Annotated in this window: 51 protein-coding genes (2 of these 51 cut by a window edge); 29 read left to right on the plus strand and 22 right to left on the minus strand. The window is 66.1% G+C overall.

Annotated features, from left to right (window positions below; translation table 11 throughout):
* The 5 genes from ACVPT3_RS10350 to ACVPT3_RS10370 all read left to right on the plus strand — a co-directional run.
* Positions 1–217, plus strand: the end of a protein-coding gene (locus ACVPT3_RS10350; RefSeq protein ID WP_492040820.1) for a TorF family putative porin. 494 nt of this gene lie to the left of the window's left edge; the window shows 217 of its 711 coding nt (coding positions 495–711); its start codon lies off the left edge, out of view; its stop codon occupies positions 215–217.
* Positions 218–392: 175 nt separating this feature from the next.
* On the plus strand, positions 393–605 hold the full coding sequence (locus ACVPT3_RS10355; protein ID WP_267513731.1) for a cold-shock protein: 213 nt from the start codon (positions 393–395) through the stop codon (positions 603–605).
* 36 nt (positions 606–641) lie between these two features.
* Positions 642–815: a hypothetical protein gene (locus ACVPT3_RS10360; protein WP_492040821.1), complete on the plus strand. Its 174-nt coding sequence runs from the start codon at positions 642–644 to the stop codon at positions 813–815.
* A 23-nt stretch (positions 816–838) separates the two neighbouring features.
* Positions 839–1,096: a hypothetical protein gene (locus ACVPT3_RS10365; protein ID WP_492040822.1), complete on the plus strand. Its 258-nt coding sequence runs from the start codon at positions 839–841 to the stop codon at positions 1,094–1,096.
* Positions 1,097–1,150: 54 nt separating this feature from the next.
* Positions 1,151–1,621, plus strand: coding sequence for a thioesterase domain-containing protein (locus ACVPT3_RS10370; protein ID WP_492040823.1), 471 nt, complete (start codon positions 1,151–1,153; stop codon positions 1,619–1,621).
* Here ACVPT3_RS10370 and ACVPT3_RS10375 read toward each other — a convergent pair.
* Positions 1,606–2,769, minus strand: a complete 1,164-nt coding sequence (locus tag ACVPT3_RS10375) for a cystathionine gamma-synthase (protein ID WP_492040824.1) — start codon at positions 2,767–2,769, stop codon at positions 1,606–1,608. The genes ACVPT3_RS10370 and ACVPT3_RS10375 overlap by 16 nt on opposite strands.
* 4 nt (positions 2,770–2,773) lie before the next feature.
* Entirely contained in the window at positions 2,774–4,174 is a 1,401-nt protein-coding gene (locus tag ACVPT3_RS10380) for a pyridoxal-phosphate dependent enzyme (RefSeq protein ID WP_492040825.1), read from the minus strand.
* Positions 4,175–4,338: 164 nt separating this feature from the next.
* Here ACVPT3_RS10380 and ACVPT3_RS10385 point away from each other — a divergent pair, with 164 nt between their 5' ends.
* The 6 genes from ACVPT3_RS10385 to ACVPT3_RS10410 all read left to right on the plus strand — a co-directional run bounded on the left by ACVPT3_RS10385 (position 4,339) and on the right by ACVPT3_RS10410 (position 9,391).
* Positions 4,339–4,590: a type II toxin-antitoxin system Phd/YefM family antitoxin gene (locus ACVPT3_RS10385; RefSeq protein WP_492040826.1), complete on the plus strand. Its 252-nt coding sequence runs from the start codon at positions 4,339–4,341 to the stop codon at positions 4,588–4,590.
* Positions 4,587–5,027, plus strand: coding sequence for a type II toxin-antitoxin system VapC family toxin (locus tag ACVPT3_RS10390; protein WP_492040827.1), 441 nt, complete (start codon positions 4,587–4,589; stop codon positions 5,025–5,027). Before ACVPT3_RS10385 ends, ACVPT3_RS10390 begins: the two co-directional genes overlap by 4 nt.
* Before the next feature lie 8 nt (positions 5,028–5,035).
* The gene (gene rnr / locus ACVPT3_RS10395; protein WP_492040828.1) at positions 5,036–7,351 is read left to right on the plus strand and encodes a ribonuclease R; all 2,316 of its coding nucleotides are present in this window, start codon (positions 5,036–5,038) and stop codon (positions 7,349–7,351) included.
* Positions 7,352–7,426: 75 nt separating this feature from the next.
* On the plus strand, positions 7,427–8,221 hold the full coding sequence (locus tag ACVPT3_RS10400; protein ID WP_492040829.1) for a helix-turn-helix domain-containing protein: 795 nt from the start codon (positions 7,427–7,429) through the stop codon (positions 8,219–8,221).
* A gap of 37 nt (positions 8,222–8,258) precedes the next feature.
* On the plus strand, positions 8,259–8,981 hold the full coding sequence (locus tag ACVPT3_RS10405) for an NUDIX hydrolase (RefSeq protein WP_492040830.1): 723 nt from the start codon (positions 8,259–8,261) through the stop codon (positions 8,979–8,981).
* Between the two features lie 2 nt (positions 8,982–8,983).
* Positions 8,984–9,391, plus strand: a complete 408-nt coding sequence (locus ACVPT3_RS10410; protein ID WP_492040831.1) for a DUF5990 family protein — start codon at positions 8,984–8,986, stop codon at positions 9,389–9,391.
* A 1-nt stretch (position 9,392) separates the two neighbouring features.
* On the opposite strand, the gene ACVPT3_RS10415 is transcribed toward ACVPT3_RS10410, so the two are convergent.
* Positions 9,393–9,959: a hypothetical protein gene (locus tag ACVPT3_RS10415; protein ID WP_492040832.1), complete on the minus strand. Its 567-nt coding sequence runs from the start codon at positions 9,957–9,959 to the stop codon at positions 9,393–9,395.
* Between the two features lie 126 nt (positions 9,960–10,085).
* Between ACVPT3_RS10415 and rpmG the strand changes: the two genes are divergently transcribed.
* Entirely contained in the window at positions 10,086–10,253 is a 168-nt protein-coding gene (rpmG, locus tag ACVPT3_RS10420; RefSeq protein ID WP_008262536.1) for a 50S ribosomal protein L33, read from the plus strand.
* A gap of 105 nt (positions 10,254–10,358) precedes the next feature.
* On the opposite strand, the gene ACVPT3_RS10425 is transcribed toward rpmG, so the two are convergent.
* Together ACVPT3_RS10425 and ACVPT3_RS10430 are read right to left on the minus strand one after the other, a co-directional pair.
* Positions 10,359–11,720, minus strand: coding sequence for a PleD family two-component system response regulator (locus tag ACVPT3_RS10425; protein WP_492040833.1), 1,362 nt, complete (start codon positions 11,718–11,720; stop codon positions 10,359–10,361).
* Positions 11,717–12,082, minus strand: a complete 366-nt coding sequence (locus ACVPT3_RS10430; RefSeq protein WP_492043810.1) for a response regulator — start codon at positions 12,080–12,082, stop codon at positions 11,717–11,719. Before ACVPT3_RS10430 ends, ACVPT3_RS10425 begins: the two co-directional genes overlap by 4 nt.
* Positions 12,083–12,188: 106 nt before the next feature.
* On the opposite strand from ACVPT3_RS10430, the gene ACVPT3_RS10435 reads away from it, so the two are divergent.
* The 3 genes from ACVPT3_RS10435 to ACVPT3_RS10445 are packed head-to-tail and all read left to right on the plus strand — an operon-like array spanning position 12,189 to position 15,538.
* Entirely contained in the window at positions 12,189–13,457 is a 1,269-nt protein-coding gene (locus ACVPT3_RS10435; RefSeq protein WP_492040834.1) for a DNA polymerase IV, read from the plus strand.
* Between the two features lie 8 nt (positions 13,458–13,465).
* Complete coding sequence (gene pncB, locus ACVPT3_RS10440) at positions 13,466–14,761, plus strand: nicotinate phosphoribosyltransferase (RefSeq protein WP_492040835.1); 1,296 nt, start codon at positions 13,466–13,468, stop codon at positions 14,759–14,761.
* A gap of 36 nt (positions 14,762–14,797) precedes the next feature.
* Positions 14,798–15,538: a polysaccharide deacetylase family protein gene (locus tag ACVPT3_RS10445; protein WP_492040836.1), complete on the plus strand. Its 741-nt coding sequence runs from the start codon at positions 14,798–14,800 to the stop codon at positions 15,536–15,538.
* Between the two features lie 10 nt (positions 15,539–15,548).
* Here ACVPT3_RS10445 and ACVPT3_RS10450 read toward each other — a convergent pair whose 3' ends face one another.
* Complete coding sequence (locus tag ACVPT3_RS10450) at positions 15,549–16,466, minus strand: hypothetical protein (RefSeq protein WP_492040837.1); 918 nt, start codon at positions 16,464–16,466, stop codon at positions 15,549–15,551.
* A gap of 91 nt (positions 16,467–16,557) precedes the next feature.
* Here ACVPT3_RS10450 and ACVPT3_RS10455 point away from each other — a divergent pair, with 91 nt between their 5' ends.
* Together ACVPT3_RS10455 and ACVPT3_RS10460 are read left to right on the plus strand one after the other, a co-directional pair.
* On the plus strand, positions 16,558–17,016 hold the full coding sequence (locus ACVPT3_RS10455; protein ID WP_492040838.1) for a RidA family protein: 459 nt from the start codon (positions 16,558–16,560) through the stop codon (positions 17,014–17,016).
* A gap of 145 nt (positions 17,017–17,161) precedes the next feature.
* Complete coding sequence (locus ACVPT3_RS10460; RefSeq protein WP_492040839.1) at positions 17,162–18,310, plus strand: GNAT family N-acetyltransferase; 1,149 nt, start codon at positions 17,162–17,164, stop codon at positions 18,308–18,310.
* Positions 18,311–18,319: 9 nt separating this feature from the next.
* Here ACVPT3_RS10460 and ACVPT3_RS10465 read toward each other — a convergent pair whose 3' ends face one another.
* The 4 genes from ACVPT3_RS10465 to ACVPT3_RS10480 form a co-directional block, all read right to left on the minus strand.
* Positions 18,320–20,011: a class I SAM-dependent methyltransferase gene (locus tag ACVPT3_RS10465; RefSeq protein WP_492040840.1), complete on the minus strand. Its 1,692-nt coding sequence runs from the start codon at positions 20,009–20,011 to the stop codon at positions 18,320–18,322.
* Positions 20,012–20,103: 92 nt separating this feature from the next.
* On the minus strand, positions 20,104–22,407 hold the full coding sequence (gene clpA / locus ACVPT3_RS10470; RefSeq protein WP_492040841.1) for an ATP-dependent Clp protease ATP-binding subunit ClpA: 2,304 nt from the start codon (positions 22,405–22,407) through the stop codon (positions 20,104–20,106).
* Between the two features lie 13 nt (positions 22,408–22,420).
* Positions 22,421–22,750: an ATP-dependent Clp protease adapter ClpS gene (gene clpS / locus ACVPT3_RS10475; protein WP_267516200.1), complete on the minus strand. Its 330-nt coding sequence runs from the start codon at positions 22,748–22,750 to the stop codon at positions 22,421–22,423.
* 161 nt (positions 22,751–22,911) lie between these two features.
* Complete coding sequence (locus tag ACVPT3_RS10480) at positions 22,912–23,403, minus strand: phasin family protein (protein ID WP_492040842.1); 492 nt, start codon at positions 23,401–23,403, stop codon at positions 22,912–22,914.
* Positions 23,404–23,679: 276 nt separating this feature from the next.
* Here ACVPT3_RS10480 and ACVPT3_RS10485 point away from each other — a divergent pair, with 276 nt between their 5' ends.
* Positions 23,680–25,104 (plus strand): serine hydrolase, encoded by a 1,425-nt coding sequence (locus ACVPT3_RS10485; protein WP_492040843.1) that lies wholly within the window; start codon positions 23,680–23,682, stop codon positions 25,102–25,104.
* A 7-nt stretch (positions 25,105–25,111) separates the two neighbouring features.
* On the opposite strand, the gene ACVPT3_RS10490 is transcribed toward ACVPT3_RS10485, so the two are convergent.
* The 4 genes from ACVPT3_RS10490 to ACVPT3_RS10505 form a co-directional block, all read right to left on the minus strand.
* The gene (locus tag ACVPT3_RS10490; RefSeq protein WP_492040844.1) at positions 25,112–26,800 is read right to left on the minus strand and encodes a cisplatin damage response ATP-dependent DNA ligase; all 1,689 of its coding nucleotides are present in this window, start codon (positions 26,798–26,800) and stop codon (positions 25,112–25,114) included.
* 95 nt (positions 26,801–26,895) lie between these two features.
* Positions 26,896–27,351 carry an RcnB family protein gene (locus ACVPT3_RS10495; RefSeq protein WP_492040845.1) on the minus strand — a complete coding sequence of 152 codons (456 nt, stop codon included), beginning with the start codon at positions 27,349–27,351 and terminating at the stop codon, positions 26,896–26,898.
* A gap of 122 nt (positions 27,352–27,473) precedes the next feature.
* Positions 27,474–29,294 carry an ATP-binding protein gene (locus tag ACVPT3_RS10500; RefSeq protein ID WP_492040846.1) on the minus strand — a complete coding sequence of 607 codons (1,821 nt, stop codon included), beginning with the start codon at positions 29,292–29,294 and terminating at the stop codon, positions 27,474–27,476.
* Between the two features lie 86 nt (positions 29,295–29,380).
* On the minus strand, positions 29,381–29,683 hold the full coding sequence (locus ACVPT3_RS10505) for a BolA family protein (protein WP_492040847.1): 303 nt from the start codon (positions 29,681–29,683) through the stop codon (positions 29,381–29,383).
* A gap of 45 nt (positions 29,684–29,728) precedes the next feature.
* On the opposite strand from ACVPT3_RS10505, the gene ACVPT3_RS10510 reads away from it, so the two are divergent.
* Positions 29,729–30,400, plus strand: coding sequence for a J domain-containing protein (locus ACVPT3_RS10510; protein ID WP_492040848.1), 672 nt, complete (start codon positions 29,729–29,731; stop codon positions 30,398–30,400).
* 20 nt (positions 30,401–30,420) lie between these two features.
* Here ACVPT3_RS10510 and ACVPT3_RS10515 read toward each other — a convergent pair whose 3' ends face one another.
* Together ACVPT3_RS10515 and ACVPT3_RS10520 are read right to left on the minus strand one after the other, a co-directional pair.
* Positions 30,421–31,104, minus strand: coding sequence for an SDR family oxidoreductase (locus ACVPT3_RS10515; RefSeq protein ID WP_492040849.1), 684 nt, complete (start codon positions 31,102–31,104; stop codon positions 30,421–30,423).
* Positions 31,105–31,140: 36 nt separating this feature from the next.
* Entirely contained in the window at positions 31,141–32,310 is a 1,170-nt protein-coding gene (locus tag ACVPT3_RS10520; protein ID WP_492040850.1) for an N-acetylmuramoyl-L-alanine amidase family protein, read from the minus strand.
* A 509-nt stretch (positions 32,311–32,819) separates the two neighbouring features.
* Here ACVPT3_RS10520 and ACVPT3_RS10525 point away from each other — a divergent pair.
* Genes ACVPT3_RS10525 through ACVPT3_RS10535 form a run of 3 tightly spaced genes read left to right on the plus strand, consistent with a single transcriptional unit; the run spans position 32,820 to position 37,851 of the window.
* Complete coding sequence (locus tag ACVPT3_RS10525) at positions 32,820–35,573, plus strand: Rne/Rng family ribonuclease (protein WP_492040851.1); 2,754 nt, start codon at positions 32,820–32,822, stop codon at positions 35,571–35,573.
* 59 nt (positions 35,574–35,632) lie between these two features.
* Positions 35,633–37,033 carry a M48 family metalloprotease gene (locus tag ACVPT3_RS10530; protein ID WP_492040852.1) on the plus strand — a complete coding sequence of 467 codons (1,401 nt, stop codon included), beginning with the start codon at positions 35,633–35,635 and terminating at the stop codon, positions 37,031–37,033.
* Between the two features lie 29 nt (positions 37,034–37,062).
* Positions 37,063–37,851: a DsbA family protein gene (locus tag ACVPT3_RS10535; protein ID WP_492040853.1), complete on the plus strand. Its 789-nt coding sequence runs from the start codon at positions 37,063–37,065 to the stop codon at positions 37,849–37,851.
* Between the two features lie 139 nt (positions 37,852–37,990).
* On the opposite strand, the gene tuf is transcribed toward ACVPT3_RS10535, so the two are convergent.
* From tuf to rpsL, 4 genes are all read right to left on the minus strand, one after another.
* Positions 37,991–39,181, minus strand: coding sequence for an elongation factor Tu (tuf, locus tag ACVPT3_RS10540; protein WP_008260274.1), 1,191 nt, complete (start codon positions 39,179–39,181; stop codon positions 37,991–37,993).
* Positions 39,182–39,287: 106 nt separating this feature from the next.
* Positions 39,288–41,366: an elongation factor G gene (fusA, locus tag ACVPT3_RS10545; RefSeq protein ID WP_271163910.1), complete on the minus strand. Its 2,079-nt coding sequence runs from the start codon at positions 41,364–41,366 to the stop codon at positions 39,288–39,290.
* Positions 41,367–41,531: 165 nt separating this feature from the next.
* Positions 41,532–42,005: a 30S ribosomal protein S7 gene (gene rpsG / locus ACVPT3_RS10550; RefSeq protein ID WP_267513794.1), complete on the minus strand. Its 474-nt coding sequence runs from the start codon at positions 42,003–42,005 to the stop codon at positions 41,532–41,534.
* An 81-nt stretch (positions 42,006–42,086) separates the two neighbouring features.
* Complete coding sequence (gene rpsL, locus ACVPT3_RS10555) at positions 42,087–42,461, minus strand: 30S ribosomal protein S12 (protein ID WP_008260482.1); 375 nt, start codon at positions 42,459–42,461, stop codon at positions 42,087–42,089.
* 437 nt (positions 42,462–42,898) lie between these two features.
* On the opposite strand from rpsL, the gene ACVPT3_RS10560 reads away from it, so the two are divergent.
* From ACVPT3_RS10560 to ACVPT3_RS10570, 3 genes are all read left to right on the plus strand, one after another.
* A complete protein-coding gene (locus tag ACVPT3_RS10560) occupies positions 42,899–43,537 on the plus strand; it encodes a hypothetical protein (RefSeq protein ID WP_492040854.1) in 639 nt (212 codons plus the stop codon).
* A 64-nt stretch (positions 43,538–43,601) separates the two neighbouring features.
* Positions 43,602–44,300, plus strand: a complete 699-nt coding sequence (locus ACVPT3_RS10565) for a hypothetical protein (protein WP_492040855.1) — start codon at positions 43,602–43,604, stop codon at positions 44,298–44,300.
* Complete coding sequence (locus tag ACVPT3_RS10570; protein WP_492040856.1) at positions 44,297–45,130, plus strand: hypothetical protein; 834 nt, start codon at positions 44,297–44,299, stop codon at positions 45,128–45,130. The genes ACVPT3_RS10565 and ACVPT3_RS10570 overlap by 4 nt, the downstream gene beginning before the upstream one ends.
* A gap of 64 nt (positions 45,131–45,194) precedes the next feature.
* Here ACVPT3_RS10570 and rpoC read toward each other — a convergent pair whose 3' ends face one another.
* Entirely contained in the window at positions 45,195–49,391 is a 4,197-nt protein-coding gene (gene rpoC / locus ACVPT3_RS10575) for a DNA-directed RNA polymerase subunit beta' (protein WP_492040857.1), read from the minus strand.
* A gap of 133 nt (positions 49,392–49,524) precedes the next feature.
* Positions 49,525–53,640: a DNA-directed RNA polymerase subunit beta gene (gene rpoB / locus ACVPT3_RS10580; RefSeq protein ID WP_008260904.1), complete on the minus strand. Its 4,116-nt coding sequence runs from the start codon at positions 53,638–53,640 to the stop codon at positions 49,525–49,527.
* A gap of 382 nt (positions 53,641–54,022) precedes the next feature.
* On the opposite strand from rpoB, the gene ACVPT3_RS10585 reads away from it, so the two are divergent.
* The 4 genes from ACVPT3_RS10585 to ACVPT3_RS10600 form a co-directional block, all read left to right on the plus strand.
* Positions 54,023–54,862, plus strand: a complete 840-nt coding sequence (locus ACVPT3_RS10585; RefSeq protein ID WP_492040858.1) for an alpha/beta hydrolase — start codon at positions 54,023–54,025, stop codon at positions 54,860–54,862.
* 37 nt (positions 54,863–54,899) lie between these two features.
* Positions 54,900–55,454 (plus strand): FKBP-type peptidyl-prolyl cis-trans isomerase, encoded by a 555-nt coding sequence (locus ACVPT3_RS10590; protein ID WP_492040859.1) that lies wholly within the window; start codon positions 54,900–54,902, stop codon positions 55,452–55,454.
* Positions 55,455–55,591: 137 nt separating this feature from the next.
* The gene (locus tag ACVPT3_RS10595) at positions 55,592–56,077 is read left to right on the plus strand and encodes a hypothetical protein (protein WP_492040860.1); all 486 of its coding nucleotides are present in this window, start codon (positions 55,592–55,594) and stop codon (positions 56,075–56,077) included.
* A gap of 138 nt (positions 56,078–56,215) precedes the next feature.
* A protein-coding gene (locus tag ACVPT3_RS10600) for a M61 family metallopeptidase (protein WP_492043811.1) crosses the window boundary here: on the plus strand, positions 56,216–56,987 show its start. Its footprint extends 1,196 nt past the window's final position; only the first 772 of its 1,968 coding nucleotides appear in the window; the start codon lies at positions 56,216–56,218; its stop codon lies beyond the right edge, outside the window.

Below are 56,987 nucleotides of genomic sequence, written 5' to 3' on the forward strand. Positions count from 1 at the left end.
GTTGGGCTGGGCCTTCACGCCCCGCCTCGACGGCTCGGCCGCCCTCGGGCGACGCGAACAGAACGGCGGCCCCGACTACACTGGCTGGAACGCGGGCGTGACCTACGCCCTGACCGACGCCCTCGACCTCGACCTGCGCTACTACGACACCGACGCCGCCCCGCTTGACGAGCAGTACGAGGACGCCCTGGTGGCCAAGCTCGCCTACGCCTTCTGACCCCCCGCCCTTGCGCCGGGGTGGCGGGAGGCCCATATGGGGACGGTCGATCTCTCTGCGTAACGCCGCTGCTCCCTTTGCATCACGCACCGAGGTCCAAAAGCCGATCCCATTCAGACCCGACAGGCCGACCAGGGATCCCTCCCTGCGGTCAACGCCAGACGGAGGTCTCCAAATGGCTACCGGCACTGTTAAATGGTACAACCCCACCAAAGGCTACGGCTTCATCGCTCCCGATGATGGCGGCAAGGACGTCTTCGTCCACGCCTCGGCCGTCGAAACCTCGAGCCTCGGCTCGCTGAACGAAGGCCAAAAGATCGGCTACGAAATCGAGCGCGACCAGCGCTCCGGCAAGGAATCCGCCGGTCGCCTTACGGCGGCTGAGTAGGACACGCGTCTCAACACCATCGCCTTCGACGGCGAGGTGACGAAGCTACTGCCGCTGGGCAGCCGCAAGGTTCGCCTGGACAACGGCCACGTCGTGACGGTTCTGCCCACGCTCGGTTCGCCTCAGGGCGTCTCCGGGCTGGGTGATCCGGTCGTGGTCGAGATCGCCTTCAATCAGCTGAAGGGCTGGCGCCTCGCGCGCCGGCCCTGAAGCCTTTCTGCACGGATGACGACATGACCCCGCTCGCCGACATGATCCCGACGATGACCGACGCCGACCTGAACACCCTGCGCGCCAACGCCGCCCGCTTGGTCGAACACGGCGCCTCCACCCAGGTCATGGCCGCCAGCGACATCCTGCCGGTCATCGACGACGAACTCGCCCGCCGCGCCGCCCTGCCCAAGGCCGCCAAGGCCCCGGTCAAGCGCGCCGCCCCCAAGAAGAAGCTGCCCCCCGTCACCGGCCACCAGACGGCTCTGCCCTCCAGCTGAGGCTGACGACGACACCAGGCTGGCTGGGCGTGCCAAGGTTGCTAAAAGGCGTCCATGACGCCTGACGCCCTCCAGTCCTATCTCCAAGATCACATCCCGCTCTCCCGCGCGATGCAGGTCAGTGTCGAGGCCATCACACCGGACACCCTGACGCTTCAGGCGCCTCTCGCGCCCAATATCAATCACCGCGACACAGTGTTTGGTGGAAGCGCCTCAGCCTTGGCCATTCTCTCCGCCTGGTCGCTGGTGCACACCCGGCTGACAGCCGAAGGGCTGAAGGCTCGACTGGTGATCCAGTCCAACACCGTCCACTATGACCGAGCCATCGCGGGGACGTTCCAGTCCACCGCCACATTGGCCGATCCCGCCGGCTGGCCGCGCTTCGTCGCCCAGTTCAATCGGCGCGGGAAGGCGCGTGTCACAGTCGTGGCGATCTTGACCGAGGATGGTCAGGCCGCAGGCCGCTTCGAAGGCAGCTTCGTCGCCCTGAGCATGAGCGACGCCCAGGATCAGCCCAGGGCCTGACCCAGATCAGCGATCAGGTCCTCGACGTTCTCGACCCCGACCGATAGCCGGATCAGGCTGTCGGTGATGCCGCCCGCCTCGCGGACCTCCTTGGGCACGCTGGCGTGGGTCATGATGGCCGGGTGGTTCACCAGGCTTTCGACCCCGCCCAACGACTCCGCCAGGGTGAAGACCTCGACCCGCTCCAGCACCCGTTTGGTGCGCTCCAGGTCGCCGTCCAGAATCACCGTCACCATGCCGCCGTAGCCGCCGTGCATCTGCCGCGCGGCCAGTGCGTGCTGCGGATGGGCGATCAGGCCGGGATAGATGACCTTGGCCACCCCCTTGCGGGTCTCCAGCCAGCGGGCGACGGTCAGAGCGTTCTCGCAGTGCGCCTTCATCCGCAGCGCCAGGGTCTTCAGTCCCCGGTTGGCCAGGAAGGCGTCGAACGGCCCCATGATCCCGCCGACCGAGTTCTGCAGGAACTTGATCCGCGTCGCCAGGTCGGGATCGGCCGTCACCAGCACCCCGCCGATGATGTCCGAATGGCCGTTCAGGTATTTGGTCGCCGAGTGCATCACCACATCCGCCCCCAGGCTCAGCGGCTGCTGGCAGAAGGGCGTGGCGAAGGTGTTGTCGACGATCAGCAGCAGGCCGTGCGCCTTGGCCACCTTCGACAGGGCCGCGATGTCGGCCAGCTTCATCAAGGGATTGGTCGGGGTCTCGACCCACAGCATCTTCGTCTTGGGCGTGATCGCCGCCTCGACCGCGGCGATGTCGCTCAGGTCCACATAGGCGAAGTCCAGCCCCATGGTCCGCCGCCGCACCCGCTCGAACAGCCGCCACGATCCGCCGTACAGGTCGTCGCCCGTGACGATATGATCGCCCGCATCCAGCAGTTCCAGCGCCGTCGAGGTCGCCGCCATGCCCGAGCCGAAGCCGAACCCATGCGTGCCGCCCTCCAGGTCGGCGATACAGGCCTCGAACGCCTCGCGCGTCGGGTTCTTGCCCCGCGCGTATTCGTACCCCTTGTTCACCCCCGGGCTTTCCTGGGCATAGGTCGAGGTGGCGTAGATCGGCGTCATCACTGCGCCCGTGGTCGGGTCGGGGTGCTGTCCCGCATGGATTGCGCGGGTCGAGAAACCCTGGCTGTTCTTGGTGTCGGCCATGGGATTACCGGTTCAGGCTGAGGTGGTTGATCAGGTCGGTGCGGGTAATCAGGCCGACGAATTTTTCGCCGTCCAGCACGATGGCCACCCGGTCGCGATCAAAGACGGGGATCAACGCGTCCAGCGGCTCCTTGACCTGAAGCGTATCCAGATCGCGCGTCATGGCCGAGGCCACCGGCTTGGCGAACCGCTCCTTGCGGGTGATCTCGTCGGTGTTCATCACATGGATCAGATCGCTCTCATCCAGGATGCCGACCAGACGGCCGTCCTCGATGATCGGCAGCTGGGACACGTCGGCGCCCTTCATCCGCTTGAAGGCGGTGTCCAGGGTGTCGCCCGGCCCGGCCACGACCACGTCGCCCTTCTCGTATTTACGGTTGATCAGGTCCGACAGATCGCCGTGCAACTCACGCTCGCCCAGGCCCTGATCCGCCAACCAGGCGTCGTTATAGACCTTGGACAGGTACTTGGCCCCGGTGTCGCAGACGAAAGTGACGCAGGTCTTGGCCTCGGTCTGTTCGCGGCACCAACGCAGGGCCGAGGCGATCAGCGTGCCCGACGACGACCCCGCCAGGATGCCTTCCTTCAGCAACAGTTCGCGCGCCGTGGCGATCGCCTCCGCATCCGGGATCGAATAGGCCTTGTCGATCAGGCTCATGTCCGCCGTATCGGGCACGAAGTTCTGGCCAATGCCCTCGACGGTGTAGCTGCCGTCAGGCCCCGGAACACCGTCGTTGACGATGCCGGCCAGGGTCGATCCGACCGGATCGGCCAGGACGATTTGGGCCTTGGAGCCGACGCTCTTGAGGTAGCGCGCCACGCCGGTGATCGTCCCGCCCGAGCCGATGCCGGCGACAAAGGCGTCGATGTCGCCCCCTGTCTGCTCCCAGATCTCCGGCCCCGTCGTCTTCACATGGGCGTCGGCGTTCGAATGGTTGGCGAACTGGTTGACGTAATAGGCGCCGGGAATGGCCTGCGACAGACGCTCGGCCATGTCGGTGTAATATTCGGGATGCCCGTGCGGCACGTCCGAACGGGTCAGGCGCACATCGGCGCCCATGGCCCGGAGATGCTGGATCTTTTCCTTCGACATCTTGTCCGGGATGACCAGCAGCACCTTATAGCCCCGCGCCCGGCCCACCAGGGTCAGGGCCAGGCCCGTATTGCCCGCCGTCGCCTCGACGATGGTGCCGCCTTCCTTCAGCCAGCCCTCTTTTTCAGCCGCGTCCAGCATTTCGACGGCGATCCGATCCTTGATCGAGCCGCCGGGGTTCTGGGACTCCAATTTCAACAGCAACCGGCACTTGCCGGTGTCGATCTTCGTCACCTCCACCATCGGCGTCTTGCCGATCAGATCCAGCGGCGACGTGACGAGCGCGCTCAGGGCGGGGGCGGAAAGGGTCATGGACGACTCCGTTGGAGGATCTGGCGGAAGCTGAAGCCCCGCCTTCACTCGGTCAACTCATGCAAGATTTGACCGCAGTGAACAGTTCCCGATCCCTCTAAAGGGCATGACTGGCGGGGTCACGGCAAAATGGCTATATTTATGGCCATATTCGGAGAGAGATAATGGCGGCCTATAGCGTAGCCGAAGCCAAGAACAGCCTGCCGCGCCTGCTCGATAGGGCCATCGAGGGCGAGAAGGTGATCATCACCCGTCACGGTAAGCCCGTCGCCGAAATCCGCTCTCTGCCGAGCCTGACGCCGGAACAGCGTAAGGCCAGGCTTCTGGAGATCGCCAACCGTCGCCTATCCCAGCCCCCGCTGGGCATGACCACGGTCGAATTGATCAACGGGATGTATGACGAGCCCGTCGAATGATCGACTATTTCGACGCCAGCGCCCTGGCGGCGATCCTGTTCAGCGAACCGGCCGGCCAATCGGTCGTCGATCACACCACAACCACGGAAGCCGATCTGCTAGTAAGCGACTTCGTCGTGGCAGAGGTCTCTTCAGCCATCTCTCGCCTGGTCCGAATGCGGGCGCGCACAGTTGATCAGGGCGATCATCTCCTGGGCAATCTCGACGACTGGGTCATCGCCTCTGGCGACCTCATCGACATCCATCCGACCGACGTGCGCGAGGCGACTGCTCTCGTGCGCCAGTTCGACCTGAAACTCCGCGCGCCCGACGCGCTCCACATCGCGATCTGCCGGCGCATCGACGCCAGGTTGATCACGCTCGACGATAATCTGGCCGCCGCTGCCCAAGCCGTCGGCCTGCCCTGTATGAATCCTGCCGAGAGTTCGGCAGTCTGAAAGACGAAATGACCAAACCCACCCAACGTCCGCCCGCCGGCCTCCCCGACAAAGACACCCTCCTCGCCTTCCTGCGCGAGGCCGGATCGGCGGAGAAGACAGATATCGCGCGCCACTTCGGGCTGAAGGGCGGCGACCGCCGGGCTCTGCGCGAAATGATCCGCGAACTGGAAGAAGAAGGAAAACTGGGCAAGCGCGGCCGCAAGGGCTTTTCCGAAGCCGGCGCCCTGCCCCCTGTCGGCGTCGCCGATGTGATCGAACGCGACGGGGACGGTGAACTGTATGTCCGCCTGGTCGAGGCCAGCGCCGACGCGCCCCGCGCCATACTGATGCCCGACAAGGGCAAGCCCGGTCCCGCCCCCGGCCTGGGCGACCGCCTGCTGGTCAAGTTCCAGCGCGGCGGCGACGGCTGGGAAGCCCGACTGATCAAGAAGCTGGACGTCGGCACGAACCGCGTCCTGGGCGTCATCCGCAAGTCGGCGCGCGAGACTCGCGTCGAGCCGGTCGACCGCCGCTCCAAGGACGTGCTGCTGGTGCCCCAGGCCCAGTCCGGCGATCTGCGCGACGGCGACCTGGTCCTGGCCGCCATCGAAAAGGGCGAGCAGCGCTATGGACCCAAGCGCGGCAAGATCCTGGAACATATCGGCAAGGAGGACGATCCCCGCGCCGCCTCCTTGATCGCCATATACGCCCACGGCGTCCCGACCGGCTTCTCCGAGGCGGTCGAGCGCGAGGCCGAGGATCAGGCCCTGCCGACGCTGAAGGGGCGCGAGGACCTGCGCGAGGTCCCCTTCATCACCATCGACCCCGCCGATGCGCGCGACCATGACGACGCCGTCTATGCGGCGCGCGACGACGATCCCAAGAACCCGAACGGCTGGATCGTCTGGGTCGCCATCGCCGATGTCGCCGCCTATGTCCGCCCCGGAACCCATCTGGACCGCGAGGCGCGCGACAAGGGCAACTCGACCTATTTCCCCGACCGCGTCGAACCGATGCTGCCCGAGGTTCTGTCGAACGGCCTGTGCAGCCTGAAGGAAGGCGAGAACCGCGCCTGCCTGGCCGTGCGGATGGTGTTCGACAAGGACGGCCGAAAGACCGGCCACAAGTTCGTGCGCGGCCTGATGCGGTCGCACGCCAAGCTCAGCTACGAACAGGCTCAGGCGGCCATCGACGGGCAAACTGACGACGCCACCGGCCCAATCATGGAGGCCATCCTCTATCCGCTGTGGAACGCCTATCACGCCATGCTGAAGGGCCGGCTGAAGCGCAGCCCGCTGCAGATCGAATCCGCCGAGCGCCGCATCCGAATGGCGCCAGACGGCGGCATCGCCTCGATCGAGAAGCGCGCCTCGCTGGAGGCGCACCGGCTGATCGAAGAGATGATGATCCAGGCCAATGTCTGCGCCGCCGAGACCCTGGAGCAGAAGAAGACGCCGCTGATCTACCGCGTCCATGACGCGCCCAGTCAGGAGAAGATCTTCAACCTGGCCGACTTCCTCTCGACCATCGGCAAGCCGTGGAACAAGGGCGAGCCGGGCACGACCAAGCGGTTCAACAAGCTGTTGGACGAGACGCGCGACGGCGAATACGCCGATGTGGTCAATGAGGTGGTCCTGCGCACCCAGATGCAGGCCATCTATTCGCCGGACAATGTGGGCCACTTCGGCTTGAACCTGGATCGCTACGCCCACTTCACCTCGCCGATCCGGCGCTATTCCGACCTGATCGTCCACCGCGGCCTGATCCGGGCGCTGGGCTTCGGCAAGGACGGGCTGACGGATCGCGAGATCGCGGAACTGCCCGCCATTGCCGAGGGCGTGACCATGACCGAGCGCCGGTCGATGGCCGCCGAGCGCGACGCCATGGACCGCTATATCGCCGCCTTCCTGGAGGACCGGGTCGGGGCCACCTTCACCGGGCGGATCACCGGCGTCACCCGCTTCGGCCTGTTCATCCGGCTGGACGAGACGGGCGCCGACGGCCTGGTCCCGGTCTCGACCCTGGGCAGCGAATATTTCGCCCACGACGACCGCGCCCACGCCCTGGTCGGCGAACGCACCGGCAAGCGGTTCACCCTGGGCCGCAAGGTCGAGGTCAAGCTGATGGAGGCCACCCCCGTCACCGGCGGCCTGGTGTTCGAAATGCTCAGCGAGCCGGAGCCCCGCGATCCAAACGCTCCGGCGCCGCGCTACGGCATACGCGGACGCGGCGGCGACGGCCCGCCCATGCGCGGAAAGGGCCGGCCGGGCGGTCCCAAGCCTCGCAACGGCTCCAAGCCGGCGGGCGGACTGAAGGGCGTGCGCAAGGGCAAAAGGAAGTAGAAGCACCGCCACCAATTTATTTGGTGAGGCCCGCAGCTAGGCTGTTGGTCATAGTGGACACTCAAGGAGCTATGGATGACCGCTGGCGACACTTCGGTTCTGGACCGCCTGAACAAAGCAGAGCGCGATGTTCTGAGGCTTTTGGCTCGAGGACATACCGCCAAGTCAATCGCGTCGCTCCGGGGCGGCACGACCGCAGCAGTGAACGAACGTTTGCGCTCGGCGCGGCGCAAGACCGGCGTCGGCAGCAGCCGCGAACTAGCGCGCCTCATCATTGCCCAGGAAAATTGTGACGATTTAATCGACCTAGCGACCCCTTCAGCCTTTCCGTCATCCTTCATTCGTCCAGACGCGGCGCCCTACCGGCGGGCGTCATTCTTAAGACGATGGAGACTGCCCATGACGGCCGCCGCAATGCTTACCGCTGCATTCCTTTTGGCTCAACATACCTCCGTACCTTCCGCGTCCGCAATCACAGAGCATGATGACGGCGTGGTGGCAGATATCATCTCGCAGGAGAATCGTGAGCCCGACTTGGCCACTCTACATGCAGAAGCCGCAAGCGCCGCTGACCCGCAATGGTCTCCCGCAGCGGAGGCGCGGCTTTCGCAGCGATATCAGGAAATCCTGCGCGAGACCGATGACATCAGTTCTTTCGGCGTGATTTGCAGCGCGACACTGTGCGAAGCGGCCGGCACGACGCGGCCTGCCGTCTCAGGCAGTGATATCATCGACCTAATGTCTCGGCTTCAGGACTTGGCCACCATTCCAAAAGGACTTGAAGGCCTCCGCAATGAGATGTGGCGTTATGGGTCGAACCCAGCCAAGCCTGGGACCTTCGTGTTCGTGGCCTATTGGCGACGCGCGTGAACCAACAAAGCCGTCGCGTTCGTGATATGCTGGGTATGTGCCATCTTCTTCCCCCTTCGATGCCGCTCAGGATCTGGCTGACGCCCCGCGTGTCGGTGGCCCCCAACGGCCGAAGGACGCCGCAACCCTGATCCTGACTCGGGGCGTATCGCGGCCGGAGGTGCTGATGGGGCGGCGGGCGCCGGGGCATGTGTTCATGGCGTCGAAATGGGTGTTTCCGGGCGGGCGGATCGACCGCAGCGACTTCACTGCAGCCTCGACGGGCGACCTCCCCTCCGATGTCGCGCGGCGGCTGGAAGGCGAACTGCCGGCCCGCCGTGCGCGCGCCCTGGCGCTGACGGCGGTGCGCGAGACCTTCGAGGAGACCGGGCTGATCCTGGGGCGGCCCGCCCCGTCGGCTAGCGTCGCCGGACCGTGGCGCGAATACCGACAGGCGGGCGCCCTGCCCGACCTGTCGGTCCTGTCCTACATCGCGCGGGCCGTCACTCCGCCCGGCCGCACCCGGCGGTTCGACGCCCGCTTCTTCATGGCGTCGGCCGAGGCCCTGCTGACGCCCGAGCCGACCGCAGGGTCCGGCGAACTGGACGAGATCGCCTGGCTCCCCCTGGAGGACGCTCGCGCCCTGGACCTGCCCGCCATCACCCGCTTCGTGCTGGGCGAACTGGCCGAGCGCCTGGCCCAGGACCGCGCCAATCCCGACCGCCCCCTGCCCTTCGTGCGCATGGTCCGCGGCCGCCACGTCGTCGATCACAGGGACTGACCATGCCCAGCGCCATCACCCTGCGCCTGACCACAGCAGACCCGGTCCCAGGCGTCGCCTACAGCCTGCAGGACAAGGCCAACATGCCGGTCGATCCTCGCATCGCCGACGAGGGTCCGATCAGTTTCGACGTCCCCATCACCCTGTCCGACGACGGGCGGCTGACCGGTCCCTTCGTGCGACGCGAAGGGCCGTCACGACGCTTCGTCTATATCGCCATCGGCACATCGGCGGGGCAGCACAGCGAATGGAGCCGTCGCGCCAAGATCGACGTCCACGACATCCCCGCCGACCTGCTGGCCCTGGCGCGCGAGGGGCGTGTACTGAAAGCCATTCTGCCCGGCCGCGCCCGCGACGGCGGCCCCGCCTGCGCCACCGTGCGGCCGCTCCAGCCCTGGCGCGCCGTCTGACCTATTCGGCGACCGGCTTCGTCAGGTCGAACTCGACGCGGAAATGCCGGTTCGGCCGCCGCAGCTCATAGGCGAACATCCGACCCGGACGGACCTCCATCGCCCAGACATTGGTGGTCGAGACCGCCGCGTCGTTGGCGTTGAACAGGGCGATCGATTCCGCGTCGACCGGGAATTCCTGCCGCTCGGCCGTGCCTGCGCTCGTCGTATCACCGCCGTACCAGTGCAGCACGTCGGTCGTGCCGTCCTCATGCCGGTGATCATGCTTCAGCCGCAGGCCGGCGTCCGTCTTGGTCACAACCCAGGTGCGCGTCCGGTCCTCGCCTACCGCAAAGGGAATCCGCACCTCGTCCGGCGAACAGTCGCGGACGTGCATGATCAGCCGTTCGCTGGCGAACCGGGCGTCGGCGGCGTCGGTCGTGACGACCCGGCCTTCGAATCGCTGACCGCAGAGGGCGTTCAGCCGCGCCAGGAACGCGTCCTGGGCCGGAGCCGGCGCCGCAGCCGCGAGGCCAGCGGACGACAGGGAAACCAGGGCCGCTGCGGCCAGCAAGGATGCGATTTTCATAGGCCCAGACTATATATGAGCCGCGCCGCATCAAGGCGACATCGCGCCCGTTGACTTTGGGGCGATCCTGAGTATGTTCCGCGCCTCTTATTTTAAGCGGCTTTCGCCGTCGCAGAGGTAATTCCGATGGCCAAACCGGCTTCCATCAAGATCCGCCTGAACTCCACGGCCGACACCGGCTTCTTCTACGTCACCAAGAAGAACGCCCGCACCATGACCGAAAAAATGGTCGTCAAGAAGTACGACCCGGTCGTGCGCAAGCACGTCGATTTCAAGGAAGGCAAGATCAAGTAATCCCTTGATCTGCTGAGATAATGCGAAACGCCCGGCTGGTCCCAGCCGGGCGTTTCTGGTTGTTGGCTTTCTCTCATCCCCATGGGGCGGAATGAGGAAGGGACGTCAGGCCGCCTTGGCGACAACCTTGTTGCGGCCGCTGGATTTGGCCTCATATACCCCTTCGTCAGCCCGTTTCAGCAGGCCTTCGGGCGTGTCGCCGTCGCCGGTTGTGGCGGCGACCCCGATCGAGATGGTGATGGTCAGCTGCTCCTTGCCGCCCATGACCCGGAACGGCGCCGAGGCCACGTCGCGGCGAATTCGCTCCGCCACCATCTGGGCGTCCTCCAGACTGGCGCCCGGCATCACCACCACGAATTCCTCGCCGCCCATCCGGCACGGGACGTCCACGGCGCGCACATTGGTGGCCAGGCGCACGGCGAATTCGGCCAGCACCTCGTCGCCTGCGTCGTGACCGAAGCCGTCGTTGACCGACTTAAAATGGTCGATGTCCAGCACCAGCAGGGCCACCGACGACCCGCCGTGCGCGGCGCGACCGACCAGGGCTTGCAGTTGGCTGGTCATGTAGCGGCGGTTATGCAGACCGGTCAGAGCGTCGGTGACAGCCATCTCCAGACTGCTGTCCAGCTTCTGACGCAGAAAGTCGGTATAGCGTTTGCGACGTATCTGGGTTCTGACCCGGGCCGACAATTCCTCAGGATCGATCGGGCGCGGCAAGATATCTGTGGCGCCGAGCTCCAAGGCCTTGACCATGCGGGGTCGTTCAGCCGGCTCGACCACGGCCAGGATCGGGGCGCGACGCGCATCCCCCGACTTGGCCAGGGCCACTACCCGCAGCCCGTCGAAGCTCTGGGCCGCGACATTGACGATGATCAGATCCAGCGGTCCCTTGACCGCCGCCATCGCAGCCTCGAGATCGGCCTCGATTGCAACGCGATGCTCGCGCCCCAGTTCTGCGGCGATCTTCTGGGCCTGAGCGGCGTCGTCATCGACGATCAGGACGCGGCCGCCTTCGCTGCGCAGGCGTGCGGCGGCCTCGCCTTCCACCCCCATGCGCCGACTGCTTTCCTCGCGCTCCCTCAGTTCATCCATCACCTGTTTCAGCCGCGTCAGCGACTTGACGCGGGCAAACAGGACGACGTCGTCGATCGGCTTGGTGAGGAAGTCGTCGGCCCCTGCCTCCAGCCCGCGGATGCGATCCTCGCGCCCATCCAGCGCCGTCACCAGCACCACCGGAATATGGCGGGTCTCCGGCCGCATCTTCAGCAAGCGGCAGGTCTCGAACCCGTCCATGCCGGGCATCATGACATCAAGCAGAATCAGGTCCGGCTGGCGCTCAGCCGCGAGGGCGAGCGCCGTCGCCCCGTTGTTGCAGGTCAGGACGTCGTAATATTCGATGGTCAGTTTGGCTTCGAGCAGACGAACATTCACGTCCACGTCGTCAACCACGAGAATCCGCGCGCTCATCCCATGTGCTGCCGGATGGTGTCGAGGAAGTGCATGACCGAGATCGGCTTGGAGATATAGGCCTCGCACCCGCCTTGACGGATGCGTTCCTCATCTCCCTTCATTGCGAAGGCGGTGACCGCAATGACCGGGATGGACTTCAGGTCATCGTCGTCCTTCAGCCATTTGGTGACTTCAAGTCCCGAGATTTCCGGCAACTGGATATCCATAAGGATCAGGTCGGGATGGTGGGCGCGCGCCAAGGCGAGCGCCTGCAGCCCCTCGCGGGTCTGAAGGGTCTCATACCCCTGAGAATCGAGCAGATCATGAAAAAGCTTCATGTTCAGCTCGTTATCCTCGACGATGAGGACTTTCTTGGACATCATCACCTGACCTGCATCGCCTGCGAATGGCGACGCCTCGTTGTGTGCGATACTGCCCTTCCCAGTCTTAAGTTGGGGTGAAGCCAAGGTTACGGAGACCTTAAACGTGGCCATAAAGGCCGTCTGCCGCGACTGTCTGTGGACCGGGGACAATCCCGAGGGGCCGCCAGAGCGACGCTGTCCGGCGTGCGGATCTCGTCGCATCGTCGCGGATGCGGAACTGGATCAACTTTCGATCGCCCACATGGATTGCGACGCCTTCTACGCCTCGGTGGAGAAGCGCGACAGACCGGAACTGCGCGACCGGCCCGTCATCGTCGGCGGCGGCAAGCGCGGCGTGGTATCGACGGCCTGCTATATCGCCCGCCAGTACGGCGTCGGCAGCGCCATGCCCATGTTCAAGGCGCTGAAGGCCTGTCCCGAAGCGGTGGTGATCAAACCCGACTTCGCCAAATACGTCTTCGAATCGGAACGCATCCTCGGCGCCCTCGGCCGACTGACGCCCCTGATCCAACCGCTGTCGCTGGACGAGGCCTGGGTCGATCTGTCGGGCACGGAACGACTGAACGGAGGACCGCCGGCCCTTCAACTGATCCGTTTCCAGAAGCAGATCGAGGATCAGACGGGCCTGACCGTCTCCATCGGCCTGGCCCCCAACCGCTTCCTGGCCAAGATGGCGTCCGAGATGGACAAGCCGCGCGGCTTTTCGGTCGTCGGCGCCGCCAACGCCCAGGCCCTGCTGGCGCCCCGTGCGGTCACCACCCTGCCCGGCGTCGGCCCGGTGTTCGGCAAGGCCCTGCGCAGCGACGGCTACGCCACCATCGGCGACCTGGCCCAGGCCGACGTGCGCGACCTGGTCAAACGCTATGGCGAATCCGGTCTGCGCCTTTACGACCTGTCCCACGCCCGCGACGCCCGCGCCGTAAACCCGGACCGCGACCGCAAGGGCATGAGCGCCGAGACCACCTTCAACGAGGACCTGATCACGGCCGAGACGCTGGAGGCCGAACTGTGGCCCCTTTGCGAGAAGCTGGCGTCCAAGGCCCGCCGCGACGGCGTCGCCAGCCGCGTCCTGGTGCTGAAACTGCGCCGCACCGACTTCAAGATCATAACCCGCCGCATCAGCCTGGCCGAACCCATCCAGACCGCCCGCGCCCTGTTCGCCGCCGGCCGCGACCTGCTGAAGCCGGAACTGGGCCCGCCCTATCGGCTGATCGGCATCGGCATGGCCGACATCCAGGACGCCGAAGACGCCCCCGCCGGCCTGTTCCAGACCACCGAGACCCGAACGCTCAAAACCGAACGCGCCATCGACAAGCTGCGTGAAAAGTTCGGCAAGAACGCCGTGGTGGCGGGACGCGCGTTGAAGTCCTAGGAAGCGGCATGGACCTCGCCAAACGCGCCTACGACCATGGCTTCCGCCTGGACCCGATCGTCCGCAGCCTGCTGGACACCGACTTCTACAAACTGCTGATGCTGCAGATGATCTGGCGCGAGCATCGCGACACGCCGGTGGTGTTCCAGGTCATCAACCGCACCCGATCCGTCCGCCTGGCCGACGAGATCGACATCACCGCCCTACGCGACCAGCTGGACCACGCCCGCACCCTGCGCTTCACCAACAAGGAGCTGGTCTGGCTGGCGGGCAACAGCTTCTACGGCGTCAAACAGATCTTCTCGCCCGACTTCATCGGCTGGCTGACCGACTACCGCCTGCCCGATTACGACCTGTCGGTTCAGGACGGTCAGTATGTCCTGACCTTTTCCGGCGCTTGGGCCGAGGTCACCCTGTGGGAAATCCCGGCGCTGGCCATCCTGAATGAGCTGCGATGCCGGGTCGGACTACGTCGCCTCGGACGGTTCGAGATCGATATCCTCTACGCCCGGGCCAAAACCCGGCTGTGGTCCAAGGTCGAGCGGCTGCGCGCCCTGCCCGATCTTGCCCTGTCCGACTTCGGCACCCGTCGTCGCCACGGCTTCCTGTGGCAGCGCTGGTGCATTCAGGCGCTGAAGGAAGGCCTGGGCCGGTCCTTCATCGGCACCTCCAACGTGCTTCACGCCATGGAGAACGATCTTGAGGCCATCGGCACCAACGGCCACGAACTGCCGATGGTCATGGCCGCCCTGGCGCCCGACGACGCGGCCTTGGCCCAGACGCCCTATGCGGTGCTGGACGAGTGGCGGCGGCACTACGGCGGCAATCTTCTGGTCGTCCTGCCCGACGCCTTCGGCACCGAGGCCTTCCTGGATCAGGCGCCGGACTGGGTCGCCGACTGGACCGGCTTCCGCCCCGACTCGGCGCCGCCGATCGAAGCCGGCGAACGGCTGATCGAATGGTGGCGGGCGCGCGGGCGCGATCCGAAGGAGAAGCTGCTGATCTTCTCGGACGGAATGGACATCGACGGCATCGAAGCCGCCCACGCCCATTTCCATGGCCGAGCGCGTCTCAGCTTCGGCTGGGGCACCAATCTGACCAACGACTTCCGCGACTGTTCGCCGGCGCCCGCCCCTGAGCTGGAGCCCATCTCCCTGGTCTGCAAGGTCGTCGAGGCCGGCGGCCGGCCCGCCGTCAAACTGTCAGACAATCCCGCAAAGGCGGTCGGCGATCCGACCGAAATCGAACGCTATCGCCGCGTCTTCGGCGTCCGCGGCCTGACCGCCCAACCCGTCACGGTCTGAAACCCGGCCTTAAGCCCGTTAGGTCATAAGGGCGGCATGAACGCCTTCGTCGACAAGATGCGCCGCCGCGCCGGCCGCTATCTGGATGTCCGCCCCGCGACGATCCAGCCCGCGCGAGGCGTGCTGAGCCTGTCGTTCGACGACATCCCCGCCTCCGCCTGGCTCGAGGCCGGGCCGGTGCTGGCGCAGCACGGCGTGAAGGCCACCTATTATATCTGCGGCGGTCTGGCCGGCGAACGAAACCTGGACCTGCCTCAGTTCGAGACCAAACATCTGCAAGCCCTGCACGAGGCCGGTCACGAGGTCGGCTGCCACACCTACGAACACGTCTCGACCCTGCGCCTGTCGCCGGCCGAACTGGACGCCAGCCTGGCCCGCAACGCCGCCTGGGTATCAGAACGGCTAGACGACTATCAGATGCTCAGCTTCGCCTATCCGTTCGGCGACTGCGCCCTGGGCTCAAAGGCCATCATCGACCGCCGTTTCCTGTGCGGACGTGGCGTGCGCGACGGGATCAACGCCGGCCGCGCAGATCGCAACCTGTTGCAGGCCATCGGCCTGGAGAGCCGGCGCCTGCCCGGCTATGATCTGGAGCAACTGGTCGCGAACACGGCGGCGTCAAAGGGCTGGCTGATCGCTTACGGCCACGACGTCAGCGACGCCCCCACACCCTACGGCTGCCGCCCCGAAGACATCGACCGCCTGATCCGTTTGGCCAAGGCCGCCGATCTAGACATACTGCCCGTCGCCGCGGCGTGGGGAATGGCGGCGTATTAGGCCCCCGCTGTCATCCAGCCTCTTCCATTTTCCTGCGATCCGCCCAGGCGATCAGTTCTTTCCTCGGCCAAACCATCAGCCACGACCGCGCGGTGTAGTCGCCGCTGTCGATCAGCGCCTTGCGCGACGCCGAGGCTGTGCTTGCGCGTTCGGTGTGGATATCACCCGGCCCTTGGTGAACCATGAAGGCGCCGCCTTTCAGCGGATTGAGCCGCAGATGGGCCAGACGCGGACTGATCTCGGTCAGGGGCGGGTCATAGAACCAGCTGGAGCCGATCATCCCCGCCAGCTCGGGCCGGGTCCGACAGATTTCCGCGGCCGTGGCCCAGGCCTCGTTCCATCCGTCTTCGTTGAAGCCACGCAGCCAGCGGCTCTCGGTATGGACCTCCAGCCACGGCTCACGCTTGGCGCCCGCGGCCAGATATCGGAACAGAGGCCCGAAGCCCCAGCCGTCGCGCACATGTTTGATGATTTGCCCCGGCCCGACCGGGGAACTGAGATCGATCACCTGGCTCTTTGCCGCCGGGACGCTGAGCGCCAGGGTGAAGCGAACATCCTTGGCCCAGTGATCGAAATCATAGTCGCCCTCGGCCTTGGTCAGGAAGGCGGCGAGTTGTTCGAACCAATAGGGATAGAGGGCCAGGACTTCGGCCGGCAGGCCCATGGCCGCGACCCGATCCGGCAACTGCAAGGCCCACGAAGCGATCAGCCCGCGCCGGACCTCGTCTGAGACGCCCGCGCCCAGAACGGCGTCCACCGCCTTGGCCGGCATTTCGAAATCCCAGTGAGGCGCGGCCTCTGCGGCCTTGGCTGCGGCTGTCCGGCTGACGGCGTCGACACGGGCCCAGTCCTCGGAGGATAGGCGCGCCAGCACGGCCTGGAAGGCGGCGACATCGGGGGTCAGGTGCAGATCCATGGCGAAGATCATACGACCGCGCGATTGGCGAAGGCTTAAGACGCCGAATGGGTGACGCCGCCCTTGCGCCGCGCTAAACCGCCGACCAGATCAAGGAGCCCCCATGACCATCGAAGCCCGCATCGCCGAACTCGGCATCACCCTGCCGGAACCCGCCAAGGCGGTCGCCAACTATGTGCCCTTTGTCCAGACTGGCGCGGTGGTCCATATTTCTGGCCAGCTGTCGAATGACGCATCGGGCGGGATCAAGGGCACGGTCGGCGTCGACGTGACGCCGGAACAGGCCAACGCCGCCGCCCGCCTGTGCGGCGTCAACCTGCTGGCCCAGATCAAGGCCGCCTGCGACGGCGACCTGGAGCGGGTGGTGCGGATCGTGAAACTGGGCGGCTTCGTCCAGGCCGGACCGGATTTCGAGGCCATTCCAGCCGTCATCAACGGCTGCTCGGACCTGATGGTCGAGGTGTTCGGCGACGCCGGTCGCCACGCCCGCTCGGCCGTCGGCGTCTACAAACTGCCCCTCGGCTTCGCGGTCGAGATCGACGCCATCGTGGAGATCCGTTGACCGTCAGCTCCACCTCATTCCCCGTCATCCTAGGCCTCGTGCCTAGGATCCATACTCCTGGTGTCTACGGCGTGCGTACCGTCGATGGGCTGAGTCTATGGATCCTCGGGACAAGCCCGAGGATGACGGACTTTGGGGGCAGGGCGTGAGTTTCCAGCTCTCCGTCCATGACGCCATAGCAAACATCGACCGCGAGGCCTGGGACGCCTGCGCGCGTCCCACCGGCGATCCCTTTGTCTCCTACGACTTCCTGCACGCCTGCGAAGCCTCCGGCAGCGCAGTCCCGCAAGAAGGCTGGGCGCCGCGCCATCTGGCCCTGCAGGACGAGGACAACGCCGTCCTCGGCGTCATGCCCCTCTATCTGAAGGGCCACAGCCAGGGCGAATACGTCTTCGACCACAGCTGGGCCGACGCCTATGAGCGCGCCGGCGGACGCTATTACCCCAAGCTGCTGGGCGCCGTGCCCTTCACCCCGGCGACCGGCCCGCGTTTCCTCAATCATCCCGACACAGACGCCGCGACGGTGCGGCAGGCCCTGCTTCAGGGCGCCCTCACCCTGGTCGAGCGGCTGGGCGTCTCGTCTCTGCACATCAACTTCCCAACCGAAGTCGAGTGGACAGACATGGGCCACGCCGGCCTGCTGCCCCGCCAGGACATCCAGTTCATCTGGCGCAATGACGGCTATCAAACCTTCGACGACTTCCTGGCCGCCCTGTCGGCCAACCGCCGCAAGACGATCCGCCGCGAACGCCGCGACGCCCAGACGGATCTGGACATCCGCGTGCTGACCGGCGCCCAGATCACCGAGGCCCACTGGGACGCCTTCTTCGCCTTCTACCTGGACACGGGCGACCGCAAATGGGGGCGGCCCTATCTGACGCGGGACTTCTTCACCAGGGTCGGTGAGACGATGGCGGAGCGCATCGCCCTGGTCATGGCCATCCGAGATGGAACGCCCATCGCAGGCGCTCTCAACTTCATCGGCCGCGACGCCCTGTACGGCCGCCAGTGGGGCACGCTGGAAGAGGTCCCGTTCCTGCATTTCGAGCTTTGCTATTATCAGGCCATCGAATTCGCCATTGCGCGCGGCCTGTCCCGCGTCGAGGCCGGGGCCCAGGGCGAGCACAAGATCGCCCGGGGCTATCTGCCCTCCCCCGTCTATTCGGCCCACTTCATCGCCGACCGCGCGCTGCGCGGCCCGGTGGCCGACTATCTCAGGCGTGAAGGCCCGGCTGTCGAGGCTCAAAGACTGGAGATGACCGAGGAACTGTCGCCCTTCAAAAAGGACGGCTGACGTCCACCTCTACGTCGGCTTCTGCGCCCACAGATGGTACATGCCGGCGAACAGCTCGGGCCGTCGCGCCTCCAGTTGGTCCCACAGGCCGAGATCCAGCGGATCGGCCGACCCGAACGCGGCTGCAAACGCCGCCCTCGCCTCCGGCGACGCCTCGAACCCGACCAGTCGAAGCCCGGCTCGCTCGATCAACTCGCCGAGCTGGGGCGGCGTGTAACGATGCTCCTGAACATGGAAGACGAGGTCGCGACAGCCGCTGAGGCTGTAGAAGTCGGCGCTCTCCTTCAGCGCGGCCAAGGGCTCCCCGTCGGGCAGGGCCAGAACATGGGCGCGGAACGCCCGGATGTCCGCCTCGACCGGCGTCCAGCCCCGCGCCCGGATCAGGTCATGCGCCGCCCGCACCACCGTCCGCGCTCGCTCACTGTAGAGCCCCAGCCGCACCACGCCGCCCGGCCGCAAGACTCCCGCCAGCCGCGCCAGCCCGTCCTCGGGGCACGCCATATGGTGGATCACGCCCGTACTGGTGACGACGTCGAACCGCGCTTGTACCTTGTCCAACGCGAGGATGTCGCCTTGGACGAACCGCACCCGCGTCAGCCCGAGGTCTTCGGCCACCCGCATGCCGTGGGCCAGGCTGGCCCGGCTCAGATCCATGGCGGTGATCACAAGCGAAAGGTCCATCCGCGCCATGTCGATGGGCTCGAACCCCGTGCCGCACCCCGCGACCAGAACCTTCTCTACCCGGCCCCCGAAGGCCTTGTCGTCAAGTGCCGGCAAGGCCGCGATCGCGTCAGAGAGCCTTCGCGGCGTGGGCGCGGGGGGCGCAGACCAACGCGGATAGGGGTTCGCCTCGTACTGATCCTTGACCGCTTCGGACACGGCGTCTGCACCGTCGGGCGTCAGAGCCCGCACGGACTGGGCCAGGGCGCGCTCCCGCGCGGGTTCGTCAATGGCGCGGCGGATCAGTTGCGCCTGAAGTTCACCCTCCCCCAAGGCCGTGGCCTCTGACCCGGTCCGCAACCGGAACAGCACGGCGGCAACGCCATCAGTTGCCTGTACCGGTGCGACATATTCGGAAGCGAAGCCGTTAATCGCCAGGGCGGCGACCAGGTCTCCGACAGGCGATTCAAATGCGCCGGCCGCCTCGACCACCGCCGTCCGCACGGCGTCGAGACGTATCTCCATGGCGGCGCTGACGTTCACGCACCGCGACAGAAAGGCCAGCCACAAGGGGTCACGCCCCATGGCCTCCAGCATCGCCGCCGTTCCGTCGAACCGCCCCTGTTTTAACAGCAGGGTCTCCGCCGTGACGCGCGCCAGGGTCTGCGGATCTACGGTGGGCGAGGTCAGACAAACGAGCAAATCGCGGTCCAGCGCCGGATCCCAGGCGCTGGGCTTTAACCCTTCGAGCAACCGCGCGAGCGCCGGCGCGACCCGCACCCGCATCGCCGCCTCCCCGGTCGCCTCTCCGCTTGCCTCCCAGGTCACCATCGCCTGGCTCAGCAGTTGGGCCGCCGTTCCGGGATCGCCGTGCTCAGCCAGAAACAGACCCATGCCCGCAAGTCCGGGCGCAAAATCGGGCGCCGCCTTCAGGCACGCCTTGTAGGCCGCGAAGGCGCCGTGCAGATCCCCATCCGCCAGCCGCCGCTCCGCCTGAACGAGCAATGCCGCCGCCTGATCAAACTGTTCCGTCTGCCCCATGGGTCCAGTATGCCGCCCGCGAACGCCACGCGCATGAAAAAAGGCCCGGGCGTCTCCACCCGGGCCTTCAGTTCATTCTGGATCAGGCCCGATCAGGCCGTCTCTTCTTCCTCCGACTTCGCAGGAACGCCGCCGGCGCTCTTGATGTCGAAGTCGATCTTGCCGTCCTTCAGTTGAACCTTCACATGCCCGCCGCGCGTCAGACGCCCGAACAGGATGTCGTCGGCCAGCGGCTTCTTGATCGAGTCCTGGATGACCCGCGCCAGCGGACGCGCGCCATACAGTTCGTCGAAGCCGTTCTTGGCCAGCCAGTCGGCCGCCTCGTCGGTCAGTTCGATGGTGATGTTCCGGTCCGCCAGCTGGGCTTCCAACTGAAGGATGAACTTGGTCACAACCGAGCGGATCGTATCGGCCTGGAGCGGCTTGAAGGCCACGATGGCGTCCAGGCGGTTACGGAACTCCGGCGCGAACAGGCGCTGGATGGCCTTGTCGTCCTCGCCCTCGACCTTGCCCCGGCCGAAGCCGATGGAGGCGCGGGCGTTGTCGGCGGCCCCGGCGTTGGTGGTCATGATCAGGATGACGTTCCTGAAGTCCACCTTCTTGCCGACCGCATCGGTCAGCATGCCGTTGTCCATCACCTGCAGCAGGATGTTGTAGACATCCGGGTGCGCCTTCTCGATCTCGTCCAGCAGCACCACCGAATGCGGGTGCTGATCGACGGCGTCGGTCAGCAGACCGCCCTGGTCATGCCCGACATAGCCCGGAGGCGCCCCGATCAGCCGGCTGACCGTGTGGCGCTCCATATATTCCGACATGTCGAACCTCTGCATCTCGATGCCCAGGGTCGACGCCAGCTGCTTGGCCACCTCGGTCTTGCCGACGCCGGTCGGACCGCTGAACAGGAAGCTGCCGATTGGCTTGTTCGGATCACGCAGACCCGCCCGCGCCAGCTTCATCGCCGCCGAGACCTGTTCGATGGCCTGCTCCTGGCCGAACACAGCCCGCTTCAGATCGACGTCCAGCTCGCGCAGGCTTTCGGTGTCGGACTTGGACACCGACTTGGCCGGGATCCGGGCCATCTTGGCGATGACGGTCTCGACCTCTTTCTGGCCGATCACCTTCTTGCGCTTGGATTCAACCACCAGCATCTGCGACGCCCCGGCCTCGTCGATCACGTCGATCGCCTTGTCCGGCAGCTTGCGGTCGGTCATGTACCGCGCCGACAGTTCGACCGCCGTTCTGATGGCGCTGTCGGTGTAGCGGACCTTATGGTGCTGTTCGTAATAGGTTTTCAGCCCCTTCAGGATCTTCACCGTATCCTCGACCGTCGGCTCGTTGACGTCAATCTTCTGGAAACGACGCACGAGGGCGCGGTCCTTCTCGAAGTGCTGGCGATATTCCTTGTAGGTCGTCGAACCCATGCACCGCAGCGAACCCGAAGCCAGGGCCGGCTTGAGCAGGTTCGAGGCGTCCATGGCCCCGCCTGACGTCGCGCCCGCGCCGATCACCGTATGGATTTCGTCGATGAAGAGCACGGCGTTGTCGTGGTTCTCCAACTCCTTGACCACCTGTTTCAGACGTTCCTCGAAGTCGCCGCGGTAGCGGGTGCCGGCCAGCAAGGCGCCCATGTCCAGCGAATAGATGGTGGCGTCCTTCAGGACGTCGGGCACTTCGCCGTTGACGATCTTGCGGGCAAGGCCTTCGGCGATGGCGGTCTTGCCGACGCCGGGATCGCCGACCAGTAGCGGATTGTTCTTGGTCCGGCGGCACAGGATCTGGATCGAGCGTTCGACCTCGGCCTGACGACCGATCAGCGGATCGACCTTGCCCTGGCGCGACTTCTCGTTGAGGTCGACGCAATAGGCTTCCAGCGCCTCGCCGCCCGACTTGACCGCGGTTGCGTCTTCGGACTCTTCGGGCGAAGCGCCCTTGGCCGGCCTGGTCTCTCCGCCGCCCGCCTTCTTGGCGATGCCGTGGGCGATGAAGTTGACCGCGTCATACCGGGTCATGTCCTGCTCTTGCAGGAAATAGGCGGCGTGGCTCTCGCGCTCCGAGAAGATGGCGACAAGGACGTTCGCGCCGGACACGTCTTCGCGGCCGGACGACTGGACGTGGATGACGGCGCGCTGGATCACCCGTTGGAAGCCGGCCGTCGGCTTGGCGTCTTCGCCATCGGCCGTGGCCAGGGCGGCGAGATCATTGTCGACATAAAGGGTCAGCGCCGCCTTCAGGGCGGTCAGATCCACGTTACAGGCGCGCATGACCCCAGAGGCGTCCGGGTCGTCGATCAGCGCGAGCAGCAGGTGCTCGAGCGTGGCGTATTCGTGCCTACGCGCGTTGGCGTAGCCGACGGCGCGGTGCAGGGTTTCTTCGAGAGGACGGGAAAATGAAGGCATAGGGAGGTTCCTCTCAGTCCTTTTCCATCGTGCATTGCAGCGGGTGCTGGTGGCGGCGCGCGGTTTCGATGACCTGCGCGACCTTGGTCTCGGCGACCTCGTAGGTGAAGACGCCGCAAACCCCCACGCCGTGCTGATGCACATGCAGCATGACGCGGGTGGCTTCTTCCCGGCTCTTCTGGAAGAACCGCTCCAGCACATAGACGACGAATTCCATCGGCGTGTAGTCGTCGTTCAGGATCAGCACCCGATACAACGAGGGCTTCTGAAGCTTCGGCTTGGTTTCGGTGATGGTGGCGGCGCCTGCGCCGCCCCCGGTTTCACCGGGCCTTTGAATGGGCATTCGTGTTCCGTATCGGGGAGTCGTCTTGGCTATCAGATAGGGAATGATGGCCTGATTTGAAGCCGCGTCCAGTCACAGGTTTCGTGAATCCAGTCGGTCCCAAAAAGAAAAAGGCCCCGGAGCGAACTCCGGGGCCTCAAGCCTGGTGGCGCCCGCTGGGATCAGCGAGCGGCCTGGAAGGTCTCGACCGAGGCGGTGACCCGCTCGTTGATCGGCTTGAAGCTGTCCTTGACCGTGGCGGTGACGATCTCGTTGGTCTTGGTCAGCTCGGCGACATAGCGTTCCATCGACTTCTTGGCCCAGTTGGTCTGAAGCTCGAAGAACTCCTGGACCGAACGGGCGCTCGACAGCTCCTTCGAGGCGGCGACGCCGTCTTCCCAGGAGGTCTTGGCGAAGCCCAGAGCCTGCTGCGACAGGGCCTCGGCGCCCTTCTGGGCGACGGTGGCCGACTCGACGAGGGCGTCCAGGTTCTTCTTGCCGTGGGCGTTCAGTTCGGTCAGCGAGGCGACCGACTTGTCCACGCCTTCGCGGAAGGCCTTGGTTCCGGCGGCCTGAATTGTCTCGGCCTGGGCTTGAACCTTGGCGGCGGCCGAAGCAGCGGCGGCGGTGGTCTGGTCGGCGGTCTTCTTCACGGTTTCGGCGGCGTCGGCCATGATCGTCATCTCCGGTGATGAGGCCCGCGGGGACGGGCGCTGGACGGATCCCAACGCGAGGCGGACCCTCGCAGACCCTCACTATGCTGCAAGTGCGAAGGTTTTTCAATCCCATTGTGCAGCGCACAATGTAATCAGCGATAACCTTGATCGGCAGTTCAAATTCCCGTTGACGGGCGGTTAACCACCATGAAACCCAGGCGTCCTATGTTAGTCCTTCAATCGCGTCGGCCGGGGGGCCTGTCGCACCCTGCTCACCGAGGGTCGTAACCGCCCATGATCGCCTTTCTCCGTCGTGGCCTTTTCGCCGTTCTCGCGCTTTCGCTCGTCCTTGGGGCGAACGTCAGGCCGATCGAAGCCCAGTCGCAGGAAAACAGCCGTTACGCCGCCATCGTCATCGACGCGGCGTCGGGCGAGGTGCTGTTCTCGCGCCATGCCGACAGCCGCCGATATCCGGCGTCGTTGACAAAGATGATGACGCTGTACCTGACGTTCGAGGCCCTGTCTCAGGGCAAGGTCCATGCCGACGACGTCCTCACGGTCTCGCCGCAAGCGGCGTCGCAGCCACCCTCGAAACTCGGGCTGGGCGCAGGCCAGACCATCACCCTGGACGACGCCATGCGGGCCACTGCGGTGCGTTCGGCCAACGACATGGCCGTGGCCATCGCCGAGCACATCGGCGGCTCGGAATCGCGTTTCGCCACCCTGATGACCGCGAAGGCGCAACAGCTCGGCATGACCCAGACGCGCTATTTCACCGCCAACGGTCTGCCCGACGCACGCCAGACGACCTCGGCCCGCGACCAGGCGATCCTGGCACGCGCCATCATGCGACATTTCCCCCAGTATTACAGCTACTTCGGCCTGCACGACTGGGCCTACAACGGTCGCAGCTATCGCAACACCAACGGCCTGTTGCCGACCGGGAACGGCTATGACGGCATGAAGACCGGCTACACCAACGCTTCGGGCTATAATCTGGCCGCCTCGGCTGTGCGGGACGGCCGTCGCCTGATCACCATCGTCCTGGGCGGACGCTCAAGCGCGAGCCGCAACGCCCATGTGGCCGAACTGATGGACACCGGCTTCGAGGTCGAGCGGCGCCGGGCGCAGGGCGAGAGAATCCAGATCGCCCAGACCTTCTTCGAGCAGCGCGGCTTTGGCGTCGGCGCCGAGGCCCTGTCGCCCAGCGCTCCTGTGGCCTACGCTTCACTGGCTGATGAGGACCAGGACGAAATCGGGGCCGAATCCAGCGCCGTGGCCTATACGGCGGCGCCTGCGCCTTCCGCCCTGCCCACCCGGATCACTCCGGCGCCGTCGGAGCGGGCCGCTGCAGAGACAGCGGGCCCGACGCACCGCGCGCCCGGCAATCTCACCGCATCGCTGAACGGCGCCCAGTCCTCCCCCACCGCCCGCCGCGCCACGCCTCCGCCAGCGCGCGAGCCGGCCCGCGCCGCTCGCCCTGCGGGACGCTGGGCCGTTCAGGTTGGCGCCTTCCGCGACGAGAAGGTCGCTACGGACTGGTTGACCGAGGTCAACCGCCGATTCCGCTCCCAGTTCACCACCGCCGAACGCAATGTCCAAACAGCCGGAGACTGGTATCGCTCGCGCTTCACCGGCCTGACCGAGGACGCCGCCAAGGCCGCCTGCGAGGCCCTGTCGGAACGTCGCGTCACCTGTATGGTCGTTCGCCCGGACTGAGCGTCTTCTAAGTCTTTGCGATCCGCCCGCCGCCGCCCTCAATGGCGGCCAGCAGGTCCATGACGCCGGCCAGGGTGTCGGCTTCGCGCGCCGGCTTGTCCCAGCGGATGCGGCTGACACGAGGGAAACGCATGGCCACCCCCGACTTGTGCCGCGCCGAACGCTGAAGGCCTTCGAAAGCGATCTCGAGCACAAGGCCGAAATCGCGTTCGGCGCGGACCGACCGGACCGGGCCGAACCTCTCGACGGTATGATCGCGCACGAACTTGTCGATCTGTTTCAGTTCCTCGTCGGTAAAGCCGAAATAGGCCTTGCCGACAGGCGTCAAGGCGCCGTCCGGGGTCCAGACGCCGAAGGTGTAATCCGAATAGAAGCTGGATCGTTTGCCGTGTCCCCGCTGGGCGTACATCAGGACGGCGTCGATGACGTGCGGATCCCGCTTCCACTTGAACCAGGGGCCTTTGGGGCGCCCAGCGAGGTAGGGACTGTCCCAGCGTTTCAGCATCAGCCCCTCGGCCGCAGCCCCGACCGGGGGGTCGGCGCGCAACCGTGCCAGAGCGCCCCAGTCCGGATAGTCGACCAAGGGCGACAGATGCAGCCGCGCGCCCTGGTGTTCACCGACCAGGACCTCAAGCCTTGCACGCCTTTCGCGCAGGGGACGCGCCCTCTGATCGCCGCTCTCGTCCGCCAGCAGATCATAGGCGATCACCGCCGCCGGAAAGGCGGTCAGGGCCTTGGCGTCGACCGTCTTGCGATTCAGCCTCTGTTGCAGGTCTCCAAAAGGCGCGATCGCGCCGTCGCGCCAGACGACCAGTTCGCCGTCCAGCGCGCCCTCGAACGCCAGCGCCTCCATCACGTCGGGAAAGGCGCCCGAAATCTCGTCGCCGGTGCGGGACCACAGTTTCCGCACGTCGCCTTCGACTACCGCCTGGACGCGGATTCCGTCCCATTTCCATTCGGCTGCGTAGTCTGCCGGATCCATCTTTGGAAGATCGACCGCCTCATCGACAGCCACAGCCAGCATCACGGGCCGGAAGCGGCCCGGCGCGTCGGGACTGGGTCTCTCCGCCCGGCCTTCCAACCAGGCGAACAGGTCGCCGTAGGGCGGCGCGACCGCGTGCCAGACTTCCTCTATGGCCGAAACCTCGATCGGATCCAGCACCGTGACCGTCTCCGCCTCCTCCGTGGACGGCGAAGATCGGTGCGTGGCTGGCCGCATCATCGCCGCTGCGGTCTTGGCCAGACGCGCCGACAGGCCGACGCGCAACCCGCCGGTCATCAGTTTCAGCAAGGCCCATCGCCCCTTGGGCTCAAGCGCGTCCAGCCATCCCTCAAGCAGACCCTTCACCTCGGTTCGGCCGGCGGTCCGCAGCGCCTCGACCACCTCGGCCAGTTCGGGCTCGCGATTGGGCCGCCGGTCCGGCGAGGCGGGCCAGATCAGGGCGACCGTCTCCGCCAGGTCGCCGACATAGTCGTAGGACCAGCCGAACAGCACCCCGTCCACCCGCGCCTCGACCGCCTTGCGGATCATGGCCGGCTTGGCCGCGTCGAAACTGAGATCGCCGGTCAGGGCCGCCAGGGCCCAGCCGCGGTCGGGGTCGGGCGTGGTCCTCAGATAATCCCGGACAAGAACAAGCTTGGCGTTGCGCGACGCGGTCAACGACAGTCGGTCCAGAAGTTCGGCGAAGACGCGCATATCCATCCATTCTGGGCCCGACGAGCGTCGCCGTCAGCCCAAAACGAAAAACGCCCCGGAGGTTTCCCTCCGGGACGTCTTCGATCCGCTTCTGATCAGTTGAACAGGCCGGCGATGACTGCGGTGATCAGACCGCCGGCGACCGCCGCCAGAACCACGTCGTTGCCGCTGCGCACGTACTGGTAGCCACGCGGCGGAGCACGCAGGCCGTAGCGGCCGTAGTCGTTCACCACATAGGTATTGGCGCGATAATAGGCGGGCATCCGCTGCCCATAGCTCCAGGTCCGCACCGCATAGCCGCGCGGAGCGACATAGCGGGGGGCGGTGTAGCGACGCTGGGCCTGCTGCCAGCGGCTGTACTGGCGCTGATCCTGCCGGGCTTCCTGGCGGTCCTGACGTTGATCCTGACGGAAGTCGCGTCGGTCGTCCCGGCGATCCTGACGCTGCTCGTGACGCGCGTCGTTGCGCGATTGCGCCGAGGCGGCCCCGGCCGCGCCCAGGGTGCTGGTGGCCAGAACCGCGGCCATTGTGGCGGTGAGGATCTTCTTCATTGGGATGTCTCCATCTGCGGTCGAACCATTAGACTTGCCCGCACTATGGAGATCGCCGGCTGAGGCGGGTCTGAACCGGCACGGCCGCCCTCATTCAGACTGCCGCCGGCTTTCAGCCTCAATCAGGCGGCGAAGGACTGATCCGTCTTGGCCGGGACGGCCCATGATACCGCTTCGCGACCGCCCGGAACTCGGCTCATCATTTCGGCCAGAGCGCCAAAGTCGATGGGCTTGGTCAGATAGGCGTCCGCGCCGGCGTCCAGACCGGCCTGATGATCCTCGGTGCGCGCCGAGGCGGACAGGACGACGATCGGAGTCTGGGCGTTCGGTCCTTGACCCTCCCGGATCCTGCGGGTCGCGGTCAGACCGTCCATCACAGGCATGTTGACGTCCATGATGATGAGGTCGAACTGCTGGTCAGCGGCGGCTTCGATGGACAACTGGCCGTTTTCCGCTGTCGTGACCACATGCGAGGCCGTGCTCATCCAGGCTTCCAGGATCATTCGGTTGACCGGGTGATCCTCTACCACCAGCACGCGGAGACTTTCGACGACCTCGACCTCGGTCTCGACGGTTTCGGCGGCGATGGGACGGGCCCATTCCACCACTTCGGCCTCGACCACCAAGGTGAAACAGGACCCTTGGCCGACGGTTGAGGTGACGGTGATGTCGCCCCCCATGATATTGGCCATGCGCCGCGCAATGGTCAGCCCCAGCCCCGTACCGCCGAACCGCCGCGTCGACGAGGCGTCGACCTGGGTGAAAGGCTGGAACAGCCGCGCCAGGTCCGCAGGGGAAATGCCGGATCCGCTGTCGGTCACCGAGAACTCGAAATCGACGCGTTGGTCAGAGATGCGTCGGCCGCGCACGGTATAGCGGATATCGCCGCTGTCGGTGAATTTGACCGCGTTCGACAAGAGGTTCTGCACCACTTGGCAGACGCGCAACGGGTCTCCCTTCACCACGGCGGGGATATCGCCCTCAAAGGTCGAGATGAAGCTCAGCCCCTTGGCCTCGGCCTGGGCTTCAAAGGGGCCGGAAATCCGCCGATGCAGGTCGGCGACGACGATGTCGACGACCTCGAAGGTCATCTTTCCAGCCTCGATCTTGGTCATGTCGAGAATGTCGTTGAGCAGCGAAAGCAGGTTGTCGCCGGAGTTGCGGATGATGGACAGATATTCGCGCTGTCCCCCCTCAAGTCGGGTGGCGCTCAGCAACTGGGCCGCCCCGAGGACGCCGTTCATCGGCGTGCGAAGTTCGTGCGAAATCACACCCAGGAAATTGGACTTGGCTTCGTTGGCGGCGTTCGCCTTGTCCCGGGCTGTTTCAAGCTCCTCGATCAGATGGGCCTGGTGCGCCTGGAAGGCTTCGATCCTCTGTTCACGCAGCATGGTCATCATGACGAGGACCAGCAGGCCCGCCACGACGAACGGCACGACAGCGAGCATCGACCAGAACTCGGACGTTCCCCACAGGCTGAACAGAATGACCCCGGCCGCCACGCCGTAGGGCGAGGAGATAATGACCGCCTGGCGCGGCGAACTGCGGAGTTGGGCGAATACCAGAACAAAGCCGCAGATGATCAGCGCGATGGCCAGAGGACGGCCGAAGGCTGCGTCTGAAAACCAGGCGATCAGGGGCGCGGCGGCCCAGGCTGCAGTCGTGACGGTGGCCACGAGGGGGAAGACCATGCCCCAGCCCATGCTGACCCGGTGGCTCAGTTGGTGCTCGACTACGCCGCGGATGGAGCCGGCGGACAGGGTGACGATGAACCACAGGATCGCCTGCCACCAAGCCACCGTCCCCAGCAGGCCGATGGCCCAGGTGGCGATAATCAGATAGCGGAGATACTGGGTCTGAAGAATCGCCGTCAGGGCCTGAGCAGGATCGCCCGCGCGTCGGTCCCCTGGAAAAGCCTTCGCGACCCCATCCGATTCCACCATGTGTCGCCGCCCCGCCCTGTAGTTGTTCGAGAGACGCTAGGACCAAGTTTCTAAGACGGAGTGAACGTCGGTCTTTTTCTGCAATCTCACGCTGTGAAGGCCTCGCCAGGCGTGAGAGCCTTGATCGACAGGGCGTGAATCGTCCCGGCCAATTCTGCTCTCAACACCGCGTTGACGGCCCTCTGTCTCGATACCCGCGACTGTCCTTCAAAGGCGGCGGAAACGATCAGCAGATTGAAGTGGCTTTCGCCGCCCGGCTTCGCATCCATGCCCCCCTCATGGTGGTGGCCGGCGTGCCGACCGCTGTCGTCTTCGATCTCCAGTCGTTGCGGCGATAGCGCGGCGCTCAGTTTTTCGCGGATAATCTTCGCCACGGGGCCGTCTGACATGATCGTTTCCTTGAAGAGGTCCAAATCCGCACTACACTTCGTGTGATGTCCGCCTCCTTTCAATACAAGCCGCGCTTCACCGACATCCGGGTGAAACCGCCGAAGGCTCAGGAGGAGGAAGCCGCCCAGGCGGACGTCCTGCACCTCAAGCCCGGCGAGAAGCCTTGCCAATGGCCTGACTGCCGCAAGGCCGCAACGGCCAAGGCCCCCAAGTCACGCGAGCGGCTGAATGACTTTTACGAATTCTGCCAGGCCCACGCGGGCGAGTACAACAAGGGCTGGAACTTCTACGCGGGCATGAGCGAGGGCGAGGTCCGCACCCTTCAGGAGAACGAAGCCATGACCGGCGGCCGCCCGACCTGGGAAATGAAGGCCGGCAAGTTCACGCGCGAGGCCGCCGCCTTCTCCGCCAAGATGGGCACGGCGAACAACACCGGCGCGGGGTCCTGGCGCGACAGCTTCGGCCTGTTCGGGCGCAAGGGCGATCAGGCGCCGCAATCGCCGACCGAGGATCGCCGTATCGGCAAGCTGGAACGCGCCGCCCTGGCCGACCTGGATCTGGAGCCCGGCGCCGACAAGGCCCGGATCAAGGCCCAATACCATGGCCTGCTGAAACGTTTCCACCCGGACACCAACGGCGGCGACCGGGGCGCCGAGGCCAAGCTGCAACGCGTGATCAAGGCCTGGAAGACGCTGAAGAAGGCCGGCCTGGCGTAAGGGCCCGGCCGGGCAAAGGTTCAGTCGGCGTAGATCATCTTGCGGGTCATTCCCCCGTCCAAGGTCAGCACCTGCCCTGTGACGAATCTGGCGTCGGTGAGATAGATCACGGCCCGGGCCACATCTTCCACCTCGCCGACCCGACCGGCCGGATGCTGTTCATGATCCACAGGTCTCAGGTCCTCGCCGTCGGAGATCCAGCCGGGCGCAATGGCGTTGACCCTCAGCTTCGGCCCCAGGCTGATGGCCATGGCATGGGTCAGCGCCGCCAAGGCGCCCTTTGATGCGGCGTAGGCCTCGGTGTTCGGTTCGGACATGAAGGCGCGCGTCGACGCCATGTTGATGACGCAACCCCCTTCTCGCATCAGAGGAATCGCCGCGCGGCTCATCAGGAAGGCGCCGGTCAGATGACTGTCGAGGGTTCGTCGCCACGCATCGAGCGACAGTTCGGCGAGCGGCCCGTTGTGCGGATCCGCGACCCCCGCGTTGTTCACCAGAAGATCCAGTTCGGACCATCCCAAATCGTCGAAAGCGGCCTTGACCGAGGCCTCGTCGCTGACATCGCACAGAACCTGCCGAACGTCAGAGATGGCGATCTTGACGTCGAACGACGCCACTTCCCATCCCTCTTCCGTCAACGCCTTGCAAAGCCCAGCGCCAATCAGCCCCGCGCCGCCCGTGATGATCGCTCTTTTCATGGCCATCAGAACAGCCTCGCATGATCTTGGTTGCAGACCGACCTAGGGCTGTCCCGCACCGTCGTTGGACGCCGTCATCAGCGGTGCGGCCGGCTCGCGGAAATAGCGGTCGATGCCGTCGGCGACCGACTTCATCAGACGCCGACGCGCGCGCTCGTCGGTCAGCAGCCGCTCGTCCTCGGGATTGGTGATGAAGCCCATTTCCAGCAGCACCGCCGGCACGTCGGGCGCCAGCAGCACGGCCAGGCCCGCGTCGCGGTGGCTACGACGCAGCAGCGGATGGTCCGAGCCTTCCAGATGGGTCAGCAGGACTCGCGCGAACTGGGCCGAGCGGTTCTGGGTGGCGCGCTGGGTCATGTCGAGCAGAATCCGGTCCACCGATGGATCGCGGCCGGGCAAATGAAGTTCGCGGTGCCAGTTGTCGCTCCGCGTGAACTCACGCACCGCCCGGCCGGCGCCCTGTTCGGACAAGGTGTAGACGCTGGCCCCGCGCAGGGCCGGATCGGCGCCGGCGTCGGCGTGCAGAGAGATAAACAGGTCGGCGTCGGCCTGACGCGCTATGGCGACGCGGCGATACAGATCGACATAGGTGTTGGTTTCGCGCGTCAGACGCACGCGATAACGGCCGGTCCGCTCCAGCTCGGCCTTCAAAGCCAGGGCGGCGGCCAGAGTGACCTGACTTTCGCTGACCTTGGCCCCGCTGGCGCCGGGATCGCGTCCGCCATGGCCGGCGTCGATGACGATCAGCGGCCGTTCGGCGCGACGCGGCGCCGGCGTCGAACGCGGCGCGGCTCGAGGCGCGGGCACAGCGCCGCCCACGGCCTTCAGATCCACAACATAGCGATAGTGGGCCACCCCGTCGCCGGGCGGCAGCAGGAAGCGGCGTTCGATCTCGCTTCCACGCGCCAGCTCCAGCTGAACGCGAGAGGCTGCTCCCGCCGCGCTGACCTGATAAGACCGGACCAGACCCGATCCGCCGCCGTTCAGACCCCGGCCCGGCGCGACGCCGTTCAGGGCCAGGGTGACGCGGCCGTCCGCGCCGGCGTCGATCACCCGACCCTGCGTCGACTTGTCCAGATCGATGACCACGCGGGTCCGGTCGCCGTCGGCGCCGAAGCGAATCCCCAGGACATCGCCCTGGGCGCCCCAGGCGAAACCACGCGTCGCAAACAGGGCGACCACGCATATGACGAGGAAGGACAGGGCGGTCATCGCCCATTCCCTCGCGCCCCAGCGCACCACATCTGTCAAAAAGCGACCGCCCATAACGCCGTCGAACCCATCCTACTCGAACTTCAGCTGCATCATGCCAGAGGCTCGTATTCAGGGGGTTAAGGCCGAACACCTTTTAATTCGCGTACAGCGTGACTATGCTGTGAACCGTCCGCGAACCGATCGCGCCATTTCGCCTTTGCGAATCCCGGCGCGCCCTCCTCGCGGCGTTGACTTTCACCAATCCTAGAACCGTTCCGGCGCCGCCGGTGGTTCGAAGAGCGGACCAGGGTCGCGGCCTTCCCCAGGGATTGGCGCGCCCGGTTCAGGACCGACGACCTCCATGGGCCTTTCCGCCTGCGCTCCCCAACGGCTTGATCAAGCCTGCTTCGCCCTCCCCGGCGAAGGGATGTCGCGTGCGCCGGCCCTTCCCCCCGTTCGGCGAGCCGCCATGACCCTACCCGGTGTTCCGGGGCGGTCGGCCTGCGCGCGCCAGAGAGAGACTTTTCATGTCAAAGACCATGCTGATCGACGCGGCCCACCCGGAAGAAACCCGGGTCGCGATCGTTGACGGACGCCAGATCGAGGAATTCGATTTCGAGTCCCGTGCGAAGCGCCAGCTTCGCGGCAACATCTACCTCGCCAAGGTCACCCGCGTAGAGCCCAGCCTGCAGGCCGCCTTTATCGAGTACGGCGGCAATCGCCACGGCTTCCTGGCCTTCAACGAAATCCATCCGGACTACTACCAGATCCCGGTCGCCGACCGCGAAGCCATCATGGCCGAGGCGCACGACGACGACGATGACGACGATCTGGGTCGCGAATCCGACGACGACGCCGATCCCGAAGCCGCCCTGGCCGACGAGGAGCGCCTGAAGCGCCGCCTGATGCGCCGCTACAAGATCCAGGACGTCATCAAGCGTCGCCAGATCCTGCTGGTCCAGGTCGTCAAGGACGAGCGCGGCGCCAAGGGCGCGGCCCTGACCACCTGGCTGTCGCTGGCCGGCCGCTACTGTGTCCTGATGCCCAATACGGGCAAGGGCGGCGGCATCAGCCGCAAGATCACCAACACTTCCGACCGTCGCCGCCTGAAGAGCGCCGTCGCGGCGCTGGAAGTGCCCAAGGGCATGGGCCTGATCATCCGCACGGCCGGCGCCAAGCGCACCAAGGCCGAGATCAAGCGCGACTATCAATATCTGCTGCGCCTGTGGGAGACGATCCGCGAGACCACCCTCGCCTCTCACGCCCCCTCGGTCATCTACGAGGAAGAGAACCTGGTCCGCCGCGCCGTTCGCGACATGTTCGACAAGGATTTCGACGGCATCCAGGTCGAGGGCGTCGAGGGCTTCAAGGAGGCGCGCGACTTCATGCGCGTGCTGATGCCCGCCCAGGCCAAGAAGGTTCACCTGTATCGCGGCTCGCGGCCCCTGTTCGCGGCCAACGGCATCGAAGAACTGCTGACCCAGATCCATCAGCCGGTCGTGCCGCTGAAGTCCGGCGGCTATCTGGTCATCAACCAGACCGAGGCCCTGGTGGCCATCGACGTCAACTCGGGCCGCGCCACCAAGGAACGCAACGTCGAACAGACGGCGTTCAAGACGAACATGGAAGCGGCCGAGGAAGCCGCCCGCCAGCTGCGCCTGCGCGACCTCGCCGGCCTGGTCGTCATCGACTTCATCGACATGGATGAGGGCAAGAACAACCGCGCGGTCGAACGCGTGCTGAAAGAGGCCCTGTCGGCCGACCGCGCCCGCATCCAGATGGGCCGTATCTCGCCCTTCGGCCTGATGGAGATCAGCCGTCAGCGCCGTCGCCTGGGCGTGATCGAGGGCGCGACCGAGGCCTGCCCGCACTGCCAAGGCACCGGCCGCATCCGCTCCGCCGAATCCGCCGCCCTGATGACCCTGCGTGCGGTCGACATCGAGGCCGGCAAGAACGGCGCGGGCGTGGTGGTGCTGAAGGTCTGCACCGCCGTCGGCCTGTACATCCTGAACCACAAGCGCGCCTATCTGCAGTCGCTGCTGGAACGTCGCGGCCTGAACGTCATCGTTCAGATCGATGACAGCCTGGGCCAGGGCGAACACAATATCGAGCGGACCGAGACCAACGAGGACTTCGTCGCGCCCGAGATCGAGATGCCCAACCTCGACGACGACTTCGACGCCTCGCTGTACGAAGACGAAGATGAGGACGACGACGAGGAGATCGTCAGCGACGACGATGATGACGAGGCGCTGGATCGCGAAGACAGCGACGACGACGAGCCGCGCGAACGGGCTGAACGCAGCGAGTCGGGCGGTCGTGATCGGGGTCGTGGCCGCAACCGTCGCCGCCGTGGCGGTCGTCGCGACGAGGAAACCGTCGAGGTCGCCGACACTTCGGACGCCGCTGATACGCTGAACCTCGACGACGCCTCGGACGATGAGGAAGACGAGAACGGCCGCCGTCGCCGTCGTGGCCGCCGTGGCGGTCGCCGCGTCCGTGAGGACGGCGAGCGCGACGTCTACACCTGGGTGCGCGGCCGCACCCCGTCTCTGGACGATCCCTACGTCTGGTTCGACCCGCTGAACCCGGGCCGTCCCGAGCCGCGCAACGAACGTCCCGACCGCGCTGAACGTCCTGCAGAGGCTCAAGCCGAGATCGAGGGTCTGGACGCTGTCGCAGGCGAAGGCTCCGGCGAGGAAGGCGGCCGTTCGCGTCGCCGTCGTCGTCGCGGCCGGGGTCGGGGCGGCGAGGCTGTCGGCCACGAGATCAAGGTCGAGAACCGCGCCACCAACGAAGGTATGCCGCCCGACGGCTCGCCCCACACGCCGATGGCGGTGATCGATGAACCCGCCGCCGACACGGTCGAGGCTGACGCCCCCGCTGTTGCGCCGGAGCCCCAACGTCGTCGCGTCCGCCGCAAGTCGGCAGACGCCGTGGCTCAAGCCGCGCCGACCGTCGAGGTCGAGGCCCACGTCGAGCCGCACCCGGACACGGCGATCGAGCCGAACGAGGCCTCCGTCGAGGGCGGCCCGGTCGAACTGGACGTCACGCCCGAGGAAGCCCTGGCCGCCGAGCCGGTCGAGCTCGCCCCGGTCGAAAAGCCCAAGCCGCCGGTCGCGCCAGAACCTCAGCCCGCCGTTCTGGCCGAGCCCGCCGTTCTTGCCGAGCCCATCGTCGCCCCGACGCCCGAAGTCGATGTCCAGGCGATCATTGACGAAGATCCCAACCAGATCGTCGCACCGCCCGCAAAGCCCAAGCGCGGGTGGTGGCGCCGCTGATCGGTCACGATTAGACTGTCAGGATGCTGGCGGGGGGCCGGTCGTTTTTGGAGTACGCCATGACGTGGCTTCCCCGATCCGCATCCCGTGTTCTGACGGCGGCGGCGGTGGGCTTTGCAGCCCTCGTCGCCGCCGGCCAGGCCTCGGCCCAGAGCCTGATCCGCGACACCGAGATCGAGGGGATCATCCGCGAGTGGGCCGACCCGGTCTTCGTCTCCATGGGGCTGAACCCCGGTGACGTCGAAGTCCTGCTGGTCAATGACAACGAACTGAACGCCTTCGCCACGCGCGGGCGGATCATGGGCGTCAACACCGGCCTGATCCTGCGGACCAAGAACGCCAACGAGCTGTTGGGCGTGATGGCGCACGAGGCGGGCCATATCAAGAACCGCCACACCCTGCGCGACGGGGCCCAGAACGCCGCCAAACAGCCGATGTTCATGACCATGGCGCTGGGCGCCCTGGCCATCGCCGCCGGCGCGCCCGACGCCGGCGTCGCCCTGCTGGGCTCCAGCCAGTATTTCGGCACGATCGGCGCGCTTCAGTATATGCAGAGCCAGGAAGGCGAGGCCGACCTGACCGGCGCCCGCGCGCTGGAAGGCGCCGGCGAATCCGGCGCCGGCCTGGTGTCCTTCTTCGAGAATTTCCGCGCCCAGGAAGTCTTCTCGGACGCCCGCCGCTATCCCTATTTCCGCAGCCACCCGCTGTCGTCGCAGCGGATCGAATCGATGCGCCGCTACGTCCAGGACCAGCCCCACTATGGTCATCGCGACAGTCCCGAACGAATGGCCCAGCACGCGCTGATCCTGGCCAAGATCCACGCCTTCATGGACTCGCCGACCACCACCCTGCGCGCCTATCCGTCCACCGACGTCAGCCTGCCCGGCCGCTACGCCCGCGCGATCGCCTGGTACCGCGACGGCCAGACGGACAAGGCCCTGGCCGCGGTCGACGCCCTGATCGCCGAAGACCCTCAGAACCCTTATTTCGCCGAACTGAAGGGCCAGATCTTCTTCGAGGAAGGCCGCCCGGTCGAGGCCGTCGCCGCCCACCGCGAGGCTGTGCTGCTCAAGCCTGACGCCCCCCTGCTGCGCATCAACCTGGCCCACGCACTGATCGGCACCGACGATCCCAAGAACCTGGACGAGGCCATAGACCAGTTGAAACACGCCACGGTCGCCGAGCGCGAGAACACCATGGCCTGGCGTCTGCTGGGCCAGGCCTACGCCGCCCAGGGCAAGGAGGGCGAGGCTCGCCTGGCCACGGCCGAGTATTATTTCGCCGCCGGTCAGGAGCGCGAGGCCACCCAGTTCGCCCTGCGGGCCCGCAGCATGCTGGATCCCAATTCGATGGAATGGCGCCGGGCCGTGGACATCGTCCTGGCCTCCGGGGCCACGCCTGACGACCTGCTGGACCTCGACCGCCGCGACGCCGCGCGCAAGCCGACCACGCTGAACTGACGCCCTGCCCTTTCTGACTGCGAGCCTTCATGACCGACGACGCCTCCGCGCCTGAGACCCAGACTGCGCCGCCCGCCAAGAGTAGCCGCCTCACCGGCGGGGTCGCCGGCTATGTCGCCCTGGGCGTCTCGGTCGTGGCCCTGGGCCTGGCCGCCGCCCCCTATTTCGGGGGCGGCTCGGGCGGCGACGTCCGCGCCTATCTGCTGGAACACCCCGAGGTGCTGCAGGAGGCCAGCCTGGCGCTTCAGGCCAAGGAAGGTCAGGCCCGCGTCGATGAGACCAACGCGGCCGCCACGGCCAACGCCGCCCTGCTGGCGCCCGACAGCCGCGACCCCGCCTTCGGCCCCGCCGACGCCAAGGTGACGGTGATCGAGTTCTTCGACTTCCGCTGCCCCGGCTGCAAGGCCGTGGCGCCCCAGTTCCGCGGCCTGATGGAGGCCCACCCGGACGTCCGTTTCGTCTTCAAGGACTGGCCCATCCTGGACCGGGGCGAGGACATCGCGTCCCAGTACGCCGCCCGCGCCGCCCTGGCCGCGCACCAGCAGGGCAAGTATCTCGAGGTCTATGACGCCCTGATGCGCGAACGGGCCCTGACGCCCCAGGCCGTCGACCGCATCCTGGCCGAACACGGCGTGGACCTGGCCCGCGCCAAGGCGGCCCTGGCCGCCCCCGAGACCACGCGGCACATCGCCGACATCCACACGACCGCAGCGGCGCTGAAGCTTCAGGGCACCCCAACCTTCTTCGTCAACGGCAAGGCCGCCGCCAGCATCGACCCCGCCGAGATCAACAGCATGATCGAGGCGGCCAAGCGGTGATCTGACCGCCCGATCCACCCCCCCAGACAGCAAAACGGCCCCCGGATGTCTCCGGGGGCCGTTCTGTTACGCTACTCTGTCTCTCGGCCTATGCTCGCCCCGATGAGGCTCGCGACTTGAGGCCGATTTCGATCCTCGATTACTCGATGATCTTGGCGACGACGCCGGCGCCGACGGTGCGGCCGCCTTCACGGATGGCGAAGCGCAGGCCCTGGTCCATGGCGATCGGGGTGATCAGTTCGACGTTCAGCTCGGCGTTGTCGCCGGGCATGATCATCTCGACGCCTTCCTTCAGCTGCACGATGCCGGTCACGTCGGTCGTGCGGAAGTAGAACTGCGGGCGATAGTTGGTGAAGAACGGGGTGTGACGGCCGCCTTCTTCCTTGGTCAGGATGTAGGCTTCAGCCAGGAACTTGGTGTGCGGGGTGATCGAACCCGGCTTGCACAGAACCTGACCGCGCTCGACGTCTTCGCGCTTGGTGCCGCGCAGAAGAACGCCGACGTTGTCGCCCGCTTGACCTTGGTCCAGCAGCTTGCGGAACATTTCGACGCCGGTGCAGGTCGTCTTCTGGACCGGACGGATGCCGACGATTTCGACTTCTTCACCGACCTTGACGATACCCTTTTCGACGCGACCCGTGACCACGGTGCCGCGGCCCGAGATCGAGAAGACGTCTTCGACCGGCATCAGGAAGGGCAGGTCGACCGGACGTTCCGGCTGCGGGATATAGGCGTCGACGGTTTCCATCAGGGCCAGAACGCGTTGTTCGCCGATTTCCGGGTTCACGCCGTCGGTCGCGGCCTTGGCCGAACCCTTGGTGATCGGAATATCGTCGCCCGGGAACTGGTACGACGAGAGCAGCTCGCGCACTTCCATCTCGACCAGCTCGAGCAGTTCTTCGTCGTCGACCAGGTCGACCTTGTTCATGAAGACCACCAGGGCCGGCACGCCGACCTGACGGGCCAGCAGGATGTGCTCGCGGGTCTGCGGCATGGGGCCGTCGGCGGCCGACACCACCAGGATCGCGCCGTCCATCTGAGCGGCGCCGGTGATCATGTTCTTCACATAGTCGGCGTGGCCGGGGCAGTCGACGTGGGCGTAGTGACGGTTGGCCGTCTCATATTCCACGTGCGCGGTGTTGATCGTGATGCCGCGCGCCTTTTCTTCCGGCGCAGCGTCGATGTCCGCATAGGCCATCGCCTTGGCGCCGCCGGCCTTGGCCAGCGTCATCGTGATCGCCGCCGTCAGCGTCGTCTTGCCGTGGTCAACGTGACCAATCGTGCCGATGTTGCAGTGCGGCTTCGTGCGTTCGAACTTTTCCTTGGCCATTTTCTAGCTCCTAGGTCCCCGAACCGGGGTTCCTGCAGTCTGGGGGTTAAGGGCGCCCGGCTTTCGGGCCGGGCGCTTTTAGGTCCGCTTTTCCGAAAGGAAAAGCTTAGGCGTACTTCTTGATCACTTCGTCGGCGACGTGTTGCGGCACCGGCTCGTAGTGGTCGTACTGCATGGTGAACTGGGCGCGACCCTGCGACATGCCGCGCAGCGTGTTCACATAGCCGAACATGTTGGCCAGCGGCACGAAGGCGTTCACGACGGTGGCGTTGCCGCGCATGTCCTGACCTTGGATCATGCCGCGACGGCCGTTCAGGTCGCCGATGACCGAGCCGAGGTATTCCTCGGGGGTCACGACCTCGACCGCCATGATCGGCTCGAGCAGCTTCGGCGCGCCCTTTTCCTTCAGTTCGCGGAAGGCGGCGCGGGCCGCGATTTCGAACGCCAGCACGCTGGAGTCGACGTCGTGGTACTTGCCGTCCGTCAGGGTCGCCTTGAAGTCGATCAGCGGGAAGCCGGCCAGCAGACCCGAGTCCTTGATGGAGTTCAGGCCCTTTTCGACGCCGGGGATGTATTCCTTCGGCACCGCGCCGCCGACGATCGCGCTTTCGAACACGAAGCCCGAGCCGGGCTCGCCCGGTTCGAAGGTGATCATGACGCGGGCGAACTGGCCCGTACCGCCGGTCTGCTTCTTGTGGGTGTAATCGATATCGACCTTGCGGCCCAGGGATTCACGATAGGCGACCTGCGGCGCGCCGATGGTGGCCTCGACCTTGTAGGTGCGCTTCAGGATGTCGATCTTGATGTCCAGGTGAAGCTCGCCCATGCCCTTCAGGATGGTCTGGCCCGACTCGTGGTCGGTCGAGACGGTGAAGGACGGGTCTTCCGAAGCCAGCTTGGCCAGGGCGACGCCCAGCTTCTCCTGGTCGGCCTTGGTCTTGGGCTCGACCGAGATCTCGATGACCGGGGCCGGGAATTCCATCTTCTCGAGGATGACGGGCGACTTCAGCGGATCGCACAGGGTGTCCCCGGTGCGGGTTTCCTTCAGGCCGGCCAGGGCGACGATGTCCCCGGCGAAGGCTTCCTTAACGTCTTCGCGGTTGTTCGAGTGCATCTGCAGCATCCGGCCGACGCGCTCGCGCTTGTCACGGCTGGAGTTCAGCAGGCTCATGCCCGTTTCCATCTTGCCGGAATACAGGCGGCAGAAGGTCAGCGAACCGACGAAGGGGTCGTCCATGATCTTGAAGGCCAGGACCGACAGGGGCTCGTCGTCCGAGGCCTTGCGGGTGATCGGCTCTTCCGTCTTGAAATCGATGCCCGGGGTCGGCGGGATGTCCAGCGGCGACGGCAGATAGTCGACCACGGCGTCCAGCAGCGTCTGCACGCCCTTGTTCTTGAAGGCCGAGCCGCACAGGATCGGGTAGAAGGCGCCGGTCAGCACGGCCTTACGGATGCACTTCTTCAGCACTTCGACCGAAGGCTCGGTGCCTTCGAGGTAGGCTTCCATCGCCTCGTCGTCCAGTTCGACGGCGTTGTCGATCAGGTACTGGCGGGCTTCGTTGGCCTTATCGAGCAGGTCAGCCGGGATCTCGCCGACGGTGAAGTTGGCGCCCAGGGCGTCGTTGTCCCAGACGACCGAACGCATTTCGACGATGTCGACCAGGCCGGTCAGCGAGGACTCGGCGCCGATCGGGAACTGGATCGGCACGGCCTTGGCGCCCAGGCGGTCGCGGATCGATTGGACCGAGGCGTCGAAGTCGGCGCCGATCTTGTCCATCTTGTTGACGAAGACGATGCGCGGCACCGAATATTTGTCGGCCTGGCGCCAGACGGTTTCGGTCTGGGGCTCAACGCCGGCGTTGCCGTCCAGCACGGTCACGGCGCCGTCGAGGACGCGCAGCGAGCGTTCGACTTCGATGGTGAAGTCCACGTGGCCGGGGGTGTCGATGATGTTCAGGCGCTTGCCCTGCCAGAAGGCGGTCGTCGCGGCGGACGTGATGGTGATGCCGCGCTCCTGCTCCTGGTCCATCCAGTCCATGGTCGCGGCGCCGTCGTGGACTTCGCCGATCTTGTGGTTCTTGCCGGTGTAATAGAGAATCCGCTCGGTCGTCGTCGTCTTGCCCGCGTCGATGTGGGCCATGATGCCGAAGTTGCGGTAGTCCTCGAGCTTGTGCGTACGAGCCATGAAAACGTGCCTTAGAAGTAGGTCAAGGACGCGACGGCGCCCCCGGGAATGATCGTCGATGCGGCGGATAAGCGAGCGCGGGCGATTTAGCTTAAACCGCCCGCGCCGGATAGTCTTAGATAGGAACCGTCCCTTAGCTTCGAAAGGGAGACGGTTTTAAGACGCTTACCAGCGATAGTGGCTGAAGGCGCGGTTCGCCTCGGCCATCTTGTGGGTGTCTTCGCGCTTCTTGACCGCGGTGCCGCGGTTGTTCGAGGCGTCCAGCAGCTCGGCGGCCAGCTTTTCGGTCATGGTGTTTTCACCGCGCTTGCGCGCAGCGTTCACCAGCCAGCGGATGGCCAGGGCGCGGCGACGGTCCGGACGGACCTCGACCGGCACCTGATAGGTGGCGCCGCCGACGCGACGCGAACGGACTTCGACCGAAGGCGCGACATTGTCCAGAGCGGTGTGGAAGGTCTCGACCGCAGTCTGCTCCTTCTTCTTGTCCGCCAGGATGTCGAAGGCGCCGTAAACGATGTTCTCGGCGACGGCCTTCTTACCTTCGTACATGACGTAGTTCATGAACTTGGTGACGATCAGATCGCCGAACTTGGGATCCGGCAGAACTTCACGCTTCTGGGCGCGGTGACGACGCGACATGGAGTATTCCTTGCAGTGCCCGGCGCTCGCCGGGAAGATCTCGAAAAGGCCTCCGGGCGCAAAGACCCGGACGCGAATGGCTTACTTCGGACGCTTGGCGCCGTAGTGCGAACGACGCTGCTTGCGATCCTTGACGCCTTGCGTGTCGAGCACGCCGCGCAGGATGTGGTAGCGAACGCCGGGCAAGTCCTTCACGCGGCCGCCGCGGATCAGAACAACCGAGTGTTCCTGAAGGTTGTGGCCTTCACCGGGGATGTAGCAAACGGCTTCGTAGCCGTTCTTGGCCAGACGGACCTTGGCGACCTTACGCAGAGCCGAGTTCGGCTTCTTAGGGGTCGTGGTGTAAACGCGGGTGCAGACGCCGCGACGCTGGGGCGAACCCTCCAGAGCCGGCACCTTGTTACGGGTGGGCTTGGGCTTGCGCGGCTTGCGGATCAGCTGGTTGATCGTAGGCATTCGAAACTTATCTCGACTTCTGATGGAGGCGTGTGTCTTTCGACCGAAGCGCCTCTCGCCTTCTTGTGAACGGGGGACCATCCCCTCGCCCGGGTGTCATCGAGACTGAGTGCGTGACCCAAACAGCCCCTGCGTTCTCTCCGGCAAGCCGGAAAACACAAAGGGCCGGAACGCGCGCTTTGGGCGTTCCGGCGGGCACAGCCCGTCCGTTCAATTGTCACGATCTCGGCGACCGGCGAACCGGCCACGCCTCGAAAGTGGGCGGCTTCTACGCGCGATGGGGGGAAAGGTCAAGAAGTCGCGGATATACAGCCGAACGTACCTCCCCCGAGAAGTCCTCGCCACACAGCCGTAACGCGAACAAGACAAACCAGCGCCTGAATCCAGCCACCCTTGCAGTCGAGCTTCGATCGAACGGTCGGTGGGGGACGGACGGCATGGCGACGACGGGCAGGATCGGCTGGGCGGGCGCGACTGTCGCTGCTCTAGGCGTGAACGCTGCGGTTCTGGCCCTGCTGTCGATGGAGGGCCGGGGTGCGCGGACGCAGCGCCCCCTCGCTGTCGGCCCGATACTCTATCTCGATATCGAACCCGCGCCGCCGCCGCCGATCCGGCCCGCAGCCCCCGCCTCGCCCCTCGAACCCAAAGACGGCGGGGACGTCGCCTTCCCCTCCCCGTCCACGCCGTCGAGGGCCATCGATCGGGCGGCGGACACGGATGAGCGGGCGTCGGACATGGATAAAGGCGCGCCGGCCGCCCTCCCGGCGGGTCTCTCTCGGGAATGGCTTGCTCGCCGCGACAGTCTGCTCGCGCACGGCGCGCCTTCAGTGCGCGCGCCTCGCCACGGCCCGCCCAACTGCGCCTGGCCCGAAACCCTGGCGCCGGCCGAACAGCGACGCTGCCGGGACTTGGCCCTCGCCCAGGTCGATCCGCGCGACCCGCCGCTGCAACCATCCGGCGACGAGGATCGGGCCTCCGGCTTCGCCCGCGAGGCGGCGGCCAAGAAGCGGTGGCGCGACTACAGGTCGGGCGAGGGCGACTACCCCGGCCTTCGCTCCCTGTTCGGCAAGAACTGAGCCGACGATGGATCGACCCGAAAGTCGCCATGCTCGCGGCCCAGTTTGGCGGACCGGAGGACGTGTGGCGCAAAGGCGAAGCGAACGGTCATACGGCAGGGGCTGGCGGAACGCCGGTCTGGTCGCCGCATCGCTCGGCCTCAACGCCGGACTGATCGCGCTGCTCCACTTCGGCGAAACCGAGCCTCGAATCCTCGCCCGCGCCAGTCCTCACCCCCTCTATCTCGACATCGAACCGCGCCAGCCCCTGGCCACCGACCGGGCCGCCCGCGTCGCATCTCGCCGATCGGATCTCGCGGCCTCCGCCGCCGCGCGCCAGGTCGTTGCTTCCCATCTCGCTTCGGACGAGGTTCCGCCGCCGGCACCCGCCGTTCCGGCCGGGCCTTCCATCGACGAGCGGTGGCGCGTCGCGCCCGGCACGGCGCCGCGCGCCGGGCGGGCGAGCGTCGGCCTGACCTCATGCGACGCGCCGCATCGCCTGACTGTCGAAGACCGCCAACGCTGCGACGCCCGATGGGCGCGCCTAAGCGAAGGCTCGCGCGCCATCGCCGGATCGGGCGATCCGGAGCGGGACGCCGCTTTCGCGCGTCAGGGCGCCAGACGCCTGGCCGCATGGGAGGCGCAGCGGGCCGAGCCGCCTCGGGGCGATCCGCCTTGCGAAAATCCCAATCCCATGTCCGGGTGCGAAGGCGTCAACGTCAGCGTCGAGCTATTCTCCTCGCGGGACGGCATACTGCCCAACCTCAGAAAGCGTCGTGAATGAGCGTGTCCGCCCTGCCTCGTCCCCAATCCCGACGCCCTGACTGGCGCAAGGCGGGTCTGGCGACGGCGTCTGTCGCCATCAACACCGCCCTGATCGCCGCCCTGTCCTTCACCGCGCTGGGGATCGAGGGGCGAGATTTTATCGCTGAACCGCCGCCGATCTATCTGGACATCGAACCCCGTCCCCTGCTGCCGGACGAACGACCCCGTGTGCCGACCCTGGCCACGCCGGATATCGCGCCCGCCGCAGCCGCCCAGACGTCCTCGGCGGCGCCTTCTGTTCGTGCGCCCGCGCCCGAAGCGGAGGCTGTGCCCCGCCCTGCCCCGTTGCGTCCACGTCTGGCCGCGCCGGCTCCTCCAGGCGCGCCCCCGCCCGCCGATGTCTGGCGCGTGGATCCCGCCAATCGCGGCGGGGCCATGGCGCGGTCGCTGCGCCAAGGTTTGCCCGGCTGCGCCTCGCCCAACCTGTTGAACGAGATGGAGCGCCGCCATTGCCGCGACGAGTTCGCGCGCCGGGGAGAGAACGCCGCGCCGATCACCGGCTCAGGCAATCCCCAACGCGACGCCGCCTTTGCCCGCGAGGGCGCGCGCCGTCTGGCGGAATGGGAACAACGCCGCCGTCCCCTGTCCGGCGGCGTCGGCGTGGTCGGGCCGGCGGATTGCGTCGGCTCGAACTTCGGCACGGGCTGTGCGGGCGCTCAGCTGCCCGACGTGCCCGGCGTCGACATGCGCCAGGGTGCGCAGACGACGATCAATCCGGGCGAACGCCGTCCGCAGGGCCTGTCGGCCAGCCTCGGCGGACTTCGCATCGGCGGCAAGGCCGACGACTGAACGAAAAAGGGCGGCGCCGTCGCCGGCGCCGCCCTCTTCATTTCATCACATCCGAACCCGGAGATCAGCCTTCGCTGCTCTCCAGCTCCAGTTGCAGATCGGCCGGCAACGGCTCGATCGCGTCTTCGCGGGCTTGCGTCAGCTCGGCGTCGCGATCGTTGGCGATCTTCTGCAGGGCCCGCAGATAGGCGCCCGTACCGGCCGGGATCAGGCGGCCGACGATGACGTTCTCCTTCAGGCCTTCCAGCATGTCCTTCTTGCCGTGGACCGAGGCGTCGGTGAGGACGCGGGTGGTCTCCTGGAAGGACGCCGCCGAGATGAAGCTGCGGGTTTGCAGCGACGCCTTGGTGATGCCCAGCAGGACGGGCTGGGTGGTGGCCAGACGGCCGCCGCGCTTCTCGACCTTCTGGTTTTCCAGAACGGCTTCGGCGACTTCGACGGTGTCGCCACGGATCAGGGTGGTTTCACCCGAATCCAGGACTTCGACCTTCTGCAGCATCTGACGCACGATGACTTCGATGTGCTTGTCGTTGATCGGCACGCCTTGCAGTCGATAGACCTCCTGCACTTCGTTCACCAGATACTCGGCCAGCGCCTCGACGCCCTGGATGCGCAGCAGGTCGTGCGGATCCGGGTTGCCGTCGATGATGTAGTCGCCCTTCTGGATCAGATCGCCGTCGTGGACGGAGATGTGCTTGCCCTTCGGGATCAGGAACTCGACCGGTTCGCCCTGCACGCCGTCGGCGTTGACTTCCGGCGTGATCTTGATGCGGCGCTTGTTCTTGTAGTCGCGACCGAATTCGACGCGACCATCCATCTCGGCGATGACCGCGCAGTCCTTCGGACGGCGAGCTTCGAACAGTTCGGCGACGCGCGGCAGACCGCCGGTGATGTCGCGGGTCTTGGCGCCTTCGGTCGGAACGCGGGCGATGATTTCGCCCGGCTTGACCTCGTCGCCGTTCGACACGGACAGAACCGCGCCCACGGGCAGCAGGTACCGGGCGTCAGAGCCCGAGGCCAGCTTGGCGTAGGCGTCGCCCAGGGTTACGCCCATGGCCGGACGCAGGTCCGAACCACGCGGGCTGGCGCGCCAGTCGCTGACGACACGCTGGGCGATGCCCGTCGCTTCGTCGGTTTCTTCCTTGACCGACAGGCCTTCGACCAGATCCTCGAAGCGGATCAGGCCGCCGACTTCCGTCAGGATCGGGGTGGTGTAGGGGTCCCACTCCGCCAGACGTTGGCCCTTCTTGACCTCGCCGCCCTCCTTGACCCGGATCCGGGCGCCGTAGGGGGCCTTATGGGTCTCGCGATCCTTGCCGTCCACGACCACGGTCACGATGACGTTGCGGCTCATCGCCACCAGGTCGCCGTGGGCCGCGACGACGGTCGGGCCGGTGATCTTGGCCGTACCGGCATTGGTCGCCTCCATGAAGGAGGTTTCCGCCACCTGGGCCGTACCGCCGATGTGGAAGGTCCGCATGGTCAGCTGGGTGCCCGGCTCGCCGATCGACTGGGCGGCGATGACGCCGACCGCTTCGCCGATGTTGACGTTGGTGCCGCGCGCCAGGTCACGCCCGTAGCAGTGGGCGCAGATGCCGGCTTCCGCCTCGCAGGTCAGGGCCGAACGGACCTTGACCGACTGAACGCCGGCGGCGTCGACGGCCTCGACCACTTCTTCCACCAGATAGGTGTCGGCGGGGAACAGGACGGTGTCCGTGCCCGGCTCCTTGATGTCCTCGGCCGCATAGCGACCCAGGATCCGGGCGCCCAGCGAGACCAGGACGTCACCGCCCTCCATCACCGCACGCAGGGTGATGCCGCGCGTCGAGCCGCAGTCCTGTTCGGTGACGATCGAGTCCTGCGCCACGTCCACCAGACGGCGGGTCAGATAACCCGAGTTGGCGGTCTTCAGCGCGGTGTCGGCCAGACCCTTACGGGCGCCGTGGGTGGAGTTGAAGTATTCAAGAACGGTCAGGCCTTCCTTGAAGTTCGAGGTGATCGGCGTCTCGATGATCTCGCCGGAGGGCTTGGCCATCAGGCCGCGCATCCCGCCCAGTTGCTTCATCTGCGCCTGCGAACCCCGGGCGCCCGAGTTGGCCATCATGAACACCGAGTTGATGTCGGGGTTTTCACCCTCGATCAGCACGCGCGGCTGCGCGATCTCGGCCATCATGGCGTCGGCGATCCGGTCCGTGGCCTTGGCCCAGGCGTCGACCACCTTGTTGTACTTCTCGCCGCGCGTGATCAGGCCGTCGGCGTACTGTTGCTCGTACTCCTCGACCTGGGTGCGGGTCTCGGCGACCAGTTCGACCTTCTTGGCCGGAATGACGATGTCGTCCTTGCCGAACGAGATGCCCGCCTTGGCGGCCTCGCGGAAGCCCAGGCCCATCATCTGGTCGGCGAAGATGACCGTCGCCTTCTGACCGCAGTGGCGATAGACCACGTCGATCAGATTGCCGATTTCCTTCTTGGTCAGGTTCTTCTCGAGCAGGCGGTAGCCGACGTTCGGGTTACGCGGCAGCAGGGCCGCCAGCTTCATCCGGCCCGGCGTGGTGTCGATGACCTTGGTCACCTCCTTGCCTTCGGCGTCCTGTTCCGTCCAGCGCGCCTTGATGCGGCTGTGCAGGGTGACGACCTTGGCGTCCAGCGCGGCGTCGATTTCGCCGATGTTGGCGAACAGCTTGCCTTCACCCGGCTCGCCGTCCTTGACCAGCGACAGGTAGTACAGACCCAGGACGATGTCCTGCGACGGCACGATGATCGGCTTGCCGTTGGCGGGCGACAGGATGTTGTTGGTCGACATCATCAGGACGCGCGCTTCCAGCTGGGCCTCGAGGCTCAGCGGGACGTGAACAGCCATCTGGTCGCCGTCGAAGTCGGCGTTGAACGCCGTACAGACCAGCGGGTGCAGGCGGATGGCCTTGCCCTCGATCAGCTTGGGTTCGAACGCCTGGATGCCCAGACGGTGCAGCGTCGGCGCGCGGTTCAGCAGAACCGGGTGCTCGCGGATGACCTCGTCCAGAATGTCCCAGACGGCGGGCTGTTCGCGCTCGACCATGCGCTTGGATTGCTTGACGGTGCCCGACAGGCCCTTGGCGTCCAGGCGCGCATAGATGAAGGGCTTGAACAGCTCGAGCGCCATCTTCTTGGGCAGGCCGCACTCGTGCAGCTTCAGTTCCGGACCCACGGTGATGACCGAACGGCCCGAGTAGTCGACGCGCTTGCCCAGCAGGTTCTGACGGAAGCGGCCTTGCTTGCCCTTCAGCATGTCGGCCAGCGACTTCAGCGGACGCTTGTTGGCGCCCGTGATCACCCGACCGCGACGGCCGTTGTCGAACAGGGCGTCGACGGATTCCTGCAGCATCCGCTTTTCGTTACGGATGATGATGTCCGGCGCCCGCAGCTCCATCAGGCGCTTGAGGCGGTTGTTCCGGTTGATGACGCGGCGATACAGGTCGTTCAGGTCGGAGGTCGCGAAACGACCGCCGTCCAGCGGCACCAGCGGGCGCAGTTCCGGCGGGATGACCGGCACGATGGTCAGGATCATCCACTCGGGCTTGTTGCCCGATTCCAGGAAGGCCTCGATCAGCTTCAGGCGCTTGGACGCCTTCTTGGCCTTCATTTCTGACGGATTGTCGGCCAGCTCGCCGCGGTGCTTTTCAGCCTCGGCGTGCAGGTCGATGCCCATCAGCAGGTTGCGGACGGCCTCGGCGCCGATCTCGGCGGTGAAGCCGTCATCGCCGTATTCTTCCTGGTAGCGGTAGAACTCGTCTTCCGTCAGCAGCTGGTTCTGCTTCAGCGGGGTCAGGCCCGGCTCGGTGACGATATAGTTCTCGAAATACAGGACGCGCTCGACGTCCTTCAGCGCCATGTCCAGCATCAGCGAGATGCGCGACGGCAGCGACTTCAGGAACCAGATGTGGGCGACCGGGGCGGCCAGGTCGATGTGACCCATGCGCTCGCGGCGAACGCGGGCCAGGGTGACTTCAACCCCGCACTTCTCGCAGATGATGCCCTTGTACTTCATGCGCTTGTACTTGCCGCACAGGCATTCGTAGTCCTTGGTCGGGCCAAAGATACGGGCGCAGAACAGGCCGTCACGCTCGGGCTTGAACGTGCGGTAGTTGATGGTTTCCGGCTTCTTGATCTCGCCGAACGACCACGACCGGATCTTCTCCGGCGAGGCCAGGGCGATCTTGATCTGGTCGAAAGTCGGGGTGACCGGGACCGGGTTGAAGATGTTCAGGACTTCCTGGTTCATCTTGTTTTCCTTCTGCGGCGGGGGCCGCGAAAATAGAGAAGAGTGGAGACTGGCGAGTGGTTAGCGGCGAGTGAGGCCCGAGCGGCGGCGGCGATTTCTCGCCACTCGCCACTCGTCACTCGCCACTGCAAACTCAGCTGTTCTCCAGCTCCACGTTCAGACCCAGCGAACGCATTTCCTTGATGAGCACGTTGAAGCTCTCGGGAATGCCGGCCTCGAAGCTGTCGTCGCCGCGGACGATGGCCTCGTAGACCTTGGTCCGGCCGGCCACGTCATCGGACTTCACCGTCAGCATCTCCTGCAGGGTGTAGGCGGCGCCGTAAGCTTCCAGAGCCCAGACCTCCATTTCCCCGAAGCGCTGACCGCCGAACTGCGCCTTGCCGCCCAGCGGCTGCTGGGTGACGAGCGAGTACGGGCCGATCGAACGGGCGTGGATCTTGTCGTCGACCAGGTGGTGCAGCTTCAGCATGTAGATGTAGCCGACCGTGACCGGACGCTTGAACTGCTCGCCGGTCTGGCCGTCGTACAGGATCGACTGGGCCGACTTGTTCAGCCCCGCTTCTTCCAGCAGGCGTTCGATGTCGCCGATGTGCGCACCGTCGAAGACCGGGGTCGCGAAGGGCACGCCCTTGGACAGGTTCTTCGCCAGTTCGATCAGCTCTTCCTCATCCTGCGGCAACGGGGTTTCCGGGCCGTAGATATGGGTCAGACGATCGATCAGCGCCTGCTTCTGACCCCCCTGCTGCCAGGCTTCCAGCAGACCGGAGATCTGCTTGCCCAGGCCGGCGGCGGCCCAACCCAGGTGGGTCTCGAAGATCTGACCGATGTTCATGCGGGAAGGCACGCCCAGCGGGTTCAGAACGACGTCAACGTGGGTGCCGTCTTCCAGGTGCGGCATGTCCTCGATCGGCAGGATCTTGGAGATGACGCCCTTGTTGCCGTGACGGCCGGCCATCTTGTCGCCGGGCTGAAGCTTGCGCTTCACGGCCACGAAGACCTTGACCATCTTCATCACGCCGGGGGGCAGTTCGTCGCCGCGTTGCAGCTTCTCGACCTTGTCTTCGAAACGACGGTCCAGTTGCTTACGGGCGTCCTCGAACTGGCGCTTCATCGCCTCCAGCTCGCCCATGGCCTTTTCGTCGTCCAAGGCGATCTGCCACCACAGACCACGGCTGACCTCGGCCAGCTTCTCTTCGGTCAGTTCGCCGCGACCGATGCCCTTCGGGCCCGAGACGGCGTTCTTGCCCAGGATCAGCGGCTTCAGGCGGCCATAGACGTTGCGCTCAAGGATCTTGAGCTCATCGTCGCGGTCCTTGCCCAGGCGTTCGATCTCGGCGCGTTCGATCGCCATGGCGCGCTCGTCCTTGTCGACGCCGTGACGGTTGAAGACGCGAACGTCGACGATCGTGCCGGCGACGCCGGGCGGCAGGCGCAGGCTGGTGTCACGGACGTCCGAAGCCTTCTCGCCGAAGATGGCGCGCAGCAGCTTCTCTTCCGGGGTCATCGGGCTTTCGCCCTTCGGCGTCACCTTGCCGACCAGGATGTCGCCCGGCTGGACCTCGGCGCCGATGGCCACGATGCCTGCTTCGTCGAGGTTGCGCAGGGCTTCCTCGCCGACGTTGGGGATGTCGCGGGTGATTTCCTCCGGGCCCAACTTCGTATCACGCGCCATCACTTCGAATTCCTCGAGGTGGATGGAGGTGAAGACGTCGTCGCGCACGATGCGCTCCGAGATCAGGATGGAGTCTTCGAAGTTGTAGCCGTTCCAGGGCATGAAGGCGACGAGGGCGTTGCGGCCCAGGGCCAGTTCGCCCAGGTCCGTCGAGGGGCCGTCGGCGATGACGTCGCCGGCCTTCACCTGGTCGCCCACGCGCACGATCGGGCGCTGGTTGATGCAGGTCGACTGGTTGGAACGCTGGAACTTCGACAGGCGATAGATGTCGACGCCCGAACGGGCGGCGTCCACGTCGCCGGTGGCGCGCACGACGATCCGGGTGCCGTCGATCTGTTCGACGACGCCTTCACGACGGGCGACCACGACGGCGCCGGAGTCCACGGCCACAACCGCTTCCATGCCGGTGCCGACCAGCGGCGCGTCCGACTGCACCAGAGGCACGGCCTGACGTTGCATGTTCGCGCCCATCAGGGCCCGGTTGGCGTCATCGTTTTCCAGGAAGGGGATCAGGGCGGCGGCGACCGAAACGACCTGCTTCGGCGACACGTCCATCATGTCCACGGCGTCGCGGTTCAGCAGCTGGGATTCACCGTTGATCCGGCCGGGGACCAGGTCCTCGACGATGCTGCCGTTCTTCAGTTCGATGTTGGCCTGGGCGATCGTGTATTTCGACTCTTCCATGGCCGAGATGTAGACCACCTCGTTCTGGGCCACGCCGTCCTTCACGCGACGGTACGGGCTCTCGATGAAGCCGTACTTGTTGACGCGCGCGTGGGTGGCCAGCGAGTTGATCAGGCCGATGTTCGGGCCTTCCGGCGTTTCGATCGGGCAGATGCGGCCGTAGTGGGTAGGGTGCACGTCGCGGACTTCGAAGCCCGCGCGCTCACGCGTCAGACCGCCCGGGCCAAGCGCCGAAAGGCGACGCTTGTGGGTGATTTCCGACAGCGGGTTCGTCTGGTCCATGAACTGCGACAGCTGCGACGAACCGAAGAACTCGCGAACCGCAGCGGCGGCCGGCTTGGCGTTGATCAGGTCGTGCGGCATGACCGTGTCGATATCGACCGAGGACATGCGCTCCTTGATGGCGCGCTCCATCCGCAGCAGGCCGACGCGGTACTGGTTTTCCAGCAGTTCGCCGACCGAACGGACCCGGCGGTTGCCCAGGTTGTCGATGTCGTCGATCTCGCCGCGGCCGTCCTTCAGGCCGACCAGGATCTGCAGCACCTTCAGCACGTCGTCCTTGCGCAGGACGCGGATCTCGTCGGAAACCTCGGGGGTCTCCAGGCGCATGTTCATTTTGACCCGGCCGACGGCCGACAGGTCATAGCGTTCGCTGTCGAAGAACAGCGAGTTGAACATGTTGTCGGCGGCTTCCGGGGTGGGCGGCTCGCCCGGACGCATCACGCGATAGACGTCGAACAGGGCGTCCTCGCGGGTGTCGTTCTTGTCGATGCGCAGGGTGTTGCGCATGTAGGCGCCGACCGTGACGTGGTCGATGTCCAGCACCTCGATGGTGGTGAAGCCGTTTTGCTCCAGCACTTCGATGGTCGGGGCGTCCAGCTCGTCGCCGGCCTCGGCGAAGATCTCGCCGGTCTCGAAGTTGACGGCGTCATTGGCCAGGTACTTGGTGACCAGAGCGTCGGCGGCCAGCGACAGCGAGGTCGTGGTGTCGCCCAGCTTCTTGGCGGCGCGGGCGCTGATCTTCTGGCCGGCCTGGGCGATCACTTCGCCGGTGTCGGCGTCGACCAGGTCGAACTCCGGCTTCACACCGCGCCAACGCTCGGCCTTGTACGGCGTGACCCAGCCCTCGCCGCGCTTCTCGTAGGGCACGGTCTCGTAGAAGGTCTTCAGGATTTCTTCGCCGTCCATGCCCAGACCCATCAGGAAGGTCGTGGCCGGCAGCTTGCGGCGGCGGTCGATGCGGACATAGACCACGTCCTTGGCGTCGAACTCGAAGTCCAGCCACGAACCGCGGTAGGGGATCACGCGGGCGGCGAACAGCAGCTTGCCCGAGCTGTGCGTCTTGCCCTTGTCGTGGTCGAAGAAGACGCCCGGCGAACGGTGCATCTGCGAGACGATCACGCGCTCGGTGCCGTTGACGATGAAGGTGCCCTTGTCCGTCATGAGCGGGATGTCGCCCATGTAGACGTCCTGCTCCTTGATGTCCTTGACCGAACGGGCTCCCGTTTCCTCGTCGGTCTCGAACACGATCAGCCGCAGCTTGACCTTCAGCGGCGCGGCATAGGTCATGTCGCGCTGGATGCATTCCTCAACGTCGTACTTCGGATCCTCGAACTCGTACGAGACGTATTCCAGGATGGCGCGTTCGTTGAAGTCCTTGATCGGGAACACCGACTTGAAGACCGCCTCGATGCCCTGCTCCTTGCGCTGGCCCGGGCGGACCTCGCGTTGCAGGAACTGTTCGTAGGAAGCGCGCTGGACCTCAATCAGGTTCGGCATCGCAACCGCTTCGGGGATGCGCCCGAAGGATTTGCGGATGCGCTTCTTGCCGGTGAACGAAGTGGCGGAAGCGATCTGACCGTTGATGGCGAGATCGTGGGCGACGTCAGTCATTCAGTGTTTCCCATGGCGCGCAATCCGGGGAAATCGCGCGTGAAATGCAGCAGCCACGGCGCGCGTTTAAGCGTCCGCAGCCAGGTTTTCGGCGTCCACCCTCGGCCCGCTGCCGGGCCAGGACGCCTGAAATGTACCGGCTCCCTGGGGAAGGAGCCGCGCCTTCGCTCCGGTCGGAGGGCGACGGACCGGGCCTCGGCGCTTGCGCGCAGACTCTTTAGGAGTGTTGCGGAACGCGGACATATACTCGCTTCCACGGCGAAATAAAGACCTGGGTCGCAGTTTTTCGGGAACCAGACGACGGCAGGGCGAAACCGTCGCCTACGCACCCGATTGACAACCCCGGCGACCTCCGCATGATCGTTCCAGGGGAGAGCGAAACATGCACCGACGCCTTACGATCCTGGCCGCCGCCGTTCTGCTGTCCGGCTGCCTGTCGATGAACGTCCCGGAGGACGCCTTCTTCTATCCCGACACCCGGCTGGCCGCCGAAAAGATCACCCTGCCCGCCGATATCCCTATGGATTTTGAGGCCGACGTCCTCAGCCTTCCCTACTCGGGCGGAGCCGTGGGCGTCACCCGCGTTCGGACCGGTCGCGCCGGCGCGCCCCTGATCCTGTTCTGCGGCGGCAATCTCTTTCGGCGCAGCGCCGGCGCGGGCAGGACCGCCGCCAAGCTGGCGCCGTTCGGCGACGCCCTGATGTTCGACTATCCCGGCTATGGCGACACGGCGGGCCAGGCTGACTACGCGACCTTCATGGCCGCCGGCACGGCCGTCGCCGACGCCGCCCGCGCCCAGGCCGACGCCGAGGGCCGCAAGCTGATCGCCTGGGGCCATTCCCTGGGCGGCCCCGTCTGCGCCCAGGCCGCGCAATATATGCGCGCCGACGCCCTGGTGCTGGAGACGACGACCCCCAGCACCCGCGCCGCCGTCGACACCATGGTCGGCTGGGCGCGTCCCTTCGTGCGCATCCACATCGCGCCCAATCTGAACAGCATCGACATCCCGGCCGCGCTTCAGGCCTATCCCGGCAAGGCGGTGGTGCTGGAGGCGGGCCGCGACGACACCCTGCCGGCGTCGCTCAGTCGCCGTCTGGCCCGAGAACTCGAGGCCGAAGGCGTCAAGGTCGAACACCTCAGCTTCCCTCAGGCCGGCCACAACGACGTTGGCGAACAGCCCGACTTCCAGCCGCGCGTTTCCGCAGCCCTGACCGGGCTCTGAACTGGACGCGCCTCACAGGGCGTCCTAGCGTCGCCTTATGACTCGCATCGCCCTGCCCCTGCTCGCCGCCCTCGCCCTATCCGCCTGCGCCTCGCGCGGCGAGCCCGTCACCTATGCCGAGACCGCCTCGGCCGCCGCCCGCGCCGCCGCCGAGGTGGAGGGTCAGGCATCGCTCACGCCGCAGCAGGCCTGGGACGCGGGCAACACCGCCTATCTGGCCTGGAACGGCGCCCGGCGCGGCTGGACCACGACCGAAAGCGGCCTTCAGTACCGCCGCGTCGGCAAGGCCCACCCCGAAGGCGCCCAGCCGTCGGCGACCGACACGGTCAAGGTCCACTATCGCGGCACCTTCATCGACGGACGCGAGTTCGACAGCTCCTACGCCCGCAACGAACCGGCCGAGTTCCCGCTGAACCGCGTCATCAAGGGCTGGACCGAGGGCGTCGCCCTGATGCGGGTCGGCGAGATCTATGAGTTCGTCATCCCCGCCTCGCTCGGCTACGGCGGCCGCTGGGTCGGCGGCGACGAACTGCCGCCCAACTCGACCCTGCGCTTCTCGGTCGAACTGCTTGAGGTCAAGCCTGCGGGCTGACCAGCGCAGCGAATTAGGCGCGCAGAGCGTCCTCGGATTTCCTAATTCTGAAGTCTTTGCCTTGCCTGTTCAACGATTTGAGAACTAAATCAGCCTTCCAGCGCGCCTGAGCTGGCGGCTCAAGCAAGATGATCGGCATGACCGATGATCTTTCGCCCCCCGTCTCCGCCCCGCCGTCTCTCTGGACGCGGCGTCCCCCCAAGGTCTGGGCCGCCGCCCGCGCCGACTATTTCGCCGGCGCCTCGGCCGCCGAGGTCTGCGAGCGCCATGGCCTCAGCCTGTCGACCTTCCGATGGCGCGCCCGCACTGAAGCCTGGCGTCTTTGCGACAGGACCGAAGGCGACGTCCTCGCCCAGCAGCCTCCCGAAGATATCGCCTTGCTGGACGCCGGCGCGCCCTGCAGCTCGGCGGACATAGCTCGCCTGGCCTGGGCCAATGTCGCCCGTGCGGTGCGCGAGGGCCGGCTGATCGAGGCGCGCGGCTGGAGCAAGCTGCACCAGGATCTGTTCGAGATGGCGAACTACGACAAGGCGACGGTGCTCAGTTACGCCTGGGCCACCGACCCGGACAGCGCGCCCTTCTTACCCGACGTCCCCCCGCTGAGACCGAGGGAGGAAGTCTGACCGGCCGAAATTGCACTCTTTTGCACATTGCACTGTTTTAGGGCGCGGAGTGCAATTTCGGCCCCTCTGAAACCTTGACGCACCGCACCCTGCGGCGGACTGTCGCGCCCTCCCCTAGTGGCTTGAGAGTTCGTGTCGATGTCCCCCTTCCACCTACGCGCCGCCTCCCTCGGCCTCGGCGTCGCCCTCCTGCTCGCCTCCGCCGCCCCTGCGGCCCTGGCCCAGCAGGCGTCGGCGGCGCCGCCCGCCCTGGCCGCGCCCCTGCCCGCCATCCCCGCCGCCCGCGACGTCGCCTACCCAGGCGTGATCACGCTCGATATCGACGCCACCAACCTGGTCCAGCATATCTTCGCGATCACCGAGACCATTCCGGTGGCGCAGCCGGGGCCCATGACCCTCTTCTTCCCCGAATGGCTGCCCGGCAACCACGGCCCCGTCGGCCCGATCACCCAACTGGCGGGCATCGAGATCACCGCGAACGGCCAGCGCGTCGAATGGGTGCGCGACACCCTCTCGCCCTTCGCCTACCACCTGACCGTCCCGGCCGGCGCGACCAGCCTGACCGTGACCATGCAACACCTGTCGCCGACCACCGGCAATCAGGGCCGGGTGACCATGACGCCCGAGATGCTGAACATCCAGTGGGAGAAGATGCTGCTTTATCCCGCCGGCCACTGGTCGCGGAACATCATGGTCCAGCCCAAGGTCAAGTTCCCGACCGGCTGGCAGTTCGGCACGGCGCTGGAGCCGCAAACCAAGGACGGCGACGTCCAGACCTTCAAGCCGGTCAATCTGGAAGTCCTGATCGACAGCCCCGTCTTCGCCGGGCTCCACTATCGCCAGATCGACCTGAACCCCGGCGGCCGCTCGCCCGTTCGCGCCAACTTCGTCGCGGACGAGACGAAAAACC

This window comes from Brevundimonas sp. FV1ps31S (genome assembly GCF_058681265.1).

Bases quoted from the DNA above. Each gene is read 5' to 3' on its own strand.
- ACVPT3_RS10355 (WP_267513731.1), top strand. From the start codon at position 393: ATGGCTACCGGCACTGTTAAATGGTACAACCCCACCAAAGGCTACGGC.
- ACVPT3_RS10365 (WP_492040822.1), top strand. From the start codon at position 839: ATGACCCCGCTCGCCGACATGATCCCGACGATGACCGACGCCGACCTG.
- ACVPT3_RS10370 (WP_492040823.1), top strand. From the start codon at position 1,151: ATGACGCCTGACGCCCTCCAGTCCTATCTCCAAGATCACATCCCGCTC.
- ACVPT3_RS10375 (WP_492040824.1), bottom strand. From the start codon at position 2,769: ATGGCCGACACCAAGAACAGCCAGGGTTTCTCGACCCGCGCAATCCAT.
- ACVPT3_RS10380 (WP_492040825.1), bottom strand. From the start codon at position 4,174: ATGACCCTTTCCGCCCCCGCCCTGAGCGCGCTCGTCACGTCGCCGCTG.
- ACVPT3_RS10385 (WP_492040826.1), top strand. From the start codon at position 4,339: ATGGCGGCCTATAGCGTAGCCGAAGCCAAGAACAGCCTGCCGCGCCTG.
- ACVPT3_RS10390 (WP_492040827.1), top strand. From the start codon at position 4,587: ATGATCGACTATTTCGACGCCAGCGCCCTGGCGGCGATCCTGTTCAGC.
- rnr (WP_492040828.1), top strand. From the start codon at position 5,036: ATGACCAAACCCACCCAACGTCCGCCCGCCGGCCTCCCCGACAAAGAC.
- ACVPT3_RS10400 (WP_492040829.1), top strand. From the start codon at position 7,427: ATGACCGCTGGCGACACTTCGGTTCTGGACCGCCTGAACAAAGCAGAG.
- ACVPT3_RS10410 (WP_492040831.1), top strand. From the start codon at position 8,984: ATGCCCAGCGCCATCACCCTGCGCCTGACCACAGCAGACCCGGTCCCA.
- ACVPT3_RS10415 (WP_492040832.1), bottom strand. From the start codon at position 9,959: ATGAAAATCGCATCCTTGCTGGCCGCAGCGGCCCTGGTTTCCCTGTCG.
- rpmG (WP_008262536.1), top strand. From the start codon at position 10,086: ATGGCCAAACCGGCTTCCATCAAGATCCGCCTGAACTCCACGGCCGAC.
- ACVPT3_RS10425 (WP_492040833.1), bottom strand. From the start codon at position 11,720: ATGAGCGCGCGGATTCTCGTGGTTGACGACGTGGACGTGAATGTTCGT.
- ACVPT3_RS10430 (WP_492043810.1), bottom strand. From the start codon at position 12,082: ATGTCCAAGAAAGTCCTCATCGTCGAGGATAACGAGCTGAACATGAAG.
- pncB (WP_492040835.1), top strand. From the start codon at position 13,466: ATGGACCTCGCCAAACGCGCCTACGACCATGGCTTCCGCCTGGACCCG.
- ACVPT3_RS10445 (WP_492040836.1), top strand. From the start codon at position 14,798: ATGAACGCCTTCGTCGACAAGATGCGCCGCCGCGCCGGCCGCTATCTG.
- ACVPT3_RS10450 (WP_492040837.1), bottom strand. From the start codon at position 16,466: ATGATCTTCGCCATGGATCTGCACCTGACCCCCGATGTCGCCGCCTTC.
- ACVPT3_RS10455 (WP_492040838.1), top strand. From the start codon at position 16,558: ATGACCATCGAAGCCCGCATCGCCGAACTCGGCATCACCCTGCCGGAA.
- ACVPT3_RS10465 (WP_492040840.1), bottom strand. From the start codon at position 20,011: ATGGGGCAGACGGAACAGTTTGATCAGGCGGCGGCATTGCTCGTTCAG.
- clpA (WP_492040841.1), bottom strand. From the start codon at position 22,407: ATGCCTTCATTTTCCCGTCCTCTCGAAGAAACCCTGCACCGCGCCGTC.
- clpS (WP_267516200.1), bottom strand. From the start codon at position 22,750: ATGCCCATTCAAAGGCCCGGTGAAACCGGGGGCGGCGCAGGCGCCGCC.
- ACVPT3_RS10480 (WP_492040842.1), bottom strand. From the start codon at position 23,403: ATGGCCGACGCCGCCGAAACCGTGAAGAAGACCGCCGACCAGACCACC.
- ACVPT3_RS10485 (WP_492040843.1), top strand. From the start codon at position 23,680: ATGATCGCCTTTCTCCGTCGTGGCCTTTTCGCCGTTCTCGCGCTTTCG.
- ACVPT3_RS10490 (WP_492040844.1), bottom strand. From the start codon at position 26,800: ATGCGCGTCTTCGCCGAACTTCTGGACCGACTGTCGTTGACCGCGTCG.
- ACVPT3_RS10495 (WP_492040845.1), bottom strand. From the start codon at position 27,351: ATGAAGAAGATCCTCACCGCCACAATGGCCGCGGTTCTGGCCACCAGC.
- ACVPT3_RS10500 (WP_492040846.1), bottom strand. From the start codon at position 29,294: ATGGTGGAATCGGATGGGGTCGCGAAGGCTTTTCCAGGGGACCGACGC.
- ACVPT3_RS10505 (WP_492040847.1), bottom strand. From the start codon at position 29,683: ATGTCAGACGGCCCCGTGGCGAAGATTATCCGCGAAAAACTGAGCGCC.
- ACVPT3_RS10510 (WP_492040848.1), top strand. From the start codon at position 29,729: ATGTCCGCCTCCTTTCAATACAAGCCGCGCTTCACCGACATCCGGGTG.
- ACVPT3_RS10515 (WP_492040849.1), bottom strand. From the start codon at position 31,104: ATGGCCATGAAAAGAGCGATCATCACGGGCGGCGCGGGGCTGATTGGC.
- ACVPT3_RS10520 (WP_492040850.1), bottom strand. From the start codon at position 32,310: ATGACCGCCCTGTCCTTCCTCGTCATATGCGTGGTCGCCCTGTTTGCG.
- ACVPT3_RS10525 (WP_492040851.1), top strand. From the start codon at position 32,820: ATGTCAAAGACCATGCTGATCGACGCGGCCCACCCGGAAGAAACCCGG.
- ACVPT3_RS10530 (WP_492040852.1), top strand. From the start codon at position 35,633: ATGACGTGGCTTCCCCGATCCGCATCCCGTGTTCTGACGGCGGCGGCG.
- ACVPT3_RS10535 (WP_492040853.1), top strand. From the start codon at position 37,063: ATGACCGACGACGCCTCCGCGCCTGAGACCCAGACTGCGCCGCCCGCC.
- tuf (WP_008260274.1), bottom strand. From the start codon at position 39,181: ATGGCCAAGGAAAAGTTCGAACGCACGAAGCCGCACTGCAACATCGGC.
- fusA (WP_271163910.1), bottom strand. From the start codon at position 41,366: ATGGCTCGTACGCACAAGCTCGAGGACTACCGCAACTTCGGCATCATG.
- rpsG (WP_267513794.1), bottom strand. From the start codon at position 42,005: ATGTCGCGTCGTCACCGCGCCCAGAAGCGTGAAGTTCTGCCGGATCCC.
- rpsL (WP_008260482.1), bottom strand. From the start codon at position 42,461: ATGCCTACGATCAACCAGCTGATCCGCAAGCCGCGCAAGCCCAAGCCC.
- ACVPT3_RS10560 (WP_492040854.1), top strand. From the start codon at position 42,899: ATGGCGACGACGGGCAGGATCGGCTGGGCGGGCGCGACTGTCGCTGCT.
- ACVPT3_RS10570 (WP_492040856.1), top strand. From the start codon at position 44,297: ATGAGCGTGTCCGCCCTGCCTCGTCCCCAATCCCGACGCCCTGACTGG.
- rpoC (WP_492040857.1), bottom strand. From the start codon at position 49,391: ATGAACCAGGAAGTCCTGAACATCTTCAACCCGGTCCCGGTCACCCCG.
- rpoB (WP_008260904.1), bottom strand. From the start codon at position 53,640: ATGACTGACGTCGCCCACGATCTCGCCATCAACGGTCAGATCGCTTCC.
- ACVPT3_RS10585 (WP_492040858.1), top strand. From the start codon at position 54,023: ATGCACCGACGCCTTACGATCCTGGCCGCCGCCGTTCTGCTGTCCGGC.
- ACVPT3_RS10590 (WP_492040859.1), top strand. From the start codon at position 54,900: ATGACTCGCATCGCCCTGCCCCTGCTCGCCGCCCTCGCCCTATCCGCC.
- ACVPT3_RS10595 (WP_492040860.1), top strand. From the start codon at position 55,592: ATGACCGATGATCTTTCGCCCCCCGTCTCCGCCCCGCCGTCTCTCTGG.